This is a genomic window from Streptomyces sp. CB01635 (genome assembly GCF_002803065.1).
Taxonomy (GTDB): Bacteria; Actinomycetota; Actinomycetes; order Streptomycetales; family Streptomycetaceae; genus Streptomyces.
In genome coordinates, this window is record NZ_NNBL01000016.1 from 112,723 (window position 1) to 169,395 (window position 56,673).

The 56,673-nt window shown below is 70.3% G+C and carries 51 protein-coding genes and 1 pseudogene (1 of these 52 only partly in view); 26 read left to right on the forward strand and 26 right to left on the reverse strand.

The genetic code is table 11. The features are described from left to right. Window positions 1-356 precede the first annotated feature (356 nt). The 3 genes from CG723_RS30760 to hutU all read right to left on the reverse strand — a co-directional run bounded on the left by CG723_RS30760 (window position 357) and on the right by hutU (window position 4,080). Complete coding sequence (locus tag CG723_RS30760) at window positions 357-1,241, reverse strand: alpha/beta fold hydrolase (RefSeq protein WP_100596784.1); 885 nt, start codon at window positions 1,239-1,241, stop codon at window positions 357-359. 182 nt (window positions 1,242-1,423) lie between these two features. Beyond that, a complete protein-coding gene (gene hutG / locus CG723_RS30765) occupies window positions 1,424-2,404 on the reverse strand; it encodes a formimidoylglutamase (RefSeq protein ID WP_234374605.1) in 981 nt (326 codons plus the stop codon). After that, on the reverse strand, window positions 2,401-4,080 hold the full coding sequence (gene hutU, locus CG723_RS30770; protein ID WP_100596785.1) for a urocanate hydratase: 1,680 nt from the start codon (window positions 4,078-4,080) through the stop codon (window positions 2,401-2,403). Before hutU ends, hutG begins: the two co-directional genes overlap by 4 nt. Window positions 4,081-4,314: 234 nt before the next feature. On the opposite strand from hutU, the gene hutC reads away from it, so the two are divergent. Beyond that, the gene (hutC, locus tag CG723_RS30775) at window positions 4,315-5,064 is read left to right on the forward strand and encodes a histidine utilization repressor (RefSeq protein WP_234374611.1); all 750 of its coding nucleotides are present in this window, start codon (window positions 4,315-4,317) and stop codon (window positions 5,062-5,064) included. A gap of 25 nt (window positions 5,065-5,089) precedes the next feature. Here the strand turns inward: hutC and CG723_RS30780 are convergent, their stop codons facing one another. Beyond that, window positions 5,090-5,911, reverse strand: coding sequence for an IclR family transcriptional regulator (locus CG723_RS30780; RefSeq protein ID WP_100596787.1), 822 nt, complete (start codon window positions 5,909-5,911; stop codon window positions 5,090-5,092). Between the two features lie 143 nt (window positions 5,912-6,054). Here CG723_RS30780 and CG723_RS30785 point away from each other — a divergent pair, with 143 nt between their 5' ends. Further along, window positions 6,055-7,518, forward strand: a complete 1,464-nt coding sequence (locus CG723_RS30785; protein WP_100596788.1) for an amino acid permease — start codon at window positions 6,055-6,057, stop codon at window positions 7,516-7,518. Between the two features lie 189 nt (window positions 7,519-7,707). Further along, entirely contained in the window at window positions 7,708-9,246 is a 1,539-nt protein-coding gene (hutH, locus tag CG723_RS30790; protein ID WP_100596789.1) for a histidine ammonia-lyase, read from the forward strand. Window positions 9,247-9,361: 115 nt separating this feature from the next. On the opposite strand, the gene CG723_RS30795 is transcribed toward hutH, so the two are convergent. After that, complete coding sequence (locus CG723_RS30795) at window positions 9,362-10,162, reverse strand: IclR family transcriptional regulator (protein ID WP_100596790.1); 801 nt, start codon at window positions 10,160-10,162, stop codon at window positions 9,362-9,364. A gap of 339 nt (window positions 10,163-10,501) precedes the next feature. Here CG723_RS30795 and CG723_RS30800 point away from each other — a divergent pair, with 339 nt between their 5' ends. Together CG723_RS30800 and CG723_RS30805 are read left to right on the forward strand one after the other, a co-directional pair. Continuing rightward, a complete protein-coding gene (locus CG723_RS30800; protein WP_100596791.1) occupies window positions 10,502-13,270 on the forward strand; it encodes an aminotransferase class I/II-fold pyridoxal phosphate-dependent enzyme in 2,769 nt (922 codons plus the stop codon). Between the two features lie 212 nt (window positions 13,271-13,482). Continuing rightward, window positions 13,483-15,036: an acetolactate synthase large subunit gene (locus tag CG723_RS30805; RefSeq protein ID WP_100596792.1), complete on the forward strand. Its 1,554-nt coding sequence runs from the start codon at window positions 13,483-13,485 to the stop codon at window positions 15,034-15,036. Between the two features lie 70 nt (window positions 15,037-15,106). Here CG723_RS30805 and CG723_RS30810 read toward each other — a convergent pair whose 3' ends face one another. Continuing rightward, window positions 15,107-15,559, reverse strand: a complete 453-nt coding sequence (locus CG723_RS30810) for an Lrp/AsnC family transcriptional regulator (RefSeq protein ID WP_100596793.1) — start codon at window positions 15,557-15,559, stop codon at window positions 15,107-15,109. Between the two features lie 111 nt (window positions 15,560-15,670). Here CG723_RS30810 and CG723_RS30815 point away from each other — a divergent pair, with 111 nt between their 5' ends. Together CG723_RS30815 and CG723_RS30820 are read left to right on the forward strand one after the other, a co-directional pair. Beyond that, window positions 15,671-16,288 (forward strand): LysE family translocator, encoded by a 618-nt coding sequence (locus CG723_RS30815; RefSeq protein WP_100596794.1) that lies wholly within the window; start codon window positions 15,671-15,673, stop codon window positions 16,286-16,288. A gap of 137 nt (window positions 16,289-16,425) precedes the next feature. Next, on the forward strand, window positions 16,426-16,806 hold the full coding sequence (locus CG723_RS30820) for a PaaI family thioesterase (RefSeq protein WP_234374612.1): 381 nt from the start codon (window positions 16,426-16,428) through the stop codon (window positions 16,804-16,806). Between the two features lie 175 nt (window positions 16,807-16,981). On the opposite strand, the gene CG723_RS45925 is transcribed toward CG723_RS30820, so the two are convergent. Next, the gene (locus CG723_RS45925; protein ID WP_199841951.1) at window positions 16,982-17,113 is read right to left on the reverse strand and encodes an aldehyde dehydrogenase family protein; all 132 of its coding nucleotides are present in this window, start codon (window positions 17,111-17,113) and stop codon (window positions 16,982-16,984) included. A 108-nt stretch (window positions 17,114-17,221) separates the two neighbouring features. Beyond that, window positions 17,222-17,893 carry a GntR family transcriptional regulator gene (locus tag CG723_RS30825; protein ID WP_100596796.1) on the reverse strand — a complete coding sequence of 224 codons (672 nt, stop codon included), beginning with the start codon at window positions 17,891-17,893 and terminating at the stop codon, window positions 17,222-17,224. A gap of 95 nt (window positions 17,894-17,988) precedes the next feature. Here CG723_RS30825 and glyA point away from each other — a divergent pair, with 95 nt between their 5' ends. The 7 genes from glyA (at window position 17,989) to purU (ending at window position 25,534) form a co-directional block, all read left to right on the forward strand. Continuing rightward, window positions 17,989-19,335, forward strand: a complete 1,347-nt coding sequence (gene glyA, locus CG723_RS30830; protein ID WP_199841952.1) for a serine hydroxymethyltransferase — start codon at window positions 17,989-17,991, stop codon at window positions 19,333-19,335. Beyond that, on the forward strand, window positions 19,332-20,561 hold the full coding sequence (locus tag CG723_RS30835) for a sarcosine oxidase subunit beta family protein (RefSeq protein ID WP_100596797.1): 1,230 nt from the start codon (window positions 19,332-19,334) through the stop codon (window positions 20,559-20,561). Before glyA ends, CG723_RS30835 begins: the two co-directional genes overlap by 4 nt. Before the next feature lie 15 nt (window positions 20,562-20,576). Continuing rightward, window positions 20,577-20,882, forward strand: a complete 306-nt coding sequence (locus CG723_RS30840; protein WP_100596798.1) for a sarcosine oxidase subunit delta — start codon at window positions 20,577-20,579, stop codon at window positions 20,880-20,882. Beyond that, the gene (locus CG723_RS30845) at window positions 20,879-23,749 is read left to right on the forward strand and encodes a sarcosine oxidase subunit alpha family protein (protein WP_100596799.1); all 2,871 of its coding nucleotides are present in this window, start codon (window positions 20,879-20,881) and stop codon (window positions 23,747-23,749) included. The genes CG723_RS30840 and CG723_RS30845 overlap by 4 nt, the downstream gene beginning before the upstream one ends. Continuing rightward, window positions 23,742-24,371 (forward strand): sarcosine oxidase subunit gamma, encoded by a 630-nt coding sequence (locus CG723_RS30850; protein ID WP_100596800.1) that lies wholly within the window; start codon window positions 23,742-23,744, stop codon window positions 24,369-24,371. Before CG723_RS30845 ends, CG723_RS30850 begins: the two co-directional genes overlap by 8 nt. A gap of 64 nt (window positions 24,372-24,435) precedes the next feature. Continuing rightward, on the forward strand, window positions 24,436-24,612 hold the full coding sequence (locus tag CG723_RS46490; RefSeq protein WP_159032585.1) for a hypothetical protein: 177 nt from the start codon (window positions 24,436-24,438) through the stop codon (window positions 24,610-24,612). Further along, window positions 24,605-25,534 (forward strand): formyltetrahydrofolate deformylase, encoded by a 930-nt coding sequence (purU, locus tag CG723_RS30855; RefSeq protein ID WP_100596801.1) that lies wholly within the window; start codon window positions 24,605-24,607, stop codon window positions 25,532-25,534. Before CG723_RS46490 ends, purU begins: the two co-directional genes overlap by 8 nt. 22 nt (window positions 25,535-25,556) lie before the next feature. Here purU and CG723_RS30860 read toward each other — a convergent pair whose 3' ends face one another. Together CG723_RS30860 and CG723_RS30865 are read right to left on the reverse strand one after the other, a co-directional pair. Next, window positions 25,557-26,507: a LysR family transcriptional regulator gene (locus tag CG723_RS30860; RefSeq protein WP_100596802.1), complete on the reverse strand. Its 951-nt coding sequence runs from the start codon at window positions 26,505-26,507 to the stop codon at window positions 25,557-25,559. 13 nt (window positions 26,508-26,520) lie between these two features. Continuing rightward, entirely contained in the window at window positions 26,521-27,360 is an 840-nt protein-coding gene (locus tag CG723_RS30865) for an EamA family transporter (protein WP_442802607.1), read from the reverse strand. 149 nt (window positions 27,361-27,509) lie between these two features. On the opposite strand from CG723_RS30865, the gene CG723_RS30870 reads away from it, so the two are divergent. Continuing rightward, on the forward strand, window positions 27,510-28,394 hold the full coding sequence (locus CG723_RS30870) for a LysR family transcriptional regulator (protein WP_234374606.1): 885 nt from the start codon (window positions 27,510-27,512) through the stop codon (window positions 28,392-28,394). 5 nt (window positions 28,395-28,399) lie between these two features. On the opposite strand, the gene CG723_RS30875 is transcribed toward CG723_RS30870, so the two are convergent. From CG723_RS30875 to CG723_RS30885, 3 genes are read right to left on the reverse strand one after another with little or no spacing between them, the layout of a single operon-like run. Further along, entirely contained in the window at window positions 28,400-29,500 is a 1,101-nt protein-coding gene (locus tag CG723_RS30875; protein WP_100596805.1) for a FecCD family ABC transporter permease, read from the reverse strand. 2 nt (window positions 29,501-29,502) lie between these two features. Then, complete coding sequence (locus CG723_RS30880; RefSeq protein WP_100596806.1) at window positions 29,503-30,516, reverse strand: FecCD family ABC transporter permease; 1,014 nt, start codon at window positions 30,514-30,516, stop codon at window positions 29,503-29,505. A gap of 9 nt (window positions 30,517-30,525) precedes the next feature. Beyond that, window positions 30,526-31,572, reverse strand: a complete 1,047-nt coding sequence (locus CG723_RS30885) for an iron-siderophore ABC transporter substrate-binding protein (protein WP_100596807.1) — start codon at window positions 31,570-31,572, stop codon at window positions 30,526-30,528. A 56-nt stretch (window positions 31,573-31,628) separates the two neighbouring features. Between CG723_RS30885 and CG723_RS30890 the strand changes: the two genes are divergently transcribed. Next, entirely contained in the window at window positions 31,629-31,868 is a 240-nt protein-coding gene (locus tag CG723_RS30890; RefSeq protein ID WP_100596808.1) for a hypothetical protein, read from the forward strand. Between the two features lie 20 nt (window positions 31,869-31,888). On the opposite strand, the gene CG723_RS30895 is transcribed toward CG723_RS30890, so the two are convergent. Both CG723_RS30895 and CG723_RS30900 read right to left on the reverse strand, forming a co-directional pair. Continuing rightward, the gene (locus CG723_RS30895; RefSeq protein WP_100596809.1) at window positions 31,889-33,529 is read right to left on the reverse strand and encodes an acyl-CoA dehydrogenase family protein; all 1,641 of its coding nucleotides are present in this window, start codon (window positions 33,527-33,529) and stop codon (window positions 31,889-31,891) included. Between the two features lie 29 nt (window positions 33,530-33,558). Continuing rightward, window positions 33,559-34,167, reverse strand: coding sequence for a TetR/AcrR family transcriptional regulator (locus CG723_RS30900; RefSeq protein ID WP_100596810.1), 609 nt, complete (start codon window positions 34,165-34,167; stop codon window positions 33,559-33,561). 73 nt (window positions 34,168-34,240) lie between these two features. Here CG723_RS30900 and CG723_RS30905 point away from each other — a divergent pair, with 73 nt between their 5' ends. The 5 genes from CG723_RS30905 to CG723_RS30925 all read left to right on the forward strand — a co-directional run bounded on the left by CG723_RS30905 (window position 34,241) and on the right by CG723_RS30925 (window position 40,710). Beyond that, window positions 34,241-35,788, forward strand: a complete 1,548-nt coding sequence (locus CG723_RS30905) for a class I adenylate-forming enzyme family protein (RefSeq protein WP_100596811.1) — start codon at window positions 34,241-34,243, stop codon at window positions 35,786-35,788. Between the two features lie 65 nt (window positions 35,789-35,853). Then, window positions 35,854-36,456 (forward strand): TetR/AcrR family transcriptional regulator, encoded by a 603-nt coding sequence (locus CG723_RS30910; protein ID WP_100596812.1) that lies wholly within the window; start codon window positions 35,854-35,856, stop codon window positions 36,454-36,456. 197 nt (window positions 36,457-36,653) lie between these two features. Further along, window positions 36,654-37,589: a TauD/TfdA dioxygenase family protein gene (locus CG723_RS30915; RefSeq protein WP_100596813.1), complete on the forward strand. Its 936-nt coding sequence runs from the start codon at window positions 36,654-36,656 to the stop codon at window positions 37,587-37,589. Between the two features lie 32 nt (window positions 37,590-37,621). Beyond that, window positions 37,622-38,944 (forward strand): MFS transporter, encoded by a 1,323-nt coding sequence (locus tag CG723_RS30920; RefSeq protein WP_100596814.1) that lies wholly within the window; start codon window positions 37,622-37,624, stop codon window positions 38,942-38,944. 47 nt (window positions 38,945-38,991) lie between these two features. Then, a complete protein-coding gene (locus tag CG723_RS30925; protein WP_100596815.1) occupies window positions 38,992-40,710 on the forward strand; it encodes an aldehyde dehydrogenase family protein in 1,719 nt (572 codons plus the stop codon). Window positions 40,711-40,788: 78 nt separating this feature from the next. On the opposite strand, the gene CG723_RS30930 is transcribed toward CG723_RS30925, so the two are convergent. From CG723_RS30930 to CG723_RS30950, 5 genes are all read right to left on the reverse strand, one after another. After that, complete coding sequence (locus CG723_RS30930) at window positions 40,789-41,097, reverse strand: SHOCT domain-containing protein (protein WP_100596816.1); 309 nt, start codon at window positions 41,095-41,097, stop codon at window positions 40,789-40,791. Window positions 41,098-41,131: 34 nt separating this feature from the next. Continuing rightward, a complete protein-coding gene (locus CG723_RS30935) occupies window positions 41,132-41,599 on the reverse strand; it encodes a DUF6325 family protein (RefSeq protein ID WP_100596817.1) in 468 nt (155 codons plus the stop codon). Between the two features lie 120 nt (window positions 41,600-41,719). After that, window positions 41,720-42,934 carry a cation:proton antiporter gene (locus tag CG723_RS30940; RefSeq protein ID WP_100596818.1) on the reverse strand — a complete coding sequence of 405 codons (1,215 nt, stop codon included), beginning with the start codon at window positions 42,932-42,934 and terminating at the stop codon, window positions 41,720-41,722. Between the two features lie 256 nt (window positions 42,935-43,190). Beyond that, window positions 43,191-44,369 (reverse strand): RNA polymerase sigma factor, encoded by a 1,179-nt coding sequence (locus tag CG723_RS30945; RefSeq protein ID WP_100596819.1) that lies wholly within the window; start codon window positions 44,367-44,369, stop codon window positions 43,191-43,193. Between the two features lie 8 nt (window positions 44,370-44,377). Beyond that, window positions 44,378-44,785: a YciI family protein gene (locus tag CG723_RS30950; RefSeq protein WP_100596849.1), complete on the reverse strand. Its 408-nt coding sequence runs from the start codon at window positions 44,783-44,785 to the stop codon at window positions 44,378-44,380. A gap of 144 nt (window positions 44,786-44,929) precedes the next feature. Between CG723_RS30950 and CG723_RS30955 the strand changes: the two genes are divergently transcribed. The 3 genes from CG723_RS30955 to CG723_RS30965 all read left to right on the forward strand — a co-directional run bounded on the left by CG723_RS30955 (window position 44,930) and on the right by CG723_RS30965 (window position 47,164). Further along, on the forward strand, window positions 44,930-45,217 hold the full coding sequence (locus CG723_RS30955) for a hypothetical protein (protein ID WP_159032586.1): 288 nt from the start codon (window positions 44,930-44,932) through the stop codon (window positions 45,215-45,217). Continuing rightward, a complete protein-coding gene (locus CG723_RS30960; RefSeq protein WP_100596821.1) occupies window positions 45,207-46,418 on the forward strand; it encodes an MFS transporter in 1,212 nt (403 codons plus the stop codon). The genes CG723_RS30955 and CG723_RS30960 overlap by 11 nt, the downstream gene beginning before the upstream one ends. 65 nt (window positions 46,419-46,483) lie before the next feature. Next, complete coding sequence (locus CG723_RS30965; protein WP_199841953.1) at window positions 46,484-47,164, forward strand: hypothetical protein; 681 nt, start codon at window positions 46,484-46,486, stop codon at window positions 47,162-47,164. A gap of 28 nt (window positions 47,165-47,192) precedes the next feature. On the opposite strand, the gene CG723_RS30970 is transcribed toward CG723_RS30965, so the two are convergent. Both CG723_RS30970 and CG723_RS30975 read right to left on the reverse strand, forming a co-directional pair. Next, window positions 47,193-47,393 carry a hypothetical protein gene (locus CG723_RS30970; protein ID WP_234374607.1) on the reverse strand — a complete coding sequence of 67 codons (201 nt, stop codon included), beginning with the start codon at window positions 47,391-47,393 and terminating at the stop codon, window positions 47,193-47,195. A 124-nt stretch (window positions 47,394-47,517) separates the two neighbouring features. After that, window positions 47,518-47,886, reverse strand: coding sequence for a hypothetical protein (locus tag CG723_RS30975; protein WP_100596823.1), 369 nt, complete (start codon window positions 47,884-47,886; stop codon window positions 47,518-47,520). Between the two features lie 635 nt (window positions 47,887-48,521). Between CG723_RS30975 and CG723_RS30980 the strand changes: the two genes are divergently transcribed. Beyond that, the gene (locus tag CG723_RS30980; RefSeq protein ID WP_100596851.1) at window positions 48,522-51,896 is read left to right on the forward strand and encodes a pyruvate carboxylase; all 3,375 of its coding nucleotides are present in this window, start codon (window positions 48,522-48,524) and stop codon (window positions 51,894-51,896) included. A gap of 242 nt (window positions 51,897-52,138) precedes the next feature. After that, the gene (locus tag CG723_RS30985; protein WP_100596824.1) at window positions 52,139-52,696 is read left to right on the forward strand and encodes a DinB family protein; all 558 of its coding nucleotides are present in this window, start codon (window positions 52,139-52,141) and stop codon (window positions 52,694-52,696) included. Between the two features lie 11 nt (window positions 52,697-52,707). Here CG723_RS30985 and CG723_RS30990 read toward each other — a convergent pair whose 3' ends face one another. The 4 genes and pseudogenes from CG723_RS30990 to CG723_RS47995 form a co-directional block, all read right to left on the reverse strand. Beyond that, entirely contained in the window at window positions 52,708-53,700 is a 993-nt protein-coding gene (locus CG723_RS30990; RefSeq protein ID WP_100596825.1) for a phosphotriesterase family protein, read from the reverse strand. Beyond that, entirely contained in the window at window positions 53,700-55,214 is a 1,515-nt protein-coding gene (locus CG723_RS30995; RefSeq protein WP_100596826.1) for a long-chain-fatty-acid--CoA ligase, read from the reverse strand. The genes CG723_RS30990 and CG723_RS30995 overlap by 1 nt, the downstream gene beginning before the upstream one ends. A 160-nt stretch (window positions 55,215-55,374) precedes the next feature. Continuing rightward, the gene (locus CG723_RS31000; protein ID WP_100596827.1) at window positions 55,375-56,433 is read right to left on the reverse strand and encodes a PucR family transcriptional regulator; all 1,059 of its coding nucleotides are present in this window, start codon (window positions 56,431-56,433) and stop codon (window positions 55,375-55,377) included. Between the two features lie 52 nt (window positions 56,434-56,485). Continuing rightward, window positions 56,486-56,673 (reverse strand): annotated as a pseudogene (locus CG723_RS47995) (histidinol-phosphate aminotransferase family protein) (its annotated part continues 816 nt past the right edge of the window); the annotation flags it as partial.

Genomic DNA, 56,673 nt, shown 5'->3' on the forward strand with positions numbered 1-56,673 from the left:
TGTGGCCCCACCTTCCGGAGAGCTCGCGAGTACTCCGGGCGGTGGCCGTGCCGGTCTTGGTGTCCGCCGTGCGTGCCCGGCATCCGGCCGAGATCAGGCCGTTCCGGGCCCGAGGAGGATCGCGGCGGAAAGCACAGTGCCCTCCCCTGGAAAGGACGGCTTGGTCGTCGAGGTAGGTCAGGGCGAGTGCCGAGGTGGTGCCGCCGGAGCGTTCGCGGACGTGTGGCCTTCGTCATCGCATGCTCCCTCGGGGGATCGCCTCGGCAGGCGTGTCCACCATGACGGCACACCGGCCGGCCCCGAACCCGATCACCATCGAAAGGTGGACGGCGCTCACCGCCAGTCAGTCCCTCGCACTACATTTCAGTGTGCGTCTGCACCGCGCCGATGATCTCGGGCCAGAGTTCGCGCGGGCGGTCGTGGCCCATGTCGGGGATCAGCAAGAGCTTCGCTCCGGGGACGAGTTCCGCGGTGCGTTCCCCTCCGCTCGGGACGATCAGTGTGTCGTCCAAGCCGTGGATCACCAGAGTCGGTACCCGAAGGGTCCGCAGTGCCTCCGCACGCGAGCCGTCGAGGATCATCGCTCCGAGCTGACGCCCGACGCCTGCCGGGTAGTACGCCCGGTCGTAGCTCCTGGCAGCCAGCTCACGCAGGAGTGCGGCGTCTCCGTATCGCCTGGACGCCCACAGCAGTTCCCGGTCCGCCGCTGCGATGTAGCCCTCGCGGTCCGCCGGCTTCGGGCTCAGGAGTACCGCTTGGGCCTCGGGAACGGACTGGCCGTATTCGGGTTCGCCGGTCGAGGACATCATCGACGTCAGGGTCAGTACCCGGGAGGGCTCGGTGATGGCCATCTTCTGGGCGATCATTCCGCCCATCGAGGTCCCGATCACGTGAGCGCGTTCGATGCCCAGCGCGGTGAGCAGGTTGAGGCCGTCGGCAGCCATGTCCGTCAATGCGTACGGCACCATGGAGAGGGCGGAGGCAATGTCCCCCGAGCTCACGGCGGCGATGAACCGGCCCATGTCGACGGGGTGCTCGCCGAACCTGGTGGACAGCCCGCAGTCACGGTTGTCGTAGCGGATCACATAGCGCCCACGATTGGCCAGCGCACGGCAGAAGTCCTCGTGCCAGGCGATCATCTGGGCGCCGAAGCCCATCACCAGCAGGACGGGTGGGTCGGAGGGATCGCCGAACGTCTCGTACGCGAGGGACATTCCGGGCGAGACTTCGACGAGTGGCATGCCCGGATCTTCTCAGCATCGGCTGTCGCGGCGCATGTGGAATATCGGCCACCGCAGGTTGGCGCGGTCGACGCCCTCCACACGACACACAGACCCATTGCGCCCAGCGCCCCTGGCCCGTGGTCGGGGGTACGCGCTCCCCCGACCACGGGCCCGGACCGTACGGTCGGTGATGGGTCTCGTCAGACCTTCCTCGCATGGTGTGTCGTCAGGATGCGGTGGATCAGGCGGGCGCCCGCTCTGGCGGTGCGGTGGTCGGTGTCGAGGTCCGGGTTGAGTTCCGCGACGTCGACCACGAGCGGCTTTCCGCTCGCGGCCACCTTGGCGCAGACATGCTCGACGATCTCCATCTGCACACCGTGGGCGGCCGGGGCGCTGACACCGGGGGCCACCGCGGCCGGCAGTACATCGAGGTCGATGCTGAGGTGCAGGACGTCGTGGCTCTCGATGAACTCGTCAGTGAAGGCGTCGATCGCGGGCAGGTTGAGCACACCGCACTCGGTGTCCGGCAGGTAGCGCACGCCGAGCCGGTCGGCGGTGCGGAACAGGTGCGCGGTGTTGCTCGGCTGGCTGACGCCGAGCACCCGGTAGTTGAGCCGGTGCCCGCGCCGCTCCTCGCCCTGCGCCATCTGCAGGAACGGTGTTCCCGAGCTCGCGCGGACGTCGTCACGGAGATCGAAGTGCGCGTCCAGGTTCAGCACTCCGATCCGCCCGCCGGCCTGGACCGCCCGGGTGGATACGAGGCCGAGATACGTGCCGTACGCCACCTCGTGGCCCCCGCCGAGAACCACGACGGGAACACCCCGGTCGACGAGCGGGCCGACGACCTGCCCGAGGCGGTGCTGACCCAACTCCAGTTCCCCGTGGGTGACTTCGACGTCCCCGGCGTCGAGCGCGGCGAGCGGGGCGGGCAGGGCCATGGAGGAGAGGGCGGCGCGCAGTTCGCGCGGACCGTCCGCCGCTCCCTGACGGCCCTTGTTGCGGCGTACGCCCTCGTCGCTGCGGAAGCCGACGAACGCGGCGTCCCACAGTCCCGGGCCGCCGGTGTCGGTGCTGATCGCGTGGTGCCAGCGCAGGTGCTCGTCACCGTGGCCGTCGTCGCGGCCGTGCCAGCGTTCGGAGGCCGCGTCCACCGTGAGTTCGATGGTGGCGCCGACGCTCACCGGGAGTCCCCACCCTCGGTCATGGGGATGCGCACGCCTCGGTCGTGTGCAACGGAGGCGGCGTGCTCGTAGCCGGCGTCGACGTGGCGGATGACGCCCATGCCGGGGTCGTTGGTGAGTACGCGCGACAGCTTCTGCGCCGCGAGTTCGGTTCCGTCGGCGATGCAGACCTGGCCGGCGTGGATGGAGCGGCCCATGCCGACGCCGCCGCCGTGGTGGATGGAGACCCAGGAAGCGCCGGAGGAGGTGTTCACCAGGGCGTTGAGCAGCGGCCAGTCGGCGATGGCGTCGGAGCCGTCGAGCATCGACTCGGTCTCGCGGTACGGCGAGGCGACGGAGCCGGAGTCGAGGTGGTCGCGGCCGATGGCGAGCGGCGCGGACAGCTCGCCGCTCGCGACCATCTCGTTGAACTTGAGGCCGGCGCGGTGGCGTTCGCCGTAGCCGAGCCAGCAGATACGGGCGGGCAGGCCCTCGAACTCGACGCGCTCGGCGGCCATCTTGAGCCAGCGGTGCAGGTGCTCGTTCTCCGGGAAGAGCTCCATGATCGCGCGGTCGGTGGCCTCGATGTCCTTGGGGTCGCCGGACAGGGCCGCCCACCGGAAGGGGCCGAGCCCCTCTTCGAACAGCGGCCGGATGTGGGCCGGTACGAAGCCGGGGAAGTCGAAGGCGCGCTGAAAGCCGGCCTTGCGGGCCTCGTCCCGGATCGAGTTGCCGTAGTCGAAGACCTCGGCTCCGGCGTCGAGGAAGCCGACCATGGCCTCGACGTGGCGGGCCATCGACTCGCGGGAGCGGCGGGTGAAGTCGGCAGGGTCCTTGCGGGCCTGCTCGTGCCACTCCTCGACGCTCACGCCGACGGGGAGGTAGGCCAGAGGGTCGTGCGCGGAGGTCTGGTCCGTCACGATGTCGAGCGGCGCGCCCATTTCGAGGAGCTGGGGGAAGACCTCGGCGGCGTTGCCGGTGAGGCCGATGGACAGCGGGCGGCGGGCCTCCTTGGCCTCGATGGCGAGGCTCAACGCGTGGTCGAGGTCGTCGGCGGCGACGTCGAGGTAGCGGTGGGCGATGCGGCGCTCGATGCGGGTGGGGTCGACGTCGACGCAGATCGCGACGCCGTCGTTCATGGTCACGGCGAGGGGCTGGGCGCCGCCCATGCCGCCGAGTCCGGCGGTCAGGGTGATGGTGCCCGCCAGGGTGCCGTTGAACTTCTTGCGGGCGACGGCGCCGAAGGTCTCGTAGGTGCCCTGCAGAATGCCCTGGCTGCCGATGTAGATCCACGAGCCGGCGGTCATCTGCCCGTACATGGTCAGGCCGCGGGCCTCGAGGGAGCGGAACTCCTCCCAGTCGGCCCAGTCACCGACGAGGTTGGAGTTGGCGAGCAGGACCCGGGGCGCCCACTCGCTGGTGCGCATGACGCCGACCGGCTTGCCCGACTGCACGAGCATCGTCTCGTCGTCCTTGAGCGTCTTCAGGGTGCGCACGATCGCGTCGAACGACGCCCAGTCGCGTGCGGCCTTGCCGGTTCCGCCGTAGACGACCAGGTCTTCGGGATGCTCGGCGACCTCGGGGTCGAGGTTGTTCATGAGCATGCGCAGGGCGCCCTCCTGCTGCCAGCCGAGGCAGTTGAGTTCACTGCCACGGGGGGCGCGGATGTGGCGGGACTCGGGGGAAACGCCGGTCATGTTCTCTCCTGGTCGATGGCGGTGCAGTTGCGTGTTCCATGACAGGTGAGGCGCAGGACGCGTTCCAGCGGCGGTCGCCGAGATTCTCGGATCCGAGAACGTGGCTGGCTGACGGTGATGTGGGGCCGCTCCGGGGCGCGGGTTCCGTGCGGGCCGCCTCGCCTAGGATTGCCGTGGTGTTCGCGATGTGGCGCGACGGATCCATGGGGTACGAGGACGGTGGACGGCTTGGTCGTGGACGCTGCGGAGATCGCCCGGCTCTATGCGCGGCAGACGCCCGGTTCCGCCCCGGCCTATCAGCGGATCAAGGACCTCGTGGCCGGGGAGATCGTGGGTGGCCGCTGGGGCGAGGGCGAGGCGCTTCCCTCGGAGAGTCAGTTCGTCGAGTCGCTGGGCCTGTCCCGGATGACGATCAACCGGGCCCTGCGCGAGCTGAGCGCCGACGGCCTGCTCCGGCGTGTCATGGGCGTGGGCACGTTCGTGGCGCGGCGCAAGAGCAGCTCCGCGCTGGCCGGGGTGCACAACATCGCCGATGAGGTCCGGGGCCGCGGCCATGACTACTCGGCCAGGGTGCTGTCCCTGCGCGAGGAGCTCCCCGACCCCGAGATCGGCGCACAGCTCGGCCTCGACGGGCGGCGCAGCGCGTTCCGCTCACGTGTCGTGCACCTGGAGGACGGTGCGGCGGTCCAGCTGGAGGACCGTTACGTCCACCCGGACTTCGCCCCCGGCTATCTCGACCAGGACTTCACCGCGGGTACGCCGTTCACGTTCCTGTCCGAGGTCGCCCCGCTGGGCAAGGGCGAGCACATCGTCGAGGCGGTCCTGCCGTCCGCGGAGGAATGCGAGATCCTCGGCATCGGGCCGTCCGAGCCGTGTCTGCTGATCCAGCGCCGCACCTGGTCCGGGGATGCTGTCGTGAGCGTCGCGCGGCTGATTCATCCCGGGTCCCGGTACCGCCTGGTGGGGACGTTCGACGCGCACTGAGTCGGGCTCTGCCGTCGGTCTGCCTTCAGAGTGCCCGCGTGCCCGCGTGGGGGCGTCGGCCGGACATCGCGGCCGTCAGCCGTGCTGCCCCCTGCTCCAGGACCTCGCGGACGTGGTCGGCGTCGTGTCGGCTGTAGTGCCGTTGCCAGGTGCTGCTGAGTGCGGCGACAGGCCGTTCGTTGTGGTCGAAGGCCGCGACGCCCAGCGACCGGAAGCCTTCGGAGACCAGCTCGACCTCCTCGGACCAGCCGCGTGCGCGGTCGCGGGCCAGCAGGTCGAGGAGTTCGGACAGAGAGCGGGGTCCCTTGCCGGTACGGGTGATGAGATCCGCCTGCCGGGGGAAGAGGGCCCGGAGTTGGGCCGGGGACGCGTGGGCGAGGATGGCGCGCCCGTTGGCGGTCAGGTGGGCGGGCAGCCGGACGCCGACGTCGGTGACGAGGGAGATGTCCGCGTCGCCGGACCGGGTCGAAGTTGGCCGTTCCTTGAGCAGGTAGACGGTCTCCGCGCCGTGGACGATGCCCAGGTGCACGGTCTGTCCGAGACGGGCCGAGGCGCTGCGCAGGATGGGGCGCGCGAGGCGCTCCAGGGGTTCGTGGCGCAGATAGGCCGAGCCGATCTCGAAGGACGCGACCCCGAGACCGTACGCCTGCTCCTTGGGGAGATAGGTGACGAAACCGCGGTCCACCAGGACCGAGAGGACGTGGTACGCGGACGATCTGGGGATGTCGAGTTCGCGGGCCAGGGCCGCGGCCTGGACGGGGCCCGAGCGTCCGGCGAGGTGCAGCAGGATGTCCAGCGCGCGGCCGACGGCCGGTGAGGCACTGGACGCCGTTGTCCGTTCACCCATTGGTCCACCTCTTGACTCATCTGTATATACAGGAATATACAAGGGCCTTCGTCATGCGGGAGTGCTGACGAACGCCGTCGACCGGCAAGTGATTCAGCCCCGCCACCTCACCCGGAACTCGGCGTTCCCAAGGAGGACCTGCTTTGTCCACCGACACCACGTCCCTGCAGCGCGGGCTCAAATCCCGGCACATACGCTTCATCGCCCTGGGTTCCGCGATCGGGACCGGTCTCTTCTACGGCTCCTCGGAGTCCATCAAGGCGGCGGGGCCCGCCGTCCTGCTGGCCTATCTGATCGGTGGCGCCGCGGTCTTCCTCGTCCTGCGTTCACTGGGCGAGATGGCGGTGAGCCGCCCGTGCGCCGGATCCTTCGGCGAATACGCGACAAAATACCTCGGACCGCTGCCGGGATTCCTCACCGGCTGGACGTACGCCCTCGAAATGGTCTTCGTCTGTCTGGCGGACATCACGGCGCTCGGCGTCTACATGAGCTTCTGGTTCCCCGACGTGCCGCGGTGGATCTGGCTCCTCGCGGCCGTCGGCATCATCGGCGCGATGAACCTGTTCAGCGTCAAGGTCTTCGGTGAGCTGGAGTTCTGGCTCTCCTTCGCCAAGGTCGTCGCCATCATCGCGATGATCCTCGCCGGCCTGGCGATCATCGTCTTCGGCTTCGGCAGCAACGGCGGCGCGGGCATCTCCAACCTGTGGAGCAACGGCGGGTTCATGCCCAACGGCATCCAGGGCCTGGTCCTGTGCTTCGCCGTGGTGATGTTCGCCTTCGGCGGCACCGAGATCATCGGGGTCACCGCCGGCGAGGCGCAGAACCCGGAGAAGACCATTCCGAGCGCCGTGAACTCGATCCCCATCCGCATCGTGCTCTTCTACGTGCTGACGCTCGCGGTGCTCATGTCGCTGAACCCGTGGCAGCACATCGGCGACAAGGGCAGCCCGTTCGTCGAGATCTTCGCCGGACTCGGCGTCGCCTCCGCGGCCGCCGTGCTGAACGTCGTCGTCATCATCGCGGCCCTGTCCGCGATCAACAGCAACATCTTCGCCGCCGGACGCATCATGTACGGCATGGCCGAGCGCAACCAGGCTCCGTCCGTCATGCGCCGCCTGTCCCGCAACGGTGTGCCGTGGATGACCGTCGTCATCATGATCGGCGCACTCCTCTGCGGCGTCGTCCTGAACTACCTCATGCCCGAGCGGGTGTTCCTCGTCATCGCCTCCATCGCGACCTTCGCCACGGTGTGGGTCTGGCTGATGATCCTCCTGTCCCAGGTCAGCGCCCGCCGCAAGATGTCCCCGCAGGAGGTCGCCACGCTGAAGTACCCGGCGCCGTTCTGGCCCTACGGCCAGATCATCACCATCGCCTTCATGGTCGGCGTGGTGGTGCTCCTCGCGTTCTCGGACAGCACCCGGATCGCGCTGCTCGTCGGCGGTGTGTGGCTGTCCTTGATGACGTGCGTGTACTACCTGTGGCTGCGTCCCCGTGCCCGGCGGGCGGCATTGGCCGACGCCGCGCCGCAGGTCGTACACGGGGAGGGCAAGGAACCCTCGGACGAGATCGATTCCAGGGCCGGTGCGGAGCCCGTGCACCAGCGATAACGGCGACAGCAAGGGCCGGCGGAACCGCGAGAGCGACGGTTCCGCCGGCCCTTTTGCGTGGTGTCGAGACCGCCCGCGCAGCTGCGATCTGCGCGAGATTCCGGCGCTTGCGGCAACTGTCTGGGATCCCAGACAGTAACCCTCCGCAGCCACTGACGAAGAGGTTCCGTTTTCGGGCTTCATGGAGTCATGAACGAAACCTTCGTAGGGGTCGGCCCCCTCTCCGTCGCCGATGTCGTGTCCGTCGCCCGGCACGGGGCCCGCGTGACCCTCACCCACGAAGCCCTGGGCGAGATAGCCCAGAGCCGCAAGGTGGTCGAGAACCTCGCCAACGACGTCGTGCCCCACTACGGCGTCTCGACCGGCTTCGGCGCCCTGGCCACCCGTCACATCCCGCTCGAACTGCGCGCCCAGCTCCAGCGCAGCCTCGTGCGCTCGCACGCCGCCGGCTCCGGCGCCGAGGTCGAGCGCGAGGTCGTCCGCGCCCTCATGCTGCTGCGCCTGTCGACGCTCGCCACCGGCCGCACCGGTGTGCGCCCCGACACCGCCCAGGCCTACGCCGACCTGCTCAACGCCGGCATCACGCCGGTCGTCCACGAGTACGGCTCGCTCGGCTGCTCCGGCGACCTCGCCCCGCTCGCCCACTGCGCCCTCGCCGTCATGGGCGAAGGCCAGGTGCGGGACGCGAAGGGCGACCTGATGTCCGCCGCGGACGCGCTCGCCGCCGCCGGTCTCTCCCCCGTCACGCTGCACGAGAAGGAGGGCCTGGCCCTCATCAACGGCACCGACGGCATGCTCGGCCAACTCGTCATGGCCGCGCACGACTTGCAGATGCTGCTGCGCACCGCCGACATCGCCGCCGCCATGAGCGTCGAGGGACAGCTCGGCACCGATGCCGTGTTCGCCGCCGACCTCCAGGCCCTGCGCCCGCATCCGGGCCAGGGTTCGAGCGCCGCCAACCTCACCGCTCTCCTCAAGGGTTCGGAGATCGTCGCGAGCCACCGCGGACCTGAGTGCACCCGGGTCCAGGACGCCTACTCGCTGCGCTGCACGCCGCAGGTCCACGGCGCCGCCCGTGACACGCTGGCGCACGCCGAGACGGTCGCCTCGCGTGAGCTGGCCAGCGCCATCGACAACCCCGTCGTCACGCCCGACGGTCGCGTCGAGTCCAACGGCAACTTCCACGGCGCGCCCGTGGCCTGCGTCCTGGACTTCCTGGCCATCTCCGTCGCCGACGTCGCCTCGGTCAGCGAACGCCGCACCGACCGCTTCCTCGACGTCGCGCGCAACCAGGGCCTCAACGCCTTCCTCGCCGACGACCCGGGCGTGGACTCCGGCCACATGATCGCCCAGTACACCCAGGCGGGCATCGTCTCCGAGCTCAAGCGCCTCGCCGCGCCCGCCTCGGTCGACTCCATCCCCTCCAGCGCCATGCAGGAGGACCACGTCTCCATGGGGTGGGCCGCGGCCCGCAAGCTGCGCCGCGCCATCGACGGCCTGACCCGTGTGGTGGCGGTCGAGATCCTCACCGCGGCCCGCGCGCTCGACCTTCGTGGCCCCCTGGCCCCGGCGCCCGCCACGGCGGCCGTCCTGGCCGGACTACGCCGCGATGTCGAGGGCCCCGGCACGGACCGGTACCTCGCTCCCGAGATCGAAGCCGCCGTGCAGTTCGTGGCCACCGGCGGCGCCCTCGCGGCCGCCGAGTCGGTGACCGGTCCGCTGAGCTGAACCGATCGGACCTGGTTCCTGTGATCACTCGGACCCGGTCCCTGGGACCGTTGCGACCTGGTCCGAGCAGACCGAACTCCCGCCGCCGGCCCGTCCGGCGGCGGGAGTTCGGCTTCTACGCGAGGTGTCCCGCCACCCGCGTACGAGCGGTCGCGTCGGCCACCCCGCCGATGCGCCGGCTCAGTTGGTTCGCGGTACGGGTCACCTGCGCGGCGATCCGGCGCTGTTGCTCGGCCCCGACCTCGTCGCCGCGAAAGGTGACCGCCACCCCGGCGACGGGGTGTGCGCCGTGGTCGAGGACCGCGGCCGCCACGGACGCGAAGCCCGGTGTCACCTCGCCGTCCTCCGTGGCGTACCCGCGTCGGCGTGCCTCCACGAGGAGTTGGCGCAGCGCGGTCAGCGAGCCGGGACCCGACTCGTTGCGCAGGACGAAGGCCGACGCGTCGGGGAACAGGGCCCGCACCTGTGCCTGCGGCAGCCGGGCCAGGACCGCCCGGCCGCTTGCGGTGAGGTGGGCCGGCAGCCGCACACCCACCTCGGTCACCAACGGGGCACGTCCCGGCGCCCGTTCCTCGATCACGTAGATGACCTCGCGGCCGTGCAGTACGGCGAGGTGCGCATTGTGGCCCGTGCTGTCGACGAGCTTCGCCAGCGGCACCCGCGCCAGGCGCTGGAAAGGCGCCTGCCTGCTGTATCCGGAGGCGAGTTCGAAGGCGCTGACGCCCAATCCGTAGCGTCGCTCCTCCAGCAGGTGCACGACGAATCCCTCGCGCGCCAGGGTGTCGAGCAGGTGGTAAGTCGTCGAGCGGGGAAGCCCGACGTCACGGCTGATCGCCGCGGCGGGTACGGGCCCTGCCTGGCCCGCGAGATAGCGGAGGATGGCCAGCACCTGGGCGGCGGCGGGAACGGAAGACATACCGGGAGGTTACGTCCGCGCGCAGGCGCCGCCGCGGACCACCCGGGCGAAGTCTGGGATACGAGACGCATTGCAGGCGGCGGCCCTGGCACGGCCCCCGGCGCCTGGTGCTTGATGGAAGCCCCCGGTGCGGACGAGCGATGGAACGCCGTCCGCGCCGGGCACTCACTCATCCGCTGCCCGGCCGTGTGCCCACGGATCAGGCACCTCGCCCACCGCTCCCGTGTTCCCCTCGCCAGCGCCGGCCAGCGCGTCGTCCCGCCCACGTGAGGAATCCCGCGCCCCCCGTTCGATCTCCGCCGTCCCGAGACACGACGTCACAACCAAGGAAGCCACACGATGGGTGACACACCCGCCAATCCGCCTGCTGGGGCGTCCGGTTCACCGGTCGCCGGCGTGTACAGCAGCGTCCGTCAGCTGCGTGCCGACGCCTGGAGCTCGCTGACCGAACTCGCACGCCAGTGGGCGTCCGACACCTCCGGCGCAGCCCACCGGCAGTCGACGCAGGAGCTCCTGGACGGACTCTTCCGGCAGTTGCTGCCGATCGAGAACTGCTGGGCCTTCCCCGGCAAGACCGCCTTCGCCGAACTGCGTCGCCTGCGCACGGCCGAGGACCGGTACGGCCTGGCCCGGCGCACGGACGAACTGCATCGCGCCCTCGGCACGGAGTCGTACCGCGGCGCGACGCCCCGCCCGGCCGAACCGACCGCTCCGGCCGGGGAAGAGCCGCTGCCGGGCGGGACAACGCCCAAGCCGTACTTCGAGGTCCTCGTCGTCGGCGAACTGACCGCGGCGGAGGAGGAGGCGCTGCGCGTCTCGCTGCGCGGCCGGCGCCGCGCCGAGGACGAGTTCGTGTACGAGATCGTCGTCGCGCCCAGCTTCGAGGACGCGGCGATGGCGGTCCTGGTCAACCCCGGTCTGCAAGCCGTGGTCATCCACCGGAGGTTCGCCGACCGGTCCCCGTACGACCTGAGCGTCGTCGCCGGCCTCGTCGAACAGCCGCCGGTCGACCCGTACGCGCAGGACGGGCCCTACGAGCAGCGGGCTCAGGCGCTCGGCGCGCGGCTCCTCGAACTGCGGCCCGAGATCGACCTCTATCTCATGACCGACGGCTCGGTGGAACGGATCGCCGGCGTGCTGAGCAGCGGATTCGCCCGGGTCTTCCACGCGCGCGAAGGGCTGCTCGAACTCCACCTGTCGATCCTGCACGGCGTCCGCGAACGCTTCCGCGCACCGTTCTTCACCGCGCTCAGAGCACACAGCAGACGCCCGACCGGTGTCTTCCACGCCCTGCCCATCTCCCGCGGAACCTCGCTGCTGACCTCGCACTGGATCCCTGAGATGGTCGAGTTCTACGGGCTGAACATCTTCCTCGCCGAGACCTCCGCCACCTCGGGCGGCCTCGACTCCCTGCTGGAGCCGACGGGCCCGCTGCGGGAAGCCCAGGACCTCGCCGCCAGGACGTTCGGCGCCCGGCAGTCGTACTTCGTCACCAACGGCACGTCCACCGCCAACAAGGTCGTCGTACAGGCCCTGGTGCGGCCGGGCGACATCGTCCTGGTGGACCGCAACTGCCACAAGTCCCACCACTACGGACTGATGCTCGCCGGCGCCCAGGTGGTCTACCTCGACGCCTATCCCCTGGACCGCTACGGCATGTACGGCGCCGTGCCCGTGAAGGAGATCAAGCGCAAGCTGCTGGAGCTGCGGCGGGCCGGGCTCCTCGACCGCGTCAAGATGCTGATGCTGACCAACTGCACCTTCGACGGCATCGTCTACAACCCGACGCGGGTGATGGAGGAGTGCCTGGCACTCAAGCCCGATCTGGCGTTCCTCTGGGACGAGGCATGGTTCGCCTTCGCCCGCTTCCACCCGGTCTACCGCCGGCGCACCGCCATGGCCGCTGCCCGCACCCTCACGGCAAGCCTGCGCGGCCAGGACCTCGCCGACCGGTACGCCCTGCAGCAGCGGGAGTTGGGGGACGACCCCGACGACGAGACACTCCTCGACCACCGCCTCGTCCCCGACCCCGCCAAGGCCCGGGTCCGGGTGTACGCCACACAGTCGACCCACAAGACCCTCACGTCGCTGCGCCAGGGTTCCATGATTCACGTCTTCGACCAGGACTTCAGCCACCGCACGGCGGAGACGTTCCGCGAGGCGTACATGACGCACACCTCCACCTCCCCCAACTACCAGATCCTCGCCTCCCTCGACCTGGGCCGAAGACAGGCCGCGCTGGAGGGCTTCGAGCTGGTGCAGAAGCAGCTCGAACAAGCAGGAGTGCTGCGCGACGCGATCGATCAGCACCCGGTGCTCAGCCGCTACTTGCGCTTCCTGACGACACCCGACCTGATCCCGGGCGAGTTCCGGGCCTCCGGCGTGGAACAGCCGCTGCGGACCGGTCTGGCGCGGATGTCGGCGGCGTGGGAGGACGACGAGTTCGTGCTCGACCCGACGCGGGCGACCCTGCACATCGGTCTCACGGGCATCGACGGGGACACGTTCAAGCACGAGTACCTGATGGACCGCTACGGGGTGCAGGTCAACAAGAGCACCCGCAACACGCTGCTGTTCATGACGAACATCGGCACCACGCGCAGCGCCGTCGCCTACCTCATCGAGGTGCTCCTGAAGATCGTCGAGGAACTGGAGGACCGCAAGGACGAGTTGGGCCCGCCCGCTCTGCGCAGGCCGGACGCCGATGCCGTCCGGGACACGGTCGTCGCCCTGCCCGACTTCAGCGCCTTCCATGCCGCCTTCCGACCGGGAGGCCGTACCCCCGAAGGGGACATCCGCCGGGCCTTCTACCTGGCGTACGACGAGACACAGTGCGAGTACCTGTCGGCGGACGAGGTACGCGAGGGCATGGCCGGCGGCCGGGACGTCGTGTCGGCCACGTTTGTGACGCCGTACCCGCCCGGGTTCCCCGTGCTGGTCCCCGGGCAGGTCGTCAACGAAGCCGTACTCGACTACATGCGGGCCCTCGACACCCGGGAGATCCACGGATACCGGCCTGAGACCGGTTACCGGGTTTTCACCGAGCAGGCGCTGAAGGAGCAGCAGACGCTCCTCGAGTCCGGCAACGGCCCCTGGGCGGCGGCCTGATCGGTCCGGTCCCCGTGCCGGAGCGCCCTTCTCGTCCGGCTTCGACGAATCCGGTGCGGGCACGGGACCAGGGTCAATGCCTCGACACGGGAATTACCGACCGCTTAGTATCCACGAGGCAGGTCACCCACCCCCTCGCGTATCCCACACCAGACAGTCGCCGGCGTCAGCCCTGGCAGACAGCGCAGACAGCCGCGACGGAGAGGCCGCCCATGAACGGCGCGCAGTCGCTGATCCGTACTCTCGTCGGTGCCGGTGTCGAAGTGTGCTTCGCCAACCCCGGCACATCGGAGATGCACTTCGTCGCTGCGCTCGACTCCGTACCCGAAATGCGCGGCGTGCTCGGCCTGTTCGAGGGTGCCGTCACCGGGGCCGCCGACGGATACGCGCGTATTGCCGGCAAGCCGGCCGCCACCCTGCTCCATCTGGGCCCCGGCCTCGGCAACGGGCTGGCCAATCTCCACAACGCGCGCCGGGCCCACACCCCCATCGTGAATGTGGTGGGCGACCACGCCACCCATCACAAGAAGTACGACGCTCCTCTGGAGTCCGACATCGAGCCGGTGGCAGGTTCGGTGAGCGGCTGGGTGCGGCGCAGCGGCCAAGTCGCGGAGGTCGGGGCCGACGCCGCTGCCGCGGTGGCGGCGTCGATGGAGGCGCCGGGACAGGTCGCGACGGTGATCCTGCCCGCCGACGCGTCCTGGGACGAGGGCGGTCAGGTCGCCGAACCGCAGCCCTCGCGCACTTCTGCGGCTCCCGATCCGCAGACGGTGTCATCCATCGCCGACATCCTGCGCAGCGGCGAACCCGCCGCGCTCCTGATCGGCGGCGCGGCCTGCCGTGAGCCCGGCCTCGTCGCGACCAGTCGGATCGCGAACGCCACCGGCGTGCGTGCACTGGTGGAGACCTTCCCCGCTCGGCTGGAGCGCGGCGCGGGCCTGCCCGCCATCGAGCGCCTCCGCTACCTCGCCGAGCAGGCCGTCCGCCAACTCGACGGCGTCAAACACCTGATCGTGGCGGGCACCCGCTCGCCGGTGTCGTTCTTCGCCTACCCCGGCAAACCGAGCGACCTGGTACCGGAGGGCGCCCAGGTGCACACCCTCGCCGATCCGTCCCAGGACGTGGTCGCCGCTCTGGAAGCGCTGGCCGAGCGAGTGGCCGCGGACACGCTGCCGACCCTGGCCGAGCCCGCCCTCCCGTCCCTCCCGAGCGGCCCCCTCACCGCGAACAACTGGGCCGAAGTCATCGGCGCCCTGCTCCCCGCCGGCGCGATCATCTCGGACGAGGCGAACACCTCCGGCGCGGCCCTGCCTGCGGCGACGGCCGGCGCGCCCCGGCACGACGTCCTCACCCTGACCGGCGGCGCGATCGGGCAGGGCATCCCGGTCGCCACCGGGGCGGCGATCGCGGCACCGGACCGGCCGGTCATCAACCTGGAGGCCGACGGCAGTGCGATGTACACGATCTCGGCCCTGTGGACCCAGGCCCGCGAGAACCTCGACGTCACCACCGTCATCCTGAACAACAGTGCCTACGCCGTACTGCGCCTCGAAATGCTGCGGGTCGGCGCCGACCTCTCGGGCCCAGCCGCGAAGACGCTGCTCGATCTCTCCTCGCCCGACCTGAACTTCGCCAAGATCGCGGAAGGGATGGGTGTCCCGTCGTCACGAGCGACCACCTGCGAGGAACTCGCCGAGCAGCTCCGCCGCGCGTTCGCGGAACCGGGCCCCCATCTGATCGACGCCGTGGTCCCGCCTCACCTGTAGGGCGCTGCTCCGTAGGGTCCCGCCAGACCGGCCGGTCAGTGCACGCCGAGGCACCCGCACCTCGACACGGCTACTCGGGCAGAGGCCGGTCCTGCACCACGTTCTTCATGACGAGGGTGGAGGTCAGGCGCTGCACGCCGGGGAGTTGGGCCAATTGCTGGTCGTAGAGCTGTTGGTAGGCAGCGAGGTCTGCGGTGGCGACGCGCAGCAGGTAGTCCGGATCCCCGAAGAGGCGCTGCGCCTGGATGACGTGAGGGATGGCGCTCACGGCCTCCTCGAAGGCGGTGACGGTGTCGCGGTGCTCCCAGCGCAGGGTCGCGAAGACCAGGGCTTCGAAGTCCAGGCCGACGGCCGCCGGGTCAACGACGGCGCGATAGCCGCGGATGGCGCCCTCGCGTTCGAGATCCCGCAACCGGCGGTGGCAGGGCGAGACGCTCAGCTGTACGCGGGCGGCCAGCTCGGTGATGGTCAGGCGGCCGTCCAACTGCAGCTCGGTAAGAATTTTCCGATCCATGGCGTCCATGAGGAAGATTCTCCCTCAGATGACGAGATCACGGAGTAAAGGCAGGAACACTTTCGGGCAGATCACACCTAATCTTCCCTCTCAAGCACGGAACGCGAGAGGGACCGATTGATGGACACGACAACAGTGGCGGCATTTCTGGCGGTGGATCTTCTGCTGGTGTTCACTCCGGGCGCGGACTGGGCTTACGCGATCTCGGCAGGGCTGCGGGCCCGGTCGGTCGTCCCGGCGGTCACCGGGCTGATAGCCGGATACATGGGCTACACCCTGCTGGCTGTCGTGGGCCTGGTGGCGATCGTGGCGAGTTCGGCGACCGCCCTCACCGCGCTCACAGTCGCCGGCGCCGTCTACCTGATGTGGCTGGGCTGGGGCGTTCTGCGGCGGCCGGCGGTCCTGGGCGCGTCCACCGAGCCGATGGCCACCTCGCGCGGGCAGATCATCCTCAAGGGCGCTGGGATCAGCGGACTCAACCCCAAGGCGCTGCTGCTGTACTTCTCGCTGTTCCCGCAGTTCATCCGCCCCGCGGACGGCTGGCCGGTCGCCGCGCAGACGGGGTTGCTCAGCGCGCTCCACATGACGGCGTGCGCCGTCGTCTACCTCGCGGTCGGCGTTCTCGCCCGCACTGTCCTGAGGACCCGGCCCTCGGCAGCCCGGACCGTCACCCGCGCCTCCGGCGCCATGATGATCGTCATCGGCGGCTTCCTTCTCGCCGAACGCCTGGCCGTCTGACGAAGGCGGCTCACAGAACTCACCCGCAGAACCCGATGTCCGACGAAGGAGAACACGTGGCAGGCCACGAGCAGCAGGAGCAGGCAAGCACCGAGGTGCAGGAGCGCATCCGGGCCAGTTTTGCCCGCCAGGGCCTCATGGCCCACCTCGGTGCACGGCTCACCCGCATCGCACCGGGCGTCGTGCACATCGCGCTCCCGGCCCGGCCTGAAGTCACACAGCAGCACGGCTACTTCCACGCCGGCGCCACCAGTGCCGTCGCCGACAGCGCGGGCGGCTACGCGGCGTTCACCCTGTTCCCCGAGAACACCGAGGTGCTCACGGTCGAATACAAGATCAACCTGCTCGCGCCCGCCCTCGGGGACCACCTTGAGGCGATCGGAACCGTTCTCAAGGCCGGCCGAACCCTGACCGTGTGTCAGCTGGAGGTCTTTGCCGCTCAGGACGACGGCACACGCAAGCTCGTGGCCAACGGACAGCAGACACTGATCCGGGTGAACAGGACCGCCGAGCAGTGATCAGGCAGGGACCGTACCGCCGGCAGGCACCGGGCGCTGCCGGCCGGACTCGTCCACGCCTCTCATCGAGTGTTCCTTCAACCTCATCTTTAGGGTGAGAGTTCGGCGCCCCTCCGCGACCGGCCACGGGGGGGCAGCGGGTGTGATGGATGGTGCATGACGTGCATGGTGAGGTCTAGACCGTGACGACCGGGCCGAAGATCTCCTCTCGGGCGGCTTCGGCCCCTTCGGGCACGTCGACCAGCAAGGTCGGGGCTAAGAAGTAGCCGGGCCGGTCGATGCCACCGCCTCCGGTCGAGGCACGCATGGTCGCGCAGCCGCCCGACACCGGCCGGAGAGCCTCCGCCGGATCAGGCCATCGTCGACTCGCCACCCCGACAAGCGAGTTGGCGCCCTGGCCGACCACAAGCCACGGTCAGATGGCGTCGCGCACAGCCCGCTCGAAACCCTCGACATGCGCACGGGCGATCTGGGCCGCCGCGTCCGCCTCACCGGCGACGATCGCGTCGATCAGCGGTCCGTGCTCCTCGACGTGGCCGGCCATGTCGGCGAGCCGGTCGATGAACAGGCACCAGATGCGCGTGGCCAGGTTGTCGTGGCGGATGAGGGTGTCTTCCAGGTACGGGTTGTGCGTGGCGGCGTAGACGGCACGGTGGACCTTGAGGTCCAGGTGCATCAGCTCGGCCGCGTTGCCCTGCCGGGGGTCCACGCCAGCCAGCTCGCGCCGTACGACCGTCAGGGCCGCACGGTCCTCGGCCGTGGCCCGCCGCGCCGCGCGGGCCGCGGCCAAGGGCTCCAACTCCAGGCGAACTTCGGAGATATGGGCCAGGTCGGTGATGTTGACGTCGGTGGCGAAGGTGCCACGCCTGGGGTACGTGGCGACGAGGCGCTCGTACTGGAGCCGCTTGAGCGCCTCGCGCACCGGGGTACGGCCGACGCCGAGGGACTGCGCGAGCTGGTCCTCGTTGATGGGCGCGCCGGGGCGGATGTCGAGCATCACGAGCTGGTCGCGGATGGCGCGGTAGGCGCGCTCGGCGAGGGACAGCTCCTCGCCACCGACTGCCGGCTCGGTCGCCACGTGCTGCACGAGGCCCCCTTGACCTGTCCCATCGAGGTCCCATACCTTACCGCACAGACTGATATATCAGTTGCTCATTAGTCGGCTCTCAGAATGGTGCGCAGATGGCAACGGACGCCCAGTCGATCACCACGACCACGACTCCCGCCTCACTCCAGGCCCTCCCGCTCAGCGAACTCGACCCGGACGTCGCCGCCGCGGTCGACGCCGAGCTGCACCGCCAGCAGTCGACGCTGGAAATGATCGCGTCGGAGAACTTCGCCCCGGCCGCCGTCATGGAGGCCCAGGGCTCGGTCCTGACCAACAAGTACGCCGAGGGCTACCCGGGGCGCCGCTACTACGGCGGCTGTGAACACGTGGACGTCATCGAGCAGCTGGCCATCGACCGGGTCAAGGACCTGTTCGGCGCCGAGGCCGCGAACGTGCAGCCGCACTCGGGTGCCCAGGCCAACGCCGCCGCGATGTTCGCTCTCCTCAGCCCGGGCGACACGATCCTCGGCCTCGACCTGGCGCACGGCGGTCATCTGACCCACGGCATGCGCATCAACTTCTCCGGCAAGCTCTACAACGTCGTGCCGTACCACGTAGGCGAGTCCGACCTGCGCATCGACATGGACGAGGTCGAGCGGCTCGCGCGCGAGCACCGGCCCAAGCTGATCGTCGCCGGCTGGTCGGCCTACCCCCGCCGCCTCGACTTCGCCGCATTCCGGCGCATCGCCGACGAGGTGGGCGCCTACCTCATGGTGGACATGGCGCACTTCGCCGGGCTCGTCGCGGCCGGACTGCACCCAAGTCCCGTTCCGTACGCGGATGTTGTCACGACCACGACTCATAAGACTCTCGGCGGCCCGCGCGGCGGGGTGATCCTCAGCCGAGCCGGTCTCGCCAAGAGGATCAACTCGGCGGTCTTCCCCGGGCAGCAGGGCGGACCCCTCGAGCACGTCATCGCGGCGAAGGCGGTGGCCTTCAAGGTGGCGGCGAGCGAGGAGTTCAAGGAGCGCCAGCAGCGCACCCTGGACGGCGCCCGCATCCTGGCCGGGCGCCTGCTCAGCGACGATGTGGCCGAGGCCGGGATCACCGTGCTCACCGGCGGCACCGAGGTCCACCTGGTCCTCGTCGACCTGCGTAACTCCGCGCTCGACGGACAGCAGGCCGAGGACCGCCTGCACCGAGTCGGCATCACCGTGAACCGCAACGCGGTGCCGTTCGACCCGCGCCCGCCGATGGTCTCGTCCGGCCTGCGCATCGGCACGCCGGCGCTGGCCACGCGCGGCTTCGGCGCCGAGGAGTTCCGTGAGGTCGCCGACATCATCGCGGGGGCGCTCAAGCCCGAGCACCTCGGCGAGGAGCAGGCGGGCCTGCTGCGCGACCGGGTCGAGAAGCTCGCCCACGCTTTTCCCCTATACCCGCACCTGCCCCGCCTGCCCCGCCTGAACGGAGACGCGGCATGACCGCCCAGCCGCAGCCGACGCTGCCGGAACACCCGGACTTCCTCTGGCGCAATCCCGAGCCGCGCTCCTCGTACGACGTCGTCATCGTCGGCGCGGGCGGCCACGGCCTCGCCACCGCCTACTACCTCGCGAAGGAACACGGCATCACCAATGTCGCGGTCCTGGAGAAGGGCTGGCTGGCCGGCGGCAACATGGCCCGCAACACCACCATCATCCGTTCCAACTACCTGTGGGACGAGAGCGCGGCGATCTACGAGCACGCGCTCAAGCTGTGGGAAGGGCTCCCGGAGGAGCTGGACTACGACTTCCTGTTCAGCCAGCGCGGAGTTCTCAACCTCGCGCACACCCTCCAGGACGTCCGCGAGGGCATGCGCCGCGCCAACGCCAACCGACTCAACGGAGTCGACGCCGAATGGCTCGACCCGGACCAGGTCGCCGAGGTCTGCCCCATCCTCAATGTCTCGCCGGACACCCGGTACCCGGTGCTCGGCGGCACCTTCCAGCCCCGCGCGGGAATCGCCAAGCACGACCACGTGGCCTGGGCGCTCGCCCGCCGCGCCGACGAGATGGGCGTCGACCTGATCCAGGGCTGCGAGGTCACCGGCTTCGTCAAGGACGGTGAGAAGGTCGTGGGTGTCGAGACCAACCTCGGCCGCATCAACGCCGGCCGGGTCGGACTCGCCGCCGCCGGGCACAGCAGCGTGCTCGCCGAGCGGGCCGGAATCCGCCTCCCCGTCCAGTCCCACCCCCTCCAGGCGCTCGTCTCCGAGCTGCACGAGCCGGTCCACCCCACCGTCGTCATGTCCAACCACGTCCACGTCTACGTCTCCCAGGCGCACAAGGGCGAACTCGTGATGGGCGCGGGCGTCGACTCGTACAACGGCTACGGACAGCGCGGTTCCTTCCACGTGATCGAGGAGCAGATGGCCGCGGCCGTCGAACTGTTCCCGATCTTCGCGCGGGCGCATGTGCTGCGGACCTGGGGCGGCATCGTCGACGTCACCCCGGACGCCTCGCCGATCATCAGCGCCACTCCCGTGGAGAACCTCTTCGTCAACTGCGGCTGGGGCACGGGTGGTTTCAAGGCCACGCCGGCCGCCGGCTGGACCTTCGCGCACACCATCGCAACGGGTGAGGCGCACCCGCTGAACGCCCCCTTCGCCCTGGACCGCTTCACGACGGGCGCACTGATCGACGAACACGGCGCCGCGGCCGTGGCCCACTGAGAGGACGCTGCTGCGATGCTGCTGATCAACTGCCCATGGTGCGGTCCCCACAACGAGAGCGAATACCACTACGGGGGCCAGGCCCACGTTCCGTACCCCGAGAACCCCGCCGACCTCGACGACGGGCAGTGGGCCGAGTACGTCTTCTACCGCGACAACCCGAAGGGCCCCTTCGCCGAGCGGTGGATGCACAGCCACGGCTGCCGCCGCTGGTTCAACGCCCTGCGCGACACCGTGAGTTACGAGGTGCTCGCCACCTACCGGCTCGACGAGCCGCGCCCCGAACCCCACGTCACCGACCCGGCCGGAGAGCAGCGATGACCGACCAGCAGTTCCGGCTCGGCGACGCAGGCCGCGTCGACCGCACCACCCTCCTCCACTTCACCCTCGACGGACGGGAGTTGACCGGCCGCCCGGGCGACACCCTCGCCTCCGCCATGCTGGCGAACGGCATCGTGGAAGCCGCCCCGTCGCTCTACCTCGGCCGTCCCCGCGGCATTGTCTCGGCGGGTGTCGAGGAGCCCAACGCCCTGGTCCAGCTCGGCGGTTCATGTTCGGAGGGCATGCTCCCCGCTACGACGGTGGAGTTGTACGACGGCCTGTCCGCGACGACGCTGTCCGGGATGGGGCGGCTCGACCCGACCCCCGACCCCGCCGTCTATGACAAGAAGTACGTCCACACCGACGTCCTGGTGGTCGGCGCGGGCCCGGCCGGGCTCTCGGCCGCCGCTGCCGCCGCCGAATCCGGCGCGAGGGTGATCCTGGTGGACGACCAGCCCGAGCTCGGTGGTGCGCTGCTGTCCGGACGCACTCAACCGGAGTGGGTTGCCGAGGTCCGCGCGGCGCTCGATGCCGCGCCCGAGGTCACCGTCCTGTCGCGCACCACCGCGTTCGGGTCGTACGACGACAACTACGTCCTCGCCCTGGAGCGGCGCACCGACCACCTCGGCGCAGACGCCCCCGACCCGTCCTCGGGCGTCTCGCGCCAGCGGCTGTGGCACATCCGCGTCCGCCAGGTCGTCCTGGCGACCGGCGCGCACGAGCGCCCGCTGATCTTCGCCGGCAACGACCGTCCCGGCGTGATGCTGGCCGCGTCCGTACGCACGTACATCAACCGGTACGGCGTGACTCCGGGCAGGCGAGCCGTGGTCGGCACCACCAACGACAGCGCGTACGACACGGTCGCCGATCTGCACGCGGCCGGGATCGACGTCGCCGCCGTCGTGGACGCGCGCCCCGAACTGTCACAGCGGGCCGCCGAGATCGCGGCGACTACCGGCGTTCGGGTACTCACGGGCAGCGCGGTGGTCGACACCGCGGGCGAGTCCCGGCTCACCGGCGTCACCGTCCAGGCTCTCGATGCCGATGGCCAACTCGTCGGCAAAGCCGAAGAGTTCGACTGCGACCTGCTCGCCGTCTCGGGCGGCTGGAGCCCTGTGGTCCACCTGCACAGCCAGCGCCAGGGAAAGCTGCGCTGGGACGACGACCTGGTCGCGTTCGTACCCGACGGCACGGTTCGGCACCAGCAGATCGTCGGCTCGGCGCAGGGGACGCACGGCCTCGACGGGGCGCTGGCCGAAGGAGCACGGGCCGGTGCGCTGGCCGCGACCGAGGCAGGGTTCCCCGTCCCGGTACCCGCGGCGCCGTCCGAGGACGCGCGCCCCGACGTCCGCGCCCTGTGGCTGGTGCCGTCCCCCGCCGGCGAACCCGGCACCTGGGACACCCACTTCGTCGACCTCCAGCGCGACGTCACCGCCGCCGACGTCTGGCGGTCCACCGGCGCCGGCATGCGCGGTGTCGAGCACGTCAAGCGCTACACCTCCCTCGGCACCGCGAACGACCAGGGCAAGACGTCCGGCGTCAACGCGATCGGCGTGATCGCCGAAGCCCTCGGCGCGGGCGCGTCACCCGGCGAGATCGGCACCACCGCCTATCGGGCGCCGTACACCCCGGTGGCCTTCGCGGCCCTGGCCGGGCGTGAGCGCGGGGACCTTTTCGACCCGGAGCGCACCACGTCCATCCACGGCTGGCACGTCGCCCACGGCGCCGAGTTCGAGGACGTCGGGCAGTGGAAGCGGCCCTGGTACTACCCCCGGCCCGGCGAGGACATGGACGCGGCCGTCGCCCGCGAGTGCCGCGCGGCCCGTGAGGGTGTGGCGTTCATGGACGCCACCACCCTCGGCAAGATCGAGATCTGGGGCGCGGACGCGGGCGAGTTCCTCAACCGCGTCTACACCAACGCCTTCAAGAAGCTCAAGCCCGGCATGGCCCGCTACGGCGTGATGTGCAAGCCGGACGGCATGATCTTCGACGACGGCGTGACGCTGCGCCTCGACGAGAACCGCTACTTCATGACCACCACGACCGGTGGCGCCGCCGGGGTCCTGGACTGGCTGGAGGAGTGGCTGCAGACCGAGTGGCCCGAACTCGACGTCCACTGCACCTCGGTGACCGAACAGTGGGCGACGGTCGCCGTCGTCGGCCCGAAGTCACGTGACGTCATCGCGAAACTGGCTCCCGAACTCGACGTCTCCGCCGGGGCGTTCCCCTTCATGGCCTTCCGCGAGACGACCCTGGCCTCCGGCATCGCGGCCCGTGTCTGCCGGATCTCCTTCTCCGGCGAGCTCGCCTTCGAGATCAACGTCTCCGCGTGGTACGGCCGGAGCGTCTGGGAGCAGGTGCACGAGGCCGGACAGCCGTACGACATCACCCCGTACGGCACCGAGACGATGCACGTCCTGCGCGCCGAGAAGGGGTTCATCATCGTCGGCCAGGACACCGACGGCACCGTCACCCCGCAGGACGCGAACATGGACTGGGTGGTCTCCAAGCGCAAGGACTTCATCGGGAACCGGTCCTACTCCCGCGCCGACACCACGCGCGCCGACCGCAAGCAGCTGGTCGGCCTGCTGCCCACCGACCGTACGACGCGGCTGCCCGAAGGATCCCAACTCATCGCGCAGGACACGCCGTTGACCCCCGGGGCCGGGCCGGTGCCCATGCTCGGCCACGTCACCTCCAGCTACCACAGTGCCGCCCTCGGCCGCCCCTTCGCCCTGGCCCTCGTCGCCGGCGGGCGGGCCAGGATCGGCTCGACCCTGCTCGCCCCGGTGGGCGACGACCTGGTGCCCGTCGAGGTCACCGACTCCGTCCTCTACGACCCCGAAGGGACCAAGCGCGATGGCTGAGCCCACGAACGAGGCGCGCACAGGCCTGTCGGCACTGCGCGTGAGCCCCCTGGCGCATCTCGAGGAGCGGATGCGGGAGGCCGCCGTCACCGGGGCCCGCGGCGTCAGGCTGACCGAGTGGCCCTTCGTCAGCATGGTGAATCTGCGCGTCAACCCCGCGTCCGCGGCGGCGATCCGCGTCGAGAAGACCCTGGGGGCACCACTCCCCCGCGAGCACGGCGAGACCACCTCATCCGGCGCTCACACGGCGTTCTGGCTCGGTCCTGACGAGTGGCTCGTGCTGTCCCAGACCGAAGAGGGCGTTGCGGCCGCCGAGTTGAGGGAGGCACTCGCTGCGGATCCGGGCTCCGTCGTCGACGTCTCGGCGAACCGCACCACCCTCGAACTGAGTGGCCCGGCCGCCCGGCAGGTGCTGGAGAAGGGCTGCCCGCTGGACCTGCATCCTCGGGTCTTCGGTCCGGGCCGGGCGGTGCCGACCACGGTGGGGCCGATCGCGGTCCTGCTCTGGCAGGTCGACGACGCGCCGACGTACCGGCTGCTGCCGCGGTCGTCGTTCGCCGACTACCTGGCGCGCTGGCTCATCGACGCGATGAGCGAATACCGCGGCCCCGAGCTGCCTTGACCGCGCTGGGCGCATCGGCCCGCACTCGGTCCGCATCGGCCCCTCCTCTCGCACGGTGGGGCGGATGCGGGCGGCCCGGCGCTTCGTCAGTGGCCGGGCCGGTCACCCCACGTACACGGACAGCCTCGCCAAGGTCATCACGACGTTGTGCGACACCGGCCGGGACATGAAGGCCACATGCCAGGAGGCCGCCCGCGGCTGCCTCGCCGTCAACGTCACCGAATGCGGACACCATGACTGATTCCCCGGCTTCCGCCGCGTCCCCCGTCCCCGCTTCCCCCGCCCCCTCGCCGACCGGCCCCGCCACGGCGCCGGTCGAGCACGTCCTCACTCTCGACTGCCCCGAGGCGCCCGGCATCGTCCACGCCGTCTCGCGGTTCCTCGTCGAGCACGGCAGCGACATCATCGACAACCAGCAGTTCGGCGACCGCCGGGACGGCCACTTCTTCATGCGGGTGCACTTCGCCGCCACCGGCGGCGAGAACACCACGCAGGCCATGCGCGACGATTTCGCCGCCGTGGCCGCCTCCTTCGCCATGCGGTGGCACATCGAACCGGTCAGCACCCGGCGGCGCGTGCTGATCATGGTGTCCCGCTACGACCACTGCCTCAACGACCTGCTCTTCCGCACTCGCAGCGGTGACCTGCCCATCGACGTGGTCGCGGTCGTCTCCAACCACCGCGACCACGAGGCACTCGTCGCCTGGCACGGCGTCCCGTTCTTCCACGTGCCGGTGACCGCCTCGACGAAGCCCGAAGCCGAGGCCCAACTCCTCGAGCTCATCGACTCGTTCGACGTCGACCTCGTCGTGCTCGCGCGCTACATGCAGGTGCTCTCCGACGGCCTGTGCGCTCAGCTGCCCGGCCGGCTGATCAACATCCACCACTCGTTCCTGCCGAGCTTCAAGGGCGCCAAGCCCTACCACCAGGCCCATGACCGCGGCGTCAAACTCGTCGGCGCGACGGCCCACTACGTCACCGCCGACCTCGACGAAGGCCCGATCATCGCCCAGGAGGTCATCAGCGCCGACCACAGCCACACCCCCGAGGACCTGGCCGCCATCGGCCGCGACGCGGAATCGGCAGCCCTGGCGCGGGCCGTCCGCTGGCACTGCGAAGGCCGCGTCTTCGTCCAGGGAAGGCGCACGGTGGTGCTCCGCTGAAGGGCGGACACTGCCTTGGGTCTCACGGCCTTCTGGCGGTCCGCTGTCTCCATGTCGGTTCCCAGACCTCGGGGTCCGGGGTCTGCGCTCGGGTCGCCTCCAGGTGGGCGCGGAACGCATCGAGCGCCGGATGCCGATTGTCGCCGCGCCAGATCAGGGACATCGGGTAGACCGGCGTCGGGTTCCGCACCGGAATGCGCCGCAGGTCATAACTGTCGGGCCAGAGATAGCGCGATCCTTCGCCCACGAGGGTCGCGAGGTCGGCGGAGTCGGCGATCTCGTCCAGCAGCGCCTCGTTCCCGAAAACGGGCCCGACGACATCGATCGTGAGCCCGAATGCGGCGGCGAACTCGTCGTAGTAGTCGGCCCACTCGGTGCCGGGTGCCATGCCGGGCATCCAGATGCGGTGTCCGGCGAGCTGTGCGGGCGTGACGCTGTCGGCATCGGCCAGCGGATGGGAGGGCCCGACGAGAAGCTCGTGCGGGTCGTCGATCACTCGGGTGGTCCTGATCGAGGCCGGCAGGTGATGCTCGGCGACGGTGATCGCGTGGAACGTGGCATCGATCGTCCCGGCTTCGACGGCGGCGATCGCGGTGTCGACGTCGGCGTTCAGGGTCACGACGTCGAGCTCGATGTCAGGACGCGTGCGATAGAAGTCCTGGAGAAGCACCGCCGGAGCGATCCGCCGGTTGATCACGTCGACGCGCAGGGCGCGCCGGCCGGGGCGCACGGAGGCATCGGCCCGGTCCTCCGCCCGGAGGAGTTCACGGGCGTGGGGCAGGAACGCCTGGCCGTCGATGGTGAGCTCGGCGCCACGTGGTGTGCGGGTGAACAGCCGTACTCCCAGGTCCTTTTCCAGCACGGCGATGCGCTTGGAGACGGCTTGCTGGGTGATCGACAGGGCTGCGGCGGCTTCCTGGAACTGGCCGGCGTCCGCGGCCGCGACAAAGGTGCGCACAGCATTGAGATCCACTCACTCACTCTATTCACACCGCGCCCGGGTGGTCGTCACGGGCCGGAGGCCGGTGCGCTGCCGTGCCCACGGCCACGGCGTTCGCGGCAACGATCACGGCGATGGCCGTCCACGATGCCGGGTCGAGGTGCTGGCCGAGTATCACCAGGCCCACCAGCGCAGCGCACACCGGGTTGACGCTCATGAAGATCCCGAAGGAGTGGGCGGGGACGCGCCGCAGCGCGAGCAGATCGGCGAGGAAGGGCACCGCGGAGGACAGCACACCGGCTGCCGGCGCGCACAGGAGTGCGGCTGCGGTCGGCCGGTGCAGGCACAGGACGGTGATGCCGACCGGCACGTAGAGCGCGCCGGAGACGAGTGCGGCGGCCGCAGAACCCTCGATCCCGGGCAGGCGCTGCCCCACGGTGCGGTTGAGCAGGATGTAGCAGCCCCAGCACACGGCGGCCAGCAGGGCCAGGGCGATGCCGAGGTAGTCGGTGCTGGGCCGGGGCCGGGTGAGGACCAGTACTGCCGTGCAGGCGACGAGAGCGCAGGCCAGGTCGACGCGACGGCGGGAGCCCGCGAGGGCGACGGTGAGCGGCCCGAGGAACTCGAGGGTGACCGCCAGACCGAGCCCGATCCGGTCGATCGCCATGTACAGCGTCAGGTTCATGGTCGCGAACACCATGGCCAGTCCCACCACCGGCCGCCACTGTGCGGCGGTGAATTTACGCAGGTTCGGCCGCCCGGCGCTCAACAGCACCCCGGCGGCCACCCATTGGCGCACGGCGACCACACCCACCGGTCCCAGGACCGGGAAGGCGAGTGCGGCGACGGACGCTCCGAGCTGGTTGGACAGGCCACTGCCCACCATCAGGGCCACCCCGGACCAGCGAGGTGAGGCGACCTGTGGTGCGGTGGACACGGTCGGCTCCGCGCGAACATCGGTTTCCATGACGCGACCATCCGCCTCACGGGCCCATACGCAAAATGCATCCGACGCCCTACCTATACGCTGGACGTATGGATGGTTCTCCGGATCTGGAGTTGCGGCACCTGCGTTGCCTGGTCGCGATCGTCGACACCGGCAGCTTCACCGACGCCGCGATCGAGCTGGGTGTCTCCCAGGCGTCCGTCTCCCGCACCCTGCTGACCTTGGAGCGGATCCTCGGCGTACGACTGCTGCACCGCACCAGCCGTACGGTCGCCCCCACCACCGCCGGCGTGGAGGTCCTGGCCCGCGCCCGGCACATGCTCGCCGAGGCCGACGAGCTGGTCCGCCAGGCCACCACCGGTCACACGCGCCTGCGCATCGGCCACGCCTGGTCCGCGATGGGGCGGCACACCGCCGAGTTCCAGCGCCGCTGGCGCGACCGCTACCCCGACGTCGAACTCCACCTGATCCGTCACAACACCCCCACCGGCGGACTCGCCGAGGGCCTGTGCGACTTGGCCGTCATCAGGACCGCCATCGACACCCGGCGCTACGCTCACGCCCTGGTCGGGCACGAGCGCCGCTACGTCGCCCTCGCCTCCGACGACCCGTGGGCCAGGCGCCGCGGCATCCGCCTGTCGGAGATCCGCGAGCGCACCCTCGTGGTGGACCGCCGCACCGGCACCACCACCCTGGACCTGTGGCCCGAAGGGGCCCGTCCCCACGTGGAGTACATCCAGGACGTCGACGACTGGCTCGCCGCCATCGCCACCGGCCGCTGCGTCGGCGTCACTCCGCAGTCCACGGCCACGCAGTACCGTCGCGACGGCATCGCCTATCGCCTGCTGCGCGACACCGAGCCCGTCCCCGTACACCTGATCTGGCCCCAACAGAGCCCGCATCCCGCCACCCACGCCGCGGTCGCCCTGCTGGCCGACCTCTATCGAGAGGACGCAGGAAGCCCAAAGGTGTGAAGGGATCAGCGGTGAGACCTGCCGAGCAGCCACAACAGGTAGGGCGCACCGACCAGCGCGGTCAGTGCTCCCACCGGAAGCTCGAGCGGTACGAGGATCAGGCGGGCGGCGAGGTCGGCTGCCGTCAGGGTGACGGCGCCCGTCAACGCCGAGCACACAAGCGGGAGTTGGGGCGTGCGGGTCAAAAGGCGGGCGAGCTGCGGCGCCGTCAGGGCGACGAAGCCGATGGGACCCGCGGCGCCGGTCGCGCTCGCCGCGAGGACCACGCCGATGACGGTCAGGCCGAGCTGCGCCCGGCGCACCCGAAAGCCGAGCGCGGCCGCCGTGTCGGGGCCGAGTCCGAGGGGGCGAAGGGCGCGGCTCGCCCACACGAGGGCGGGCAGGCTGAGCAGGAGGACGAGCCCGAGCGGTCCGGCCTGGTCCCAGCCGCGCCCGTTGAGACTGCCGGTCAGCCATAGTTTGACGATCTCGGCCTGCTCCAACTCGCTGTCGGTGAGATAGAGCTGGACTACGGCGGAGAGCGCGACCCCGACGCCGACTCCCGTCAGCACGAAGCGGCTCGACCTCATCCCGCCGCGCCGAGCGACCGCCCACACGAGGGCGGCGGCCGCGATTCCGCCCGCGACGGAGACGGCAGGCAGCGCGCCCGGGGACGAGATGACCCCCGTCGCGAGCGCGAGGACCGTGGCGGCGGCAGCCCCGTGACCGACCCCGATGACATCGGGCGAGGCCAGCGGATTACGGGTCACCGACTGCACCAGCGCCCCGGCGGCCCCGAGCGCAAGCCCCACGAGGACCCCGAGCACGATCCGCGGCACGCGCAGTTCCCGTACGACGAGGGCGTCGGGCCCCTGACCACCGCGGAGGAGGTGGAGCACTTCCGCCGGGGACACCCAGCCCTGCCCGGCGCAGGCGGCGAGGACCATGACCACCGCAAGCAGGAGACACAGACCTGCGGCAACGACAGCGGAACGGCGGTGCCAGAGAAGGGAGTTGCCGCGTGCCCGCAGGACGTGCAGCCCTGCGGACCGGGGATAGGAGGACTGCGGTCCGCAGGTCCGTGACTGCGCTGTCCGCGCGTCTTCGGCCCAGGTCGACGTTCCCATGCTCACTCTTCCCCCACCGTCCGGCGGCCCCGGACGAGCCAGATCAGGACCGGCACTCCGACGAGCGCCGTCATGACCCCGGCCGGCACCTCCCCCGGAGGCCGCACCACGCGCCCGGCCACATCGGCGCCGACCAGCAGACAGGCGCCGAGCAGGGCCGACAGCGGAAGGGTCCAGCGATGGCCGCCTCCCACCAGGCGCCGGGCCAGGTGCGGGACGGCGAGGCCGACGAAGGCGATGGGGCCGGACGCGGCGACCGCTGCGGCCGTCAGGAGCGTCGCGCCCAGCGCCGCCGCGATCCGGATGCGGTGGACGCGGTGCCCGAGCGCGCGCGCCGTTTCGTCCCCGAGCGCGAGCCCGTCGAGTCCACGCGCGGAGCACAGGACGAGCAGTGCCCCCGCGCCCAGGAACGGCAGCATCTGCACGATCGTGCCCGCGTCCCGCCCGTCGATCGCGCCGACCTGCCAGAACCGGAACTGGTCGAGCGTCGCCGAACTCGACGTCAGCGCTACCGTCGTACCGCCTGCGATCATCGCGGAGAACGCCGTTCCGGCGAGCGCCAGCTTGACGGGGCTCGCCCCGCCCCGGCCGCGCGAGGCGATCACGTACACGAGGAACGCCGCGACGACCGCGCCGCCGAACGCCCACCACACGTATCCGGAGAAGCCGTCCGCCCGCCCGGTCGCGAGCGCCAGCACCACACCGGCCGCCGCCCCTTGGCTGAGTCCGAGGATGCCGGGATCGGCGAGCGGGTTGCGCGTCACCGCCTGCAGCGCCGCCCCCGCGAGGCCGAGCCCGGCGCCCGCCGCGAGACCGATGCCCGTGCGCGGCACCCGAAGGGAACGTACGACAAGGGCGTCGGGACCGTTCGCCCCGTGCACCAGCGCGTCGACGACGGTGCTCAGTGGTACGGGGCGTGAGCCGACGGCCAGGCTGAGCGCGACGACGGCGAAGGTGACGGTGAGCGCGACGACGGGCCAGGCCAGGCGTCGTACAGCGGGGGCGGAACCGAGCATGGGCACGTCTCAGCCGAGGTGCTCGGTGAGCTCGTCGAGGACCAGCCGCGCGGCGGTGGGCCCGGCGTTCAGGTACCAGGGGTCGTCGTCGACCTGTACGGCGTGCCTCGCCTTGACGCCCTGCATCGACTTCCACAGCGGCCCGGCGAGCACGTTCGCCGCGTCGGTCTTGGCGGCCTTGCCCTGCACCGAGTAGAAGATCCAGTCCCCGTCCGCGGTGTCGATGCGCTCGGCGCCGATGTCCTGCGAAATAGCCCTGAACTGCTGCGCCTTGGGGCGGGTGAGCCCCATGTCGACGGCGATGGAACCGGTGAACGACGACACCCCGAACATCCGCGTACGTCCCGGCGAGAACCGCACCATGGACACCTCGGCACCCTTGGCCCCGGCCCCCTGACGCTTTGTGTCGGCAGCGAAGCCGTCGAGCAGCTGCTGCGCCTTCTCCTGCTTGCCGACGGCGGCGCCCACGAGCAGCAGGTCGCTCTTCCAGTTGATCCCCTGCCCCTTGGTGACGACGGTGGGCGCGATGGCGGAGAGCTTCGGGTACAGGTCTCCGAGCGAGGAGTTGACCAGGATCAGATCCGGCTTCGCGCGGGCCAGGGACTCCAGGTTGGGCGCGGTCCGCGTTCCCGCGTCGGTCATGGCGCCGAGCTTCTCCCTGTCCTGCGGGAAGGCGTCGGCGAGGTAGTCGGGTACGAGTCCCGCGTTGTCGGCGCGCGTGGAGGCGACCGGCACGGTCCCGAGGGTGAGCAGGTCGTCGAGCTGCCCGGTCGACAGTACGGCGATCCGCTTCGGGGCGTGCTTCAGGTCGGCCTTGCCCTTGTAGTGGCCGACGGTGCGCGGAAAGGCGCCGTCCTTCGCGTCGCTCGCCATTCCGGCGGGCACGGCGCTCGGCGCGGCGGTGGGACCCTTCCCGTCCGCGGCACCGGCGACGGTATTGCGGCCCGTGCCACCCTTGTCCGCCGCCTTGCCCTCGCCTCCCGACGACGAGCAACCCGCCAGGAGCCCTCCGACAACCGCCGCGGCCAGCACGACCTTCACACCACCAGCGCGCACGACGGCACACCTCCAGCTCTCCCCGTAAGTAATTAGGCAAGGCTTACCTTAACCACTTGAGGGAGGAGGGATTCCATCGGGCGCTCGGCGCCAGTCGCGCGTCGGCCGGTCACGGCTCCCCTCGGACCCGCAAGGGCGCGGCGTCATTCACTGTCACCGCGGACCACGTCGGTGCCGGCACCACGACGACGGCCGCCCGCGCCGGTGCGCCCCGGGTGGCGGTCCCCGAGATCGTGGACCAGCCGCACCGGCCGCCCCCGTACTGGCTCAACGGAGCCCGCCGGAGGTCCACCTGAGGCGCATCGCAACGCGCACGTCACGCAGGCAGTCGCTCCAGCAGCCCCGCGAAATCGGTCCCCGGCGGCAGCGTCCCGAAGGCGAGTCCGCGGTCCCCGGCGAGCCGCGACGCGCAGAACGCGTCCGCCACGGCGGCCGGCGCGTGCCGGACCAGGAGCGAACCCTGCAGCACGAGGGCCGCGCGTTCGATGACGCGGCGGGCCCGCAGCGGCGCGTCCTCGGTCAGGACCAGCTCGCCCTGCAGCTCCTGCCAGGCCGTGTCGAGTCGCCGGTCACCGCCGGCCGCCGCCTCGATCTCCGTACGGAACGCCTCCAGGGACTCGGGCTCACGGGCCAACGCCCGCAGCATGTCCAGGGCGTTGACGTTGCCGGAGCCCTCCCAGATGCCGTTGAGCGGGGCATCGCGGTACAGCCGCGGCATGCCTGACGTCTCGTCATATCCGTTGCCGCCGAGGCATTCCAGGGCCTCGGCCACCGCTACGGGCTGCCGCTTGCACACCCAGTACTTGCCGACCGCCGTCGCCAGGCGCAGGAAGGCACGCTCCCCCTCGTCGCCGCGCTGGGCGCGGTCGGCGGCGCCGGCCAGGCGCAGCGCGAGCGTGGTGGCGGCCTCGGACTCCACCGCGAGGTCGGCCAGTACGTTGCGCATCAGCGGCTGGTCGATGAGCTTGGCGCCGAACACCGAGCGGTGGCGGGCGTGGTGGGCGGCCTGGGCCAGTGCGGCGCGGGTGCCGGCGGCGGAGCCGAGGACGCAGTCGAGCCGCGTCATGGTCACCATGTCGATGATGGTGCGGACGCCCTTGCCCTCGGCCCCGACGAGCCAGGCCACGGTGTCGTCGAACTCGGGCTCGCTCGACGCGTTGGAGCGGTTGCCGAGCTTGTCCTTGAGACGCTGGATACGGAAGGTGTTGCGGCTGCCGTCGGGCAGGACGCGCGGGACCAGGAAGCAGGACAGGCCGCCGGGCGCCTGGGCGAGCACAAGGAACAGGTCGTTCATCGGGGCGCTGGTGAACCACTTGTGACCGCGCAACCGCCAGGTCCCGTCGGCCTGTTCGGTGGCGGAGGTGGTGTTTGCGCGCACATCGGTGCCACCCTGCTTCTCCGTCATCCCCATGCCGGCGAGCAGGCCCCGCTTCTCGCCCGGGGTGTGCAGACCGGGTTCGTAGACACGGCTGGTGAGCAGGGGCTCGTAAATCTTGGCCAGGTCGGGGGCGTGGCGCAGGGCGGGGACAACGGCGTACGTCATGGAGACGGGGCAGCCGTGCCCGGCCTCGGTGCTGCTCCACACCATGAAGGCCGCGGCCCGCGCCACATGCGCGCCGGGCCGTTCGTCCGCCCAGGCACTGCCGGCCAGCCCCTCGCCCACCGCCACGTCCATCAGGGCGTGGTACGAGGGGTGGAAGTCGACTTCGTCGATGCGGTTGCCGTAGCGGTCGTGGGTGCGCAGCACCGGCTCGTAGCGGTTGGCCTCGTCGGCCCAGCGCTGCACCTCCTCGCTGCCCGCGCGACGGCCGATCCGGTGGAGGTCGTCGAGCGACCACTCGGCGCCCTCGCGGCGCACGCCCTCGAGGAGGACCGGGTCGTCGGCGACGTCGTGGCCGGTCAACGGCGGTGCCTGGTTGGTCACTTCGTGCGTCACGGCGGTGGGGTTGCTGGGCATGGGGCCTCCTCCGGTGGAGCGGGTGGGAATCAGGCGGTCGGGGCGCCCGCGCAGCGCAGTGCCGCGGCGGTGAGGTCGGTGAGCAGCTGCTCGGTGGCGTTCTCGTCGGGGGTGCCGAGCGGGTCGACGAGCACTTCGCCGATGGCTCCGGTCAGGGCGGCTGCGGTGATCTCGGCGTTCTGTGGGGGCAGTTGGCCCGTCGCCGTGCCCTCGCGCACCACCTCGGCCCACAGCGTGCGGTAGCGCCGGCGGAAGTCGAGCCGCTCGGCGCCGACCGCGGGTTCAGCGGGGGCCGCGAGCAGGGCGTAGGCGAGGCCGCGGTTCTCCAGGGCGCGGCGGGCGAAGACCTCGACGCCGCGGCGGAGCCGTTCGACGGGGTCTCCCGGACCGTGCAGCACCTCACCCAGGACATCCACCTCGCGCCCCGCGGCGCGCCGGAACACTTCCACGGCGAGGGCCGCCTTGGACGGGAAGTGCTGGTACACGGAGCCTGCCGCGATGCCCGCCGAGTCGGCGACGACGGTCACGGACGCCTGCGACCAGCCCACTTCCGCCACGACCGAGGTGGCGCAGGAGATGAGGCGCTCTCTCGCGGCTTCGAGCCGGCTGATTTCGGCTGGGGTCTTGCGGTAGGCCATGAAAGAAGTGAACCATGATTCAGAGTTTCCCGCCACGGTCGGTTCCGCCGGCCCGGCTCGTCAGGAGAACGTGATGCACCTCAGTGCCCTGCTGGACAGCGTGGTTCGCTCGGCCGGCGACAAGGAAGCGGTCGTCTATCGCGAACAGCGGTGGAGCTACCGGGAGTTCGACGAAGCCGCCCGGCGCGCCGCGACGGTACTGAGCGAGGCCGGGCTGCGGCCGGGCGACCGTCTCGCGGTGATGACGTACAACACCCCCGCCTTCCTGTTCGCGGCGTTCGGCGCCTGGTACGCGGGCGCCACCCTGGTACCCGTCAACCACAAACTGCAGACTGCCGAGGTGACGCGCCAGCTCCAGCACTGCGAAGCCCGGCTGATGCTCGTCGACGCGGAGATCGGCGGGCGCGCGACCGCTGCCGCCGAGGCGGTGGACGTGCCCTGGCTGGTCAGCCACCCCGACGCCGACGCGGACACGCGCCCCGCGGACAGTTTCGAGTCCCTCGTTGCGCGAGCCGAGCCGTCCCGCGGGGAACCGGGCCCGGACAGCGACATCGCGCAGATCCTCTACACGTCAGGCACCTCCGGGACCCCCAAGGGCTGTGTGCACACGCACCGCGGCATCGCCCTGACGGCCGGGCACACGGCGGACACGATCCCCCTCGTCCCTGACGAGCGGTTCCTGATCTGCATGCCGATCTGGCACGCCTCCCCCCTCAACAACTGGACGCTCGGCACGCTGGTGCGCGGGGCCACGGTCGTGCTGCAGCGCGAGTACGATCCTCGCGGCATGCTGGAGACGATCCAGCGCGAGCGGGTCACCGCGATGTTCGCGGCGCCGATCGCGCTCATCGCCCCCGTGCAAGCCGTCGCCGACTTCGCCGACTTCGACCTCACCTCCGTGCGCGCGTGGATCTACGGCGCCGGGCCTCTGGACGCCGACACCGCGCGCCGGCTGATGAAGGCGTACGGCTCGCAGGACTTCCACCAGGTGTACGGGATGAGCGAAATGGGCCCCGCAGGGACCTCACTCTCCCCCGCCGAGCAGGTGACCAAGGCCGGTTCGATCGGGTGCCACGGCATGCCCGGTGTGGATCTGCGGGTCGTCCGCCCCGACGGCACGGATGCCGGTCCGGGCGATACCGGGGAGATCTGGCTGCGCTCGGACACGCGCATGGTCGGCTACCTCGACGACGAGGCCGCCACCGCCGAGGTGTTCGCGGGCGACTGGTACCGCAGCGGCGACCTGGGACGGGTCGATGAGGACGGGTTCGTCACGGTCGTGGACCGGATGAAGGACGTGATCATCACCGGCGGCGAGAACGTCGCCTCACAGGAGGTGGAGGGCGCGCTGCGCGGCCATCCGGATGTGCTCGACGTCGCCGTCGTCGGCCGCCCGCACCCACAGTGGGGCGAGACCGTGGTGGCCGTCGTGGTGCCGCGCGACGGTACGGCACCGGACCTGGCGGGCGTGCGCGCGTGGCTGGAGGCGCGGATCGCCCGCTACAAGATCCCCCGCGAGCTGGTCCTCCGCCGTGAGCTGCCGCGTACTCCGTCGGGGAAGGTCACCAAGCATGTGCTGCGGGCCGAGCTGGCCGACGTCACACAGGCCGTGGGCGCCTGAGCGCCACCGGCCTGCGGACGCGTCCCCGCGAGCAGCGACGGACGCGGCCCGCGTAGGGTCGCCGCATGTCGGAGGAACAGGTGGAGAGCGCACGCCGGGGTCCGGGCCGGCCGCGCCAGGAACATGTCACGCGGGCCGTGCTCGACGCCGTCGTCGACCTGGTGGCGGAGAGCGGCATGGCCGCGCTCACGATGGATGCCGTCGCGGCCCGCGCCGGGGTGAGCAAGCCGGCCATGTACCGGCGCTGGTCCACCAAGCAGGACCTGGTCATCGCTGCCGCGGAGTCGCGGATCGGGCCGCTGACCGTGCCCGACATGGGGGACTTCCGGGCCGAACTGCGGGCCGTCCTGACGGCGCGCATGAAGGCCTACCGACAGCCGGGGGTCGACCGCCTGCTGGCCGGGGTGATCGGTACCGCCGCCGAGGTGGGAGCGGAGCCGGGCGCCTATCGCGCCTACACGGCCCGTGTGATGAGCGAGACGCGGCACCTGCTGGAGCGCGGGATCGCACGCGGCGACGTCAGGCCTGACGTCGATGTGTCCGCCGCCTCGACGCTCGTGGCGGCGTCGCTGGTCTTCCGGATGGTCGGCGAGCAGCAGATGCCCGACGAGGCGCTCGTCGAGTCGGTCGTGGACCTGATCGGCCGGGCGGTCGGCGCCCGGACCTGACATTGGACTGACGTCCCGTCACTTCCCCGCGCGCAGGGCACTTCGTCGTGCCCGCGCGCCCTTCGTCATGCCCGGATGCCGGTTCCGCGACCCTCGGGCGGCACAGGAAAACAACTCCTCCCGGCCTCTTGCACCTGCGCATTTCAATATCGATACTGCGGGTTACGTAATTAGCGTTCACCGTCAGGAGGACCGCCATGCAGGCCGTCGCATCGACCCACGTGACCAACCCCAAGCCGGTACTGGACAAGCCCCTCATGCACTACGGCCGCCGGGTCCTGGAGCGGCTCGCCCCCGGCGCCGAGCAGTCCGCGTACCGGCTGATCGACATCGACCCGCTCACCCCGCACTTCGGCGCCGTGCTCGGCGGCGTCGACCTGACCCGGCCCATCTCCGACGAACTCGCCGCGGAGCTTCGGCAGGCGCTGCTGGAGTGGAAGGTGATCTTCTTCCGCGGACAGACCGGATTCACCGCCGAGCACCAGCTCGCGCTGTCAGGCATCTGGGGCCCGCCGGAGGCGAACCCGTTCTTCGCGAAGACCGGGACCGCCGGCATCTCCCGGCTCGCCAAGGACGCCAAGGCCGCGGGCAACAAGAACATCTGGCACAGCGACCACTCGTTCATGGCCAACCCTTCGCTCGGCGCCGTGCTGCGTGCCGTGGAGGTACCCGCCGCGGGCGGAGACACGATGTGGGCGGACATGGGCGCCGCGTACGACAACCTGCCCGAGGACCTCAAGGAGCGGATCGCGAACCTCACCGCCGTCCACGACTGGGAGGCAAGCTGGGGCGCCCTCATGGACGACCAGCAGAAGGCCGCCTTCCGCGAGAGCTGGCCGCAGGTCGAGCACCCGGTCGTGGTGCGCCACCCGCGCAGCGGCCGCAGGACCCTGTACGTGAACGAGCCGTTCACCCGGTACATCAAGGGTCTGACCGAGGCGGAGAACCGTGAGCTGCTCGACATCCTGGTCCTCCAGGCGCGCATCCCCGAGTTCCAGATCCGCTTCCGCTGGGAGGCCGACTCGATCGCCGTCTGGGACAACATCGCCGTCCAGCACTACGCGGTCAACGACTACTTCCCGCAGCGCCGGGTGATGGAGCGCATCGCCATCGCCGGTGTCCCGCTGTCCTGAACCGTTCTCCCACTTCTCCCTCAGGAGTACGCATGACCGCGGTACCGACCGTGCCCCCGCACCCGACGGGGACCACCAGGGCCACCGGCAGCAGCAGCCGGCGCGCCTGGACGGTGACCTTGCTGCTCGTGGTCTTCATGATGGTCAATTTCGCGGACAAGTCCGTCCTCGGCCTGGCCGCCGACGAGATCCGCGCGGACCTCCACCTGAGCGCCACTCAGTTCGGGCTCGCCAACAGCGCGTTCTTCCTGCTCTTCTCCGTGGCCGCGGTCGTCGTCGGGCTCGCCGCCGACCGGATGTCGCCGAAACTGCTGCTCCTGCTGATGGCCGTCCTGTGGTCGGTCGCCCAGGTGCCCGCGGCGATCGGCGGCGGCCTCGCCGTCCTGGTCGTCTCGCGCGTCTTCCTGGGAGCGGCGGAGGGCCCCGCGTTCCCCGTCGCCCAACAGGCCACGCTGGCCTGGTTCCCCGACCACCGGCGCAATCTGCCCGGCGCGCTGATCACCCTGGGCGTCACCCTCGGCGTGATCGTCTCGGCGCCCGGCCTGTCCTGGGTGATCCAGCACCATGGGTGGCGCTCGGCGCTCTGGGTGCTCGCGGGCGCGGGGCTCGTGTGGGCGGTGGCCTGGGCCGCCCTCGGTGCGGACGGCCGCCACGGTCTCGCCCCCGCCGGTGGCCCGGGTGTCACCCCCGTCAGTGGCGCAATACCGCACGAGGCGCGGGCGGCCGTCCCGTACCGGAGGATCTTCGCCAGCCGCACCTGGATCGGCGCCACCCTCGCCTACTTCACCAGCTACTGGGCCGTGGCCCTGATGCTGGTCTGGCTGCCGTCCTACCTGCGCAACGCCCTCGGGTACTCGGCCCACGCGGCGGGCACCCTCGTCGTCGCGCCCTGGACGATCGGCGCCGGCGTGCTGCTCGCGCAGGCCGGCATCACCGGCCGGCTGATGCGGCGCGGTGTCGGCAGCCGCCGTGCCCGGGGCTGGGTGGGCGGCTGGCTGCTCGCCCTGGGCGCCGCGTGCTGTCTGGCCCTGCCACTGGTCGACGGCTCGGGCGCGAAGACCGTCCTGATAGCCCTCGGCTTCGGCCTCGGGGGCTCGTACGCCACAATCGCCGCGACCACCGTCGCCGAGCTCGCCCCGCTGTCCCGCAGCGGCGGTGCGCTGGGCACCATGAACGCGGTGGTGACGGCGGCGGGTCTGGGCGCACCGGCCGTCGTCGGCGCCCTCGTCGACGCCCAGGGCACCGACGGCTACCAGAACTCGGTACTGCTTTCCGGACTGCTCCTGGCCGTCGGAGCTGCCGCGTCCTTCGTGCTCGTCGACCCGGCGCGGGACATCGCACGACTGAGCACCTGACGCGACCTCACCACCTCAATCCCTCGCACCTCCAAAGGAGTTGACCCTTGTCTGCCGCACCCGTACCCACACTCGACACGGCTCCCCTCGACCTCGCCGTGTCCGACCTGCGCGACCACGCCGAGTCCTGGACCGCCACCCCGCTCACCGAGCGGATCGCCCTGCTGGAGCGGATGCTCCCGCGCATCGCCGAGGGCGCTTCGGGCATGGTCGCCGACGCGGCCCGCGCCAAGGGTTACGAAGCGGACTCCAACTGGGCCACGGAGGACTGGGTCACCGCGCCCTGGGCGCTGGCGCAGACCGTGAGCGCGTACCTGCACGTGCTGCGCCGGCTGGCCGCCGGGCACACCCCGGTGCCCGCCAGGTCCGTCCGCACGCACGAGGGCCGCGTCGTCGTCGACGTCTTCCCCGCCACGGCCACGGACCGCCTCCTGCTCAACGGTTTCACCGCCGAGGTACGGACCCTGCCGGGCACGACCCGCGAGCAGGTCCTGGCCCGCGCGGCGGGCGAGTACCGCGGGCGGCAGGGCGAGCCGGCCGTCGCGCTCGTCCTCGGCGCCGGGAACGTCCCGGCGATCACGCCGCTCGACATCCTGCACAAGCTGTACGCGGAGGGCCAGGTCGTCCTCGCCAAGATGAACCCCGTCAACGCCTACCTTCGCCCGCACTTCGAGAAGGTGTTCACCGAGTTCGTGGAGCGCGGCTGGGTCCGCTTCGTCGACGGGGGCGCGGCCGAAGGCGCGTACCTCACCACCCACGAGGCCGTCGACACCATCCATGTCACCGGCAGCGAACGCACCCACGACGTCATCGTGTGGGGCACCGGCGCGCAGGCCGAGGAGCGGCGGCGCGCCGACACTCCGGTCAACGACAAGCCGTTCACCAGCGAGCTGGGCGGCGTCAGCCCCTGCATCGTGACGCCGGGCCCATGGAGCGCGGCGGACTTCCGCTTCCAGGCCGAGCACATCGTCACCGGCAAACTGAACAACTCCGGCCACAACTGCGTCGCCAGCCAGGTCCTGCTCGTGCCCCGCCAGTGGGACGGCACGGAGCGCCTGCTCGCGGAGATCCGTCGCGTCCTGCGCGAACTGCCACAGCGCGGCGACTACTACCCTGGCGCGGCCGACCGTCTCGACGCGGTGACGCGGGCCCACCCGGAGGCCGAGATCTACGGCGACGACACGTGTCGCCTCCTCGTCCCGGACATCACCGACGCCGACGACCCCATGCTCACGGACGAGGTGTTCGCCAGCGCCCTCGGCGTGGTGCGCCTGCCCGGCGAGGACGCTTCTCAATTCCTGCGCGCGGCAACGGAGTTCGCCAACGACAGACTTCCCGGCACACTCGGCGCCACACTGCTGGTCCACCCCCGCACCGAACGTTCCCACCGCGCCGCCGTGGACGAGGCCGTCGCCGCACTGCGCTACGGCACGCTCGGCGTCAACTGCTGGTCGGCGTTCGGCTTCCTGCTCGGCTACACACCCTGGGGTGCCCACCCCGGCCACACCCGCCAGGACATCGGCAGCGGTATCGGGTTCGTGCACAACGCGTTCATGCTGGAGGACGTCGAGAAGACCGTCCTGCGGGCCCCCTTCGCGCCCGCGCCGCGCGGTCTGTTCACCGGCTCGCCCTCGCTGTCGCCGCGCCCGCCGTACTACGTCACCAACCGCACGGGACGTACGACGATGGAACGCCTCACGGCCTACGCCACCGATCCGAGGGCGAGCAGGCTGCCGGGCATCTTCGCGTCGGCCCTGCGCGGCTGACTGCTCCGATCGCTTCGATCGGACGAGTGCTCCGATCGGACGAGTGCTCCGATCAGCCGGCTGCTCCGATCGGCCGGGTCAGGAGTTCAGGACCCGGGCCTTCTCAGCGGCGAACTCCTCATCCGTCAGCAGCCCTTGGGCCTTGAGCTCGGCGAGTGCGGTGAGCTGGGAGACGCGGTCCGCGGCCGGGGGCGCGGCCGGCTGCTGCGGCGGCGGGGGCTGCTGCGCCGAAGCCTGCTGCTGGGCCTGCGACTCCGTCTGCCGACGCGCGTCGCGCTCGCCGATGCGGCGATCCACTCGGCTGGAGACGGCGGTGGCGGTACCGGAGATCACCGCCGTGCGCGCGATCGTACCCAGAAGGCCCGGTCGTCCGAATCGCTGAGGCATGCCGATCTTCCCCTTAGTTCCGAATCGTTCGGTGTCACTCGGAGCCGAGCGCGGCGACGGCTTCGACGACGGCGGCCCGCGGGATGCGTTCCAGGAGCAGCAGTTCGCCCTGCGAGTCCCGCAGGGCCGTCGCAAGCCGGGCGGCCCAGGTGTTCTCCCAGGCCACGACCAGCGCCGACGACTCCGGAGGGAGGTTGTCCGCGACGGTCCGCAGGTCTTCGTCACTGAGAAGGTCGAACTGGGCATCGGTGACCTGCTGGAATGCCTCAGCCACTTCCTCATCTGTCAGTTCGACGACATTGACGGAGCCGTCTGCCGCCTTCATGACAAAGCTCAGGTCGAGGATGCGTACGGTGCCGTTCTGCTGCAATTCCCGCAGGGCGGGCGCGACGTCACCGTTGAACCGGTTGCCCTCGAACCCGACCACAGCGACGTCGACGGGTCCAACGGTGTCGGCATTGAGGCCACTGGGCACGAGCGGGCCGCCTTCCCTGAAGTGCATTACGGACATTAGGGAGCATAAGGCGACGAACATGTGATGCGCGAGCCGCGCGAAGAGGTAACCCCATGGAAGAACGAGTCGTCTGGGGCCTGACGCGCAGCTCTCCTGAACGACGCCTGGTCACCAGGCCTCCGTCTCGGGCGCCTGGGGCATCCGGGGCTTGATGTGGCGTTCCCGTGCCCGCAGCCGCAGAGCGAGCAGCGGGAAGACCAGGACCGAGATCATCGCCGCGCCGACCAGGGCCGCCGCCTCGCTCTTCTTCACGACGCCCTCGTCCAGGCCGATCGCCGTGATCGCCACGACGAGCGGGAGGCAGGTGGAGGAGTAGATCGTGAGCGCCCGGCGGCTGAGGGGCGACAGATCCCGTGGTGCCAGCACGTACGTCGGCAGTCCCCGTACGACCACGAAGAGGACGAGGAAGACGGGCAGCAGCACCAGTGCGCGCCCGCCGTCGAGCAGCGAGGCCAGATCGAACTCGATTCCGGTGACGATGAAGAAAAGCGGGACGAGGAAGCCAAAACCCACCGCCTCCACCCTGGTCAGAATCTCCTCGCTGCTCTCCGGCGCCGAGCCCTGGAGCACGAGCCGGGTGAGCAGTCCGGCGGCGAAGGCGCCGAGGAGCACGTCGAGGCCGAGCTCCTGCGACAGCGCCAGCATCGCGACCAGCAGGAGCATCACGAAACGCACCGCGAACTGCGCGCTGGTGTGCAGAGTGCTGCGGATGACCTGGCTGAACCACGGCCGGCGCGGCCGCAGGGCCAGGAACACGGCGGCGGCGGTGACGGCGGCGAAGATGGCGAGGACCACCGTGGCCGCCCCTGGCTTGCGGCCACTGAGCAGCACCGCCATGGCGATGATGGGCCCGAACTCGCCGACCGCGCCGAACGCCATCATCACTGTGCCGAACCGGCCCTCCAGATCACCGCTGTCCCGCAGGATGGGCAGCACCGTGCCCAGCGCCGTACTGGTCAGCGCGGTTCCGATGATCACGGCGCGCGACAGGTCCAGGCCCGTCAGGGCCAGCGCCACGCCCAGCCCCAGAGCCAGGGAGATCACCCAGGCCCAGACGGATCGGCGCAGCGTGTCTCCCCGGATGGCCGCGAACTGGATCTCGTACCCGGCCAGAAAGATGAGCATCGACAGGCCGAGGTCCGAGAGCACGTCGATGATCTCTCCTCCGTGCGCCCAGCCGAGCACGTCGGGACCGATGAGGATCCCCAGCACGATTTCGAAGATGACCACGGGGATCCGGACCCGTCGGCCGACGAAGTGCGCCAGCAGCGGCGCCAGAACGGCGGCCGCCATGATGAGGATGAGCGTTCCCGCCTGTCCCACACCGTCCCCCTGTCCCAAACCGTCCCCCGGTTCCGCACCGGATCATGCTCTTCCGACCATCGGCGCTACGGGCGCCGGGCGCATGCGAGAGCGGACCGTGCGGGTGAGGGCGGCGGCCAGGGAGCTGAGGTGGCGGTACGAGCCCGCGACAGCCCGTAGGGACCAGGCCGTTCCGCACCGGCCTCCCGTGAGCTGGGATCGCCGGATGGCCGCGAGGCGCACGGCAGCCCCGAGGTACCCAACTCGCTCCGAACCGCTACGTGTTCCCCTCCAGCCGGTTCAGCCGAGACGTGTTGAGCCTGGCCGCCTGGCGCGTCAGATGGTCGCGCTCGGCGAGGTTGGGTGCCTTGCCGGCCGCCTCCTCGTACAGCTGTGCCGCCGTCGCCAGGTCGCCGGCACGCTCGTGGAGATACGCCGCCACCGCGGTATAACGGGGCAGCGAGTCGGTCAGCTCCGCGAGCGCCGCCAGGCCGGCGCGTGGTCCGTCGGCCTCGCCGACGGCCACGGCGCGGTTGAGCCGGACGACTGGGCTGTCGGTCAGGCGCGTGAGCTCGTCGTACCACTCCACGATCTGCACCCAGTCGGTCTCCTCGGCTGCGGGCGCGTCGGCGTGGAGTGCCGCGATGGCGGCCTGGGCCTGGAACTCGCCCAGGCGGTCGCGGGCGAGGGCCGCCTGGAGGATCTCGACCCCCTCGGCGATCGACTCGGTGTCCCACCGGCCGCGGTCCTGCTCGGCGAGCGGCACCAGACTGCCGTCGGGCGCGGTGCGGGCGGCGCGGCGGGCGTGATGGAGAAGCATGAGGGCCAGCAGCCCTCTCACCTCGGGGTGGTCGATCGCGGCCGCGAGCTGCCGGGTGAGGCGGATGGCCTCGGCGGCGAGGTCCATGTCGCCGGAGTAGCCCTCGTTGAAGACCAGGTAGAGGACGCGCAGCACGGTGGCGACGTCGCCGTGCTGGTCGAACCGCACGCCGGCGACAGTGCGCTTGGCCCGGCTGATGCGCTGCGCCATGGTCGCCTCGGGCACCAGGTAGGCCTGGGCGATCTGGCGGGTGGTGAGCCCGCCGACGGCGCGCAGGGTGAGCGCGACCGCGGAGGACGGCGTCAGCGACGGGTGGGCGCACAGGAAGTAGAGCTGGAGCGTGTCGTCCGCCGCGGGTGCGGGTCCGGGTGCCGGTTCGTCGTCGACGAGGTCCTCACGCCGCCGCCGGGCGGCGTCCGACCGGGTGGCGTCCGACCGGGTGGCGTCGAGGAACTTGCGCCAGGCCACGGTGACCAGCCAGCCCTTCGCATCCCGCGGAGGGTCGGCCGGCCAGACGCGGACCGCCTCGACCAGCGCGTCCTGCACGGCATCCTCGGCCGCCGCGAAGTCGGCTCCGCGGCGGACGAGGACAGCGAGCACGCTCGGCGTCAGGCTCCGGATCAGGGCCTCGTTCATCGACGAGGTCATTCCATGATGGTGTGCTGCGAGCCCATGAACGGGCGCAGCTCGAGCCACTCGTGGATCGGCTTGCCGCCCGCCCCGGGTTCGGCCGACAGCTCCCCGGCCAGCTCGACGGCGCGCTCGTAGCTGTCGACGTCGATCACCATCCAGCCCGCGATGAGGTCCTTGGTCTCGGCGAACGGGCCGTCGGTGACCGGCGGGCGGCCCTCACCGTCGTACCGGACCCACGTCCCTTCGGGGGCGAGCGCCTGACTGTCGACGAACTCGCCGGTCTTCTCGAGCCGGTCCTTGAAGTCCTGCATGTACTGCACGTGCGCCGAGATCTCCTCGGGCGTCCACTGCGCCATGGGGACGTCGTTGACCGAAGCCGGAGCGCCCCGGTAGTGCTTCAGCAGCAGGTACTTGGCCATCGTGTTCTCCTCGGTGCTGGTGCGACCCATTGTGGTCGCTTTCACCTCAGGGACGGAGCCAACCACGGGTTCTCGACATCGCCGTGCACAATTCTTCGGCCCCCGTGGATGAGGCTGGTGAACGTCGTCGCCGGAGCCCAACGGATGACACCGACCGTGCCGAACCCGGCCGCCAAGGGCACTGCGGCCACCACCGCCGACGAAGCCTCCGCCCGCACCCTGGTCGTCAAGTGGATCGAGGACGGCCCCGGCCAGGCCCCCACTGCCCACCGGCGGCTGCGGACCGAGCTGGCTGCGCTGCAGTTCCTCGGCGACGACATCGGAACCGGCCTCGCGCCCGACTGCTGCGGGGCTCCGCCCAGCGGCGCGTCGGCCACGCCCTACCCGTGCCGGGCGGGCAGGCGGAACTACTGTCGACGCCATGGACGGTGATCGCCGAGCATGGCGTAAGTGTTCCCTCGCCGGCGCGGTATTCGCCGTGTGTATGGCCGGCACCACCCTGCCGACCCCGCTCTATGGGCTCTACCAGGACAAGTTCGGGTTCTCCGAGCTGACGGTGACCGTCGTTTATGCCGTGTACGCCTTCGGGGTCATCGGTGTGCTGTTGCTGGCGGGCAACGCGTCGGACGCTTTGGGCAGGCGGCCAGTTCTGTTGTGGGGGCTGGGGTTCGCGGCGGCCAGCGCCGTCTGCTTCCTGAGTGCCACCGGGCTGGGCTGGCTGTATGCGGGGCGGCTGCTCTCCGGATTTGCCGCCGGGCTGTTCACCGGGGCCGCCACCGTGTACGTCATCGAGTTGGCGCCGCACGGCGGTGGCTCCCGCGCCACGTTCGTGGCGACCGCCGCCAACATGGGCGGGCTGGGCTGCGGTCCGTTGCTCGCCGGACTGCTCGCCCAGTACGCCGCCTGGCCGCTGTACCTGCCCTTCGCCGTGCACCTCGCGCTGGTGGCCGCCTCGGCCGCCGTCCTGCTGTGGCTGCCGGAGACCGTGGCCGAGCGGCGGCCGCTGAGCACCGTACGGCCGCAGCGGCCGAGTCTGCCCCCGCAGGTGCGGCCGGTGTTCGGACCCGCCGCGATCGCCGCGTTCGTGGGGTTCGCGTTGTTCGGCGTGTTCACCTCGGTCAGTCCGGCGTTCCTCGCCGAGTCCCTCGAGGTGGACAACCACGCCGTGAGCGGCCTGGTCGTCGCACTCGCCTTCTTCGCCTCGACCGCGGGCCAACTCGCGGTCACCCGGGTCGGGATGGAGCGATCCCTGCCGCTGGGCTGCGCCGGGCTCCTCGCCGGACTCGCCCTGCTCGCCGGCGCGCTGCGGTGGGACCTGCTGGTACTGGTCATGCTGAGCGCGCTCGTCGGCGGCACGGGGCAGGGACTGGCGTTTCGTGCGGCGCTCGGCGCCGTGGCCGAGGCGTCTCCCCCGGACCATCGCGCGTCAGTGATCTCCACGCTCTTCGTGGTGGCGTACGCGGGCATCTCCGTACCGGTCATCGGTGTCGGAGTCCTGACGGGGCCGATCGGCCTGGAAGGTGCCGGGCTGGTGTTCATCGCGGTCATGGCGGTGCTGGTGTCGACCGCGGGTGTCTATCTCGTCCGGCGGCCACGTCGTACGACACCCGAGCACGCACGCCCTGGCCTGTAAATCTGCGACACCGCGTGATCGCGTAACTGCCGCGACGAAGCCCGGCCCAGGTCGTTGACCAGCCCATGAAGATCACCATCGCGCGGCGGCAGCTGCGTCTCATGGCCGCAACCGTGGCCGCCCTGGCACTGGGGCTCACGGGCGCCGGCAGCTCCCCGGCCGCGAGCTCCGCCGCCGCTGATCGCCCTACGGCGGAAATTTTCGCCACCGACAACACCGCGGTCATCACGGACCCGGACGACCCCAGGCTCCACACCCGTCTCACACGCTTCGACCACGAAGTACGCGGGATCGTCCGCGCCAACGGGGCCACGCCCGTCGCCTCGAAGCTCCTGGAGGGAGTCTTCTGGTCCGGCGACCTCAAGCAGGCCACCTATGAGCGCTCACGCGAGTTCGGCATCAACAGGGTCGGCCGTGACGGGCTCCACCACATCGCCGGCGTCATCGCCAAGACGTACCACCAGGAGTCCGTGCTCACCTTCCGCCGTCTGCCGCCCACCTCGCCGGAGACCGACGCACTCGAAATCGAGGCGGCCGGCGTCAGCGCAAGCAGGCTGCATGACGAGCTGGTCGCGGACCCGGTGGCCCGCGACAAACTCGGCGGCGGCTCGGTCACCGTCGACGGCAGGCTCATCCTCATCGCGCCGCTCGGCGACCTGCCATTGGCCCGGGAGTTCACGGCCAAGCTAGGTGTCGACTGGCAGACGGCCCAAGTGCACTACGGTGACCGGGAATTCGTGGGCTGAATCAGGAGCGCGCCGGCGCCCTCACGGCCTAAGGCCTTTCGTTCCGCCCGGCGGGGTGTCCGGCCGGATCGGGCGTCGGCCGGACCCCACCATGACCGTTGAGCGCGTAGGCCGCCTGGTACAGCGCCTCCTGGGCCACCAGACGGGCCTCCGCCACGACGTCACCGCGTTCGCGCACCAGGCTCTCGTAGACCGGCAGATGGTCGTTTCCGGTTGAGCTGAAATTCACAGGGCTGGTCCTTCTCGGCATCTGTCGTACTCGTGGTCCGTTCGGTTCCCGAAAGGCTCGGTGCCGAACGAGGCGGGGCCGACAGTTCACTCGGAGCCGGCCGGTAATGCGAGATTGATCGCGGTCACACGCGGTTGAGTCGCGCGGCGATCCCGTGCCCGACCAGCAGGTAAATCACCGCCGGCAGACCGTAATTGAGGAGAACGCGAAGGCCTTCTGTGTCCATGGTGAAAACATCCTGTGACCACCAGGCCAGCCAGTCTGCCGTTCCGTGCACGAACTCGACGAAGACGTTGTCCTGGTTGGCTTCGAGCAGGTAGAGCAGAATCCACAGACCCAGGAACACCGCGGCAATGTCAGCGATGGTGTGGATGACCAGCCCCGCCCGCCGGGCGCCGCCCTCGCGCCGCTCAGGGCGTCGTGGCGGCTGTGGGGGCTGCTGGTACTGGTCGTAGGGGTGGGGCGGTCCGGCCATCGGGTCGGTATTGCTCACGGGAATCCAATCTGACGCGTTACTTTTCAGGCCGAGGCAGGAGCGAACATCGCCTCTGGTTCCCTCAGGCAATCGCCTGCCGCACCACACATACAGAGCGTCGCGCGGGCCCGTACAACTCTGCGTCACGCAACCGCCGTCGCGTTACACTGCCATCGGAATATCCCAAATATGGCCAGGTAATCGGCAACTTGCCTAAATGTGCGAGCGCGGGATCCATTTCACCGTCGAACACCTCACATCAGTGTGCCCATTGCGTGCCCTCTTCGTGATGTCTTTATGTGAATGGCGCACTTACCGTTCATGTCGCGGCGGACGGTGAGCGCCCGCATCCCGGGAGGTGCGGGCATGACGGAGACTCCACAGGTCCATCAGCATCGTGCCGAGTATGCCGAGTTGGGGCTCTCAGGCCGACGTCCGGAGCGCTGCCGGTCCGGAGCGTGACTCGGGGCGGCGACACGTCCGGGCACTACGTCAGTAATCGGTGGTCAAACCGGTCGGGGCATCGACACCCGGCGCTGCGGCGTGTGACGTAGTGCACCTGGATGTCTTGACTGCAGAGGTGGCATGATCCGGGAGCGTGACGCCCCGCAACCCGACAGTTCGCCCATTCCGGGCGACGGAAGGACATGCGCATGTTCCGTAAGGTGCTCGTCGCCAACCGCGGAGAGATCGCGATCCGGGCGTTCCGCGCCGGCTTTGAGCTAGGGGCTCGAACCGTCGCGGTGTTCCCTCACGAGGATCGCAACTCACTGCACCGGATGAAGGCGGACGAAGCCTACGAGATCGGCGAGGCCGGGCACCCCGTACGGGCCTATCTCTCCGTCGAGGAGATCATCCGTGCGGCGCGCAAGGCGGGCGCCGATGCCATCTATCCCGGGTACGGCTTCCTGTCCGAGAACCCCGAGCTGGCGCTCGCGTGCGAGCGTTCCGGCATCACGTTCGTCGGGCCGAGTGCCGAGACGCTCGAACTGACGGGGAACAAGGCGCGCGCCGTGGCCGCGGCCCGTGCGGCCGGCGTCCCGGTCCTCGGTTCCTCGCAGCCCTCAACCGACGTCGACGAGCTGGTCCGGGCGGCCGACGATCTCGGCTTCCCGGTCTTCGTCAAGGCCGTGGCCGGTGGCGGCGGGCGCGGCATGCGGCGCGTGGAGGACCCGGCGACGCTGCGCGAGTCGATCGAGGCTGCGGCCCGCGAGGCCGAGTCGGCGTTCGGCGACCCGACCGTCTTCCTGGAGAAGGCCGTGGTCGAGCCCCGGCACATCGAGGTGCAGATCCTCGCCGACGGCGAGGGCCGCGTCATCCATCTCTTCGAGCGCGACTGCTCCCTGCAGCGCCGCCACCAGAAGGTGATCGAGCTGGCGCCCGCGCCGAATCTCGATCCCGAGGTGCGCGAGCGGATCTGCGCCGACGCCGTGAAGTTCGCCCGGCAGATCGGCTACCGCAACGCGGGCACCGTGGAATTCCTCCTCGACCCCGCCGGACAGCACGTCTTCATCGAGATGAATCCGCGGATCCAGGTCGAGCACACGGTGACCGAGGAGGTCACCGATGTGGACCTCGTCCAGGCGCAGCTGCGGATCGCCGCCGGCGAGACGCTGGACGACCTCGGCCTGTCCCAGGACACCGTGCGCCTCCACGGCGCCGCGCTGCAGTGTCGGATCACCACCGAGGACCCGGCCAACGGCTTCCGCCCCGACACCGGCAAGATCAGCGCCTACCGTTCCCCGGGCGGCTCCGGCATCCGGCTGGACGGCGGCACCACCCATGCCGGTACGGAGATCAGCGCCCACTTCGACTCGATGCTGGTCAAACTGACCTGCCGGGGACGGGACTTCGAGGCCGCGGTCGGCCGGGCCCGGCGTGCCGTGGCCGAGTTCCGTATCCGCGGTGTGTCGACGAACATTCCCTTCCTCCAGGCTGTTCTCGACGATCCCGACTTCGCCGCCGGACGCGTCACCACTTCGTTCATCGAGAAGCGCCCGCATCTGCTGACGGAACGTCACTCGGCCGACCGTGGCTCGAAGTTGCTCACCTACCTCGCCGACGTCACGGTCAACAAGCCGCACGGCGAGCGGCCCCATCTGATCGATGCCGCCACCAAGCTCCCGCGGCTGCCCGACGGCGAACCGCCGGCCGGCTCCAAGCAGAAGTTGACCGAACTCGGCCCCGAGGGCTTCGCCCGGTGGCTGTGCGCCTCCCCCACCATCGGCGTCACCGACACCACGTTCCGGGACGCGCATCAGTCGCTGCTCGCCACCCGGGTCCGTACCAAGGACCTCCTCGCTGCGGCGCCGGCCGTGGCGCAGACGGTGCCGCAACTCCTTTCGCTGGAGTGCTGGGGCGGCGCGACCTACGACGTCGCGCTGCGCTTCCTCGCCGAGGACCCGTGGGACCGGCTCGCCGAACTGCGCGCGGCCGTGCCCAACATCTGTCTGCAGATGCTGCTGCGCGGCCGTAACACGGTCGGCTACACGCCGTACCCCACGGAGGTGACCAACGCCTTCGTGGAAGAGGCTGCCGCGACCGGTATCGACATCTTCCGGATCTTCGACGCCCTGAACGACGTGGGTCAGATGCGGCCCGCGATCGACGCGGTGCGTGAGACCGGCTCGGCGGTTGCGGAGGTCGCCCTCTGCTACACCTCCGACCTGTCCGACCCGTCGGAGAAGCTCTACACCCTCGACTACTACCTGCGTCTCGCGGAGCAGATCGTGGACGCGGGCGCCCATGTGCTCGCGGTCAAGGACATGGCGGGGCTGCTGCGCGCGCCTGCGGCGGCGAAGCTCGTCTCCGCGCTGCGCAGGGAGTTCGATCTGCCCGTACACATCCACACGCACGACACCGCGGGTGGCCAGCTGGCCACGTATCTCGCGGCGATCCAGGCGGGCGCCGACGCGGTGGACGGGGCCGTGGCGTCGATGGCGGGAACCACCTCGCAGCCCTCGCTCTCGGCGATCGTCGCCGCCACCAATCACTCGGAACGGCCGACCGGTCTCGATCTCCAGGCCGTCTGCGATCTGGAGCCGTATTGGGAGAGCGTGCGCAAGATCTACGCGCCGTTCGAGGCGGGCCTCTCCTCGCCGACCGGTCGCGTCTACCACCACGAGATCCCCGGCGGCCAGCTCTCCAATCTCCGGACGCAGGCCATCGCGCTCGGGCTCGGCGACCGGTTCGAGGACATCGAAGCGATGTACGCCGCCGCCGACCGGATCCTCGGCCACCTCGTGAAGGTCACCCCTTCGTCCAAGGTGGTCGGCGACCTCGCGCTGCACCTGGTGGGGGCCGGGGTGTCGCCTGCGGACTTCGAGGCCGAGCCGAACTCGTTCGACCTCCCGTCCTCGGTCATCGGGTTCCTGCACGGCGAGCTCGGCCTGCCGCCCGGCGGGTGGCCGGAGCCGTTCCGCACCAAGGCGCTGCAGGGCCGCGCCGGCCCCGGGCCGATGCGTGAACTGTCCGCCGAGGAGCGCGCCGGTCTCGCGAAGGACCGGCGGTCGACGCTGAACCAGCTGCTGTTCCCCGGGCCGACCAAGGACTTCGAGAGCCACCGGCAGGCGTTCGGCGACACCAGCGTGCTGGCCAGCAAGGACTTCTTCTACGGCATCAGCCCGGACCGCGAGTACTCCGTGGACCTGGAACCCGGCGTCCGGCTGCTCATCGAGCTGGAGGCCATCGGCGAGGCGGACGAGCGCGGTGTACGCACTGTGATGGCCACTCTGAACGGTCAACTGCGGCCGATCCAGGTACGGGACCACTCCGTGGCGTCCGATGTCCCGGTGACCGAGAAGGCGGACAAGTCCAACTCGAACCACGTCGCGGCGCCGTTCGCAGGCGTGGTCACGCTGGCGGTGGCCGAGGGCGACACGGTGGAGGCCGGTGCAACGGTGGCCACGATCGAGGCGATGAAGATGGAGGCCTCCATCACCGCCCCGAAGGGCGGCACGGTGTCCCGGCTCGCCATCAACGCGATCCAGCAGGTGGAGGGCGGAGACCTGCTGGTCGAACTCGCCTGACGCGTGACGCCCGACGCCTGAACGCTGACCTGTGCGTCGCTGAGGAATGCCGGGGAAGTTCCACCCCCTGTATCCCTCAAGACGCAGGCCCCGGGCCGGTCGCACTGCGGCTGCCCGGGGCTCGCGCGTCCTTGGGGCGGGCGATTCACATCACCGGGCGTGCCGTCTAGGACAGTCTCTGACCTACATAGGGCATAGCGTGGTTGTTGTCCGACGGAGCAGAAACACGTGGAGGCGTAACCATGGCTGTCAACGAGCTGGACACCCAGGACCAGGCAGAGGCCCCCGCCGTCACCGGCGAGCGTGCCGAGTGGCTGGAGGCGCTGGACAAGCAGCGGAACTTCCTGCGCTTCACCGCCCGTGACCTCACCGACGAGCAGGCCGCGAAGCAGACCACCGCGAGTGCGCTGTGCGTGGGCGGTCTCATCAAGCACGTCACCGAGGTCGAGCGGTCCTGGGTGGACTTCATCCTCAACGGCCCGTCCGCGATGCCTGACTTCACGGCCATGACCGAGGCCGACTGGGCCCGCCGCGCCGACGGGTTCCGGCTGCAGCCGGGCGAGACGTTGGAGGGTGTGCTGGCCGCCTACGCCAAGGAGGGCCGCCGGACCGACGAGGTGATCGCCGATCTCCCCGACCTGGATGTCACGTGGCCGCTGCCGAAGGCCCCGTGGTCCGAGCCGGGCGGCAAGTGGTCGGCGCGCCAGGTGCTGATGCACATCGTCGCCGAGACCGCTCAGCACTGCGGCCACGCCGACATCATCCGCGAGTCCCTCGACGGGGCCAAGACGATGGGCTGACCGGCTGCGTGCTAGCCCTTCGCACCGGCCTCGAAGTAGCGGCGGGGGACGTCGACGAGCATGGTGTCGATCTGCTCCTTGGCGACCCCGCGCCGTTCGAGGTAGGGCAGCACCTCGTCCGCGATGTGGAGGTAATGCCACTGCGGGAGCAGCGGCATGACGGCGGGGTCGATCCAGTCGATGTAGCAGGAAGCGTCCTGCGAGAGCACCATCCGGTCGGCGTACCCCCGTCGGCACATCTCCACCACCGTGTCGGCCCGGGCCTCGAAGGTGGTCTCGAGGTTGATCCCGAACCGGTCCATCCCGAGCACGAACCCGGCTTCGGCCAGTTCGCTGAGGTGGTCCACGTCGGTGGTGTCACCGCTGTGCCCGAGCACGACGCGGCTCGGGTCCACGCCCTCCTCGTCGCACAGCACACGCCTGACCTCCAGCCCTGTGCGCGCGCCCGGGTGGGTGTGCACGGTGATGGGGGTGCCGGTGCGCAGATGCGCCTTGGCCACCGCACGCATCACCCGCTCCACACCCTGTGTGAGGCCCTGCTGGTCGATGGCGCACTTGAGCAGGCCGGCCTTGACGCCGGTGCCGGCGATGCCGTCCTCGATGTCGCCGACGAACATGTCCACCATCGGGTCCGGCACTTCCATACCCGCGGCTTCGTTCAGCGCCGGACCGCGGTGATGGAAGAAGAACGGCACGTCTTCGTACGTGTAACAGCCCGTCGCCACCACGATGTTGAGGTCGGGAAGCTGCTCGGCGACGCGCTGGATCCGCGGAATGTAGCGGCCCAGGCCGATCACCGTGGGGTCGACGATGGTGCGGACGCCCTGGGCGCTGAGCGCGCCGAGCTTGTCCACCGCGTCCGCGATCCGGTCATCCTCGTCACCCCACTCCCCTGGGTAGTTCTGCTGCACGTCCGGGCTCAGCACGAAGATGTGCTCGTGCATGTACGTGCGCTCCAGGGCGCCCGTGTCCACCGGTCCCCGGACGGTCTCCACCATGGCCATCAGCGCAGCTCCTTCTTGAGGATCTTCCCGGTGGGTCCCTTGGGCAGCTCGTGGAGCACCCGGATCTCACGGGGGTATTTGTAGGCGGCCATCCGTTCCTTGCAGAACGCGATCAACTCCTCGGGCGTGGCCTGCCGTCCGGGCGTCAGACTGACGACCGCGACGACTTCTTCGCCGAACGTCTCGTCGGGCCTGCCGATGACGGCGGCCTCCGCGACGACGGGATGCTCGTACAGGACCTCCTCGACCTCACGGGGATAGACGTTGTAGCCACCGCGGATGACGAGGTCCTTCTTCCGGTCGACGATGAAGAGGTAGCCGTCGTCGTCGGCGTAGCCGAGGTCGCCGGTGTGGAACCAGCCTCCCCTCATCGCGTCGGCCGTCGCCTGCGGGTTCTTGTAGTAGCCCTTCAGGACGTTGTGCCCGCGGATCACGATCTCGCCGACGTGGTCCGGGCCAGGGGGCAGTGGTTCGTCGTCGGTGTCGACGACGCGTATCTGCACGCCCCACACCGGCTTGCCGACGGAGAGCACCTTGCGTTGGTCGGCGCTGATGTTGAACGTGGCGGTACTCGCCGTCTCCGACAACCCGTAGCCTTCGAGAATCACGATGCCGGGGAACCTCTCCTCGAAGGCCCGGATGACCTCCCCCGGAATGGCGGCACCGCCCGACACACCGACACGCAGCGACGCCAAGTCACGTTCCCCGGCTGCCGCGTTGAGGAGGGCGACGTACATCGTGGGCACGCCCGGGAAGATGGTGGCGCCATGCCTTTCGATGGCGTCGATGACCGCTCCCGGCTCGAAGCGGGGCACCAGCACCATCGTGGTGCCGAAGCGCACGGCGGCGTTGAGGACACTGGACAGACCGAAGACGTGGAACATCGGCAGTACGGCTATGACGATGTCTTCGTCGAGGAAGCCGATCAGGTCCCCGGCGACGGAGCAGTTCATGTACAGCTGGAAGTGCGTGAGTTCGGCGCCCTTCGGCTTGCCGGTGGTGCCGCTCGTGTAGAGCAGTACCGCGGTGTCGTCGGCGTTGGTCGGCACGATGTCGGGGGTCTCGGCCGGGGCGAGCAGCTCGTCGAACGGCCTGGTTCCTTCCGGCCGCTGCCCGCCACCGAGGTCGACGACGTACGTCGAGATGCCGGGCACCGCGCTCGCACCCCGGTGCGCCTCCTCAGCGAACGACTCGCAAGTGATGAGCACTTGAGCGTCGGAGTTCTCCAGGTGGTACGTGACCTCCGGCGCCCGCAGCAGCGGGTTCAGCGGCACCATGACCAGCCCGGCCCGCAGGGCGCCGAAGTAGGCGAACAGGAACTGCGGGATGTTGGGCAGCTGGACCGCTACCTTCGCGCCCCGCTCGAGGCCGAGCGAGAGAAGGTTCCCGGCCACCAGGCCGGAGAGCTCCTCCACCTGGGCGTAGGTCAAGGCAGTGTCGTCGATGATGACGCATGGCTTGTCCGGGGCGGCCGACGCCGTCTCGTACAGCATCGTGGCCAGGTTGAAGCTCACATCAGCTCCTGAGTGCCGTAACAGTGGCCCTAGGCATACCGTCCAGTCGGTAGGGGGTCAAGGGCTTGCGCACGGACGCCGAAGAGCGACCTCTAAACCGGCCGTGTGCTCCGGCTCCGGCTGCCGCCGGTCGCGGTGGGCAACGCCTGCCGGGCGGCCGTCAGTTCGCAGGCCTCGCCCCTGCGGTCGAGCGTGAAACGTAGCGGCAGTGGAGGACGAGCCAGGTGAACGTGTCGAGGTCGGCCAAGTCGAGGTTGAACGTCGTCTGGATCTTTTCCACCCTGTATCGGGCCGTGTTGGGGTGGACGCCCAGCGCCGCGGCGGTTGCGGCGATGTTGCGGTTGTTGTCCACGTAGGCCTGAAGGGTCCGGAAATAGTCCGTTCCCGACTGCTTGTCCATCTCCTCGATGCGGCGGAGGACTGCAGGCTGCTGAGGGCCTGTACTGCCTTTGACGCCGGCCATTTCCGCAAGGTCGACGTGGTGATGATGATGCGTCAGATGGACTACGTACGTACCGGGTTGGGGTATGACCACCTGCACCCGCAGTAGCCCGGCCAGGGTCTGCATCTGTTTGAATTCGGCGCTGATGTCGCTCACGTCGCCGAGTCGGGATCCGGCGATGACGGTCATGGATGCACCATTCGGCTGCGCACCTTGGAAGAAGTCTTCGAGACTTCGCTCTGTCTGGACCCAGTCGTGCTCGGCGCTGCCGCTGAAGAGTATGACGAGGCGGGCGTCGACCTCGGCGAGGAGCGCACTTGGATGAATGATGTGGAGCCACGCCGAGAGGCGGCGGACGAGCCGGTCCCCGGGCGCGCTCGCCGAGTCGTAGGACGTCGGCGCCAGCATGGCGAGGACGAACCAGCGCCGTTGTGAGATGTCGAACGGAAGCGCGGCTGCGAGGGACTCGTTGGGCACCCGCACCAGAGCTGAGAGCAGATTTGCCTGCCGTGTGCGCCGCAGGTCCAGCTCGGCGCGTGCGTGGTGAAGGTGCAGCGCGGCCGTGTCCAGCAGTCCCGGCAGGACGGCGGTTGCCTTTGCTCGGGCATCCTTGGTGTCGGCGATGACCCAGATCGTGCCCAGGATTTCTCCGTCGCTGCGCACGGCGGCGGCCACTCGTCCGAACACACCGGCCCCGCCCGGCACGTACAGGCACCCGGTGCGTGCGTAGACCGTCCGGTAGTCGAGATCGGTGGCGGGCGAGTCGATCTCGCTCATCAGCAGTGTGGCGTCGCGGCGTTGCTGGTCGATGGGCTGAGCGAGCGCAGGTCCGCAGCCGGCGCGTGGCCACCCGGCATCCGATGACCCTCTCGGTGACGTGGGCGTACTCTCCGTAGCCCGGGTCCATCAGCAACACCCTGCTCTGCGGCGTCAGCCACTGACCGAACGCCCTGAAGATGAGGTCGGATGAACCGGCGCCGACCGCGAGCGTCTCAGTCGGCAGCGACCGCGCCATGG

Bases quoted from the DNA above. Each gene is read 5' to 3' on its own strand.
- CG723_RS30820 (WP_234374612.1), top strand. From the start codon at position 16,426: ATGGCCCACCTCGGTGCACGGCTCACCCGCATCGCACCGGGCGTCGTG.
- CG723_RS30915 (WP_100596813.1), top strand. From the start codon at position 36,654: ATGCAGGCCGTCGCATCGACCCACGTGACCAACCCCAAGCCGGTACTG.
- CG723_RS30905 (WP_100596811.1), top strand. From the start codon at position 34,241: ATGCACCTCAGTGCCCTGCTGGACAGCGTGGTTCGCTCGGCCGGCGAC.
- hutH (WP_100596789.1), top strand. From the start codon at position 7,708: ATGAACGAAACCTTCGTAGGGGTCGGCCCCCTCTCCGTCGCCGATGTC.
- CG723_RS30845 (WP_100596799.1), top strand. From the start codon at position 20,879: ATGACCGACCAGCAGTTCCGGCTCGGCGACGCAGGCCGCGTCGACCGC.
- CG723_RS30835 (WP_100596797.1), top strand. From the start codon at position 19,332: ATGACCGCCCAGCCGCAGCCGACGCTGCCGGAACACCCGGACTTCCTC.
- CG723_RS30955 (WP_159032586.1), top strand. From the start codon at position 44,930: ATGACACCGACCGTGCCGAACCCGGCCGCCAAGGGCACTGCGGCCACC.
- CG723_RS46490 (WP_159032585.1), top strand. From the start codon at position 24,436: ATGCGGGCGGCCCGGCGCTTCGTCAGTGGCCGGGCCGGTCACCCCACG.
- CG723_RS30865 (WP_442802607.1), bottom strand. From the start codon at position 27,360: ATGGTGGGCAGTGGCCTGTCCAACCAGCTCGGAGCGTCCGTCGCCGCA.
- CG723_RS30850 (WP_100596800.1), top strand. From the start codon at position 23,742: ATGGCTGAGCCCACGAACGAGGCGCGCACAGGCCTGTCGGCACTGCGC.
- CG723_RS30810 (WP_100596793.1), bottom strand. From the start codon at position 15,559: ATGGACGCCATGGATCGGAAAATTCTTACCGAGCTGCAGTTGGACGGC.
- CG723_RS30895 (WP_100596809.1), bottom strand. From the start codon at position 33,529: ATGCCCAGCAACCCCACCGCCGTGACGCACGAAGTGACCAACCAGGCA.
- CG723_RS30795 (WP_100596790.1), bottom strand. From the start codon at position 10,162: ATGTCTTCCGTTCCCGCCGCCGCCCAGGTGCTGGCCATCCTCCGCTAT.
- CG723_RS30780 (WP_100596787.1), bottom strand. From the start codon at position 5,911: ATGGGTGAACGGACAACGGCGTCCAGTGCCTCACCGGCCGTCGGCCGC.
- CG723_RS30760 (WP_100596784.1), bottom strand. From the start codon at position 1,241: ATGCCACTCGTCGAAGTCTCGCCCGGAATGTCCCTCGCGTACGAGACG.
- CG723_RS30965 (WP_199841953.1), top strand. From the start codon at position 46,484: ATGAAGATCACCATCGCGCGGCGGCAGCTGCGTCTCATGGCCGCAACC.
- CG723_RS30920 (WP_100596814.1), top strand. From the start codon at position 37,622: ATGACCGCGGTACCGACCGTGCCCCCGCACCCGACGGGGACCACCAGG.
- CG723_RS30815 (WP_100596794.1), top strand. From the start codon at position 15,671: ATGGACACGACAACAGTGGCGGCATTTCTGGCGGTGGATCTTCTGCTG.
- purU (WP_100596801.1), top strand. From the start codon at position 24,605: ATGACTGATTCCCCGGCTTCCGCCGCGTCCCCCGTCCCCGCTTCCCCC.
- CG723_RS45925 (WP_199841951.1), bottom strand. From the start codon at position 17,113: ATGCGTGCCTCGACCGGAGGCGGTGGCATCGACCGGCCCGGCTACTTC.
- CG723_RS30930 (WP_100596816.1), bottom strand. From the start codon at position 41,097: ATGCCTCAGCGATTCGGACGACCGGGCCTTCTGGGTACGATCGCGCGC.
- CG723_RS30960 (WP_100596821.1), top strand. From the start codon at position 45,207: ATGGACGGTGATCGCCGAGCATGGCGTAAGTGTTCCCTCGCCGGCGCG.
- CG723_RS30935 (WP_100596817.1), bottom strand. From the start codon at position 41,599: ATGCACTTCAGGGAAGGCGGCCCGCTCGTGCCCAGTGGCCTCAATGCC.
- CG723_RS30910 (WP_100596812.1), top strand. From the start codon at position 35,854: ATGTCGGAGGAACAGGTGGAGAGCGCACGCCGGGGTCCGGGCCGGCCG.
- CG723_RS30840 (WP_100596798.1), top strand. From the start codon at position 20,577: ATGCTGCTGATCAACTGCCCATGGTGCGGTCCCCACAACGAGAGCGAA.
- CG723_RS30990 (WP_100596825.1), bottom strand. From the start codon at position 53,700: ATGGCCATGGTGGAGACCGTCCGGGGACCGGTGGACACGGGCGCCCTG.
- CG723_RS30870 (WP_234374606.1), top strand. From the start codon at position 27,510: ATGGATGGTTCTCCGGATCTGGAGTTGCGGCACCTGCGTTGCCTGGTC.
- CG723_RS30800 (WP_100596791.1), top strand. From the start codon at position 10,502: ATGGGTGACACACCCGCCAATCCGCCTGCTGGGGCGTCCGGTTCACCG.
- CG723_RS30945 (WP_100596819.1), bottom strand. From the start codon at position 44,369: ATGAACGAGGCCCTGATCCGGAGCCTGACGCCGAGCGTGCTCGCTGTC.
- CG723_RS30875 (WP_100596805.1), bottom strand. From the start codon at position 29,500: ATGGGAACGTCGACCTGGGCCGAAGACGCGCGGACAGCGCAGTCACGG.
- CG723_RS30805 (WP_100596792.1), top strand. From the start codon at position 13,483: ATGAACGGCGCGCAGTCGCTGATCCGTACTCTCGTCGGTGCCGGTGTC.
- CG723_RS30880 (WP_100596806.1), bottom strand. From the start codon at position 30,516: ATGCTCGGTTCCGCCCCCGCTGTACGACGCCTGGCCTGGCCCGTCGTC.
- glyA (WP_199841952.1), top strand. From the start codon at position 17,989: ATGGCAACGGACGCCCAGTCGATCACCACGACCACGACTCCCGCCTCA.
- hutU (WP_100596785.1), bottom strand. From the start codon at position 4,080: ATGACCGGCGTTTCCCCCGAGTCCCGCCACATCCGCGCCCCCCGTGGC.
- CG723_RS30900 (WP_100596810.1), bottom strand. From the start codon at position 34,167: ATGGCCTACCGCAAGACCCCAGCCGAAATCAGCCGGCTCGAAGCCGCG.
- CG723_RS31000 (WP_100596827.1), bottom strand. From the start codon at position 56,433: ATGAGCGAGATCGACTCGCCCGCCACCGATCTCGACTACCGGACGGTC.
- CG723_RS30950 (WP_100596849.1), bottom strand. From the start codon at position 44,785: ATGGCCAAGTACCTGCTGCTGAAGCACTACCGGGGCGCTCCGGCTTCG.
- CG723_RS30980 (WP_100596851.1), top strand. From the start codon at position 48,522: ATGTTCCGTAAGGTGCTCGTCGCCAACCGCGGAGAGATCGCGATCCGG.
- CG723_RS30985 (WP_100596824.1), top strand. From the start codon at position 52,139: ATGGCTGTCAACGAGCTGGACACCCAGGACCAGGCAGAGGCCCCCGCC.